Origin of the sequence: Streptomyces sp. NPDC021080, from assembly GCF_044333225.1 — a bacterium.
Lineage (GTDB): Bacteria > Actinomycetota > Actinomycetes > Streptomycetales > Streptomycetaceae > Streptomyces.
Genome location: NZ_JBIRQM010000002.1, coordinates 113148 through 170818, shown reverse-complemented (window position 1 = coordinate 170818; position 57671 = coordinate 113148). Strand labels below are relative to the sequence as shown.

The following is a 57671-nucleotide window of genomic DNA, read 5'->3' as shown; positions in this document are numbered from 1 at the left end:
ACCAGGACGGCGTACTCGATGCGCGGGCCGTGGACCGTCTGCTCGTCAGCGTGCACACCGAGCTCCAGCGACTGAGCGAGGAACTGCGGATCGGCGAACGCCTGGTCCACCTGCTCGGCCCGCTCTTCACCGCGATTCGGTCGACCACCGGGCAGCACGGGCCGTACCGCTTGGTGGACGTCGGCTGCGGGCTCGGTTACCTGGTCCGCCGACTGGCCGCCACCGACGCCCTCGGCGCGGACGTCGAACTGGTCGGCGTCGACCTGGATGCCACGCTGGTCGCAGAAGCGGAGCGCCTCGCCCGGGTCGAGGGGCTCGACTGCCGTTTCGTCCATGGAAATGCCTTCGACCTGCCGGAGGCCGCGACCGTTTTTGTCTCCACCGGCGTCCTGCACCATTTCCGTGGTCCCGCACTGACCGAGTTCTTCCAGGCCCAGGCTGCCTCACCGGCGCATGCCTTCTGCCACTTCGATATCGCCGCAACCCGTCTCGCGCCCATAGGTGCCTGGGTCTTCCACCGTGCCCGGATGCGCAGCCCGCTCGGCCGCCACGACGGCGTCGTCTCAGCGCTGCGCGCCCACAGCGACGAGGCACTCCTGCGCGCCGCTTCGATACCCGGCATCCACGCCATGCTGTACGAGCCGCGTGGTGTGGTGAACCCGTTCTGCGCCACGGTGCGCCCGGTCATCGGGGTGCGCCCGCACCTGGAGGCGTCCTTTCGCCGGGCCCTCGGGCGGGACGCACGCCGTATCGTCGGCCCCGAGCACCTCGCCGAGACCACCCGATGACGCCCGCCGTACCGCTGGTGCTCCTGGGGCTGGTCGACGCGGCGTTCAGCGGCTTTCGCGCCTATGCCGGCAGCGACGCACGCATCCGTAAACAACGTGCCACCGCCCGAGCGGCCCTGCGAGGACTGGCCGTCGGGGCCGCCCTGCTGCTCGCCCCCGCGCTGACCGCCGCCCTCCTGCTGCTGACCACACGCGACCCGGCACGGACCTACGACACCCTGACCGCGGGGGGCTTTGGCTACCTGCTTCCCCTCACCGTCTACGCCGCCGCCGTCCTGCTTCTGCTCGCCGCCTACTTCGTCCTGCCGTTTCGCCCCAGTGGCTTCGCGATCGTCGTCGGTCTCGGTCCGCTGACCCTGCTGCGCCCGCTCGTGGTCGTCGCGGCCTGCCTGGGCGCGGTCCTCAACGGCGGCGGTGGGTCCGCCCTGCTGGTCGGAGTGATCGCCGGCGCCGCGGTGCTGTGCGTCGAACCCGCGGTGCACCGACGCTGGTACCGGGCCCGTGTCCGGGCCGCCACGTCCTGATTCGGCGGCCCGGTGCCGTAGCGGGACAGACAGGGAGGGCAGGGCGTTGTCAGTGCTCTGGTGCATGATCGGGTGCGTCGGTACTTCTACGGGGTGAGGACGCCATGCCGATCACGAACCAGCGGGTAGCGGAGCGGGCGTTTATGCGGCCGTTGTATGCGGACGCGTACTTCCCGGATGACGTCGTCGACAAGGGCAAGGCGATTCTGATGCGCCTGTGCGAGCGGATCGAGGCCGATCGGCCGTCGGACCTGGCCGGACTGTATGCGCTCACCCAGGCCGCGACGGAGGAGTTCAACCTGTTGGAGGCGGAGTTCGAGGCGGCCGGGAGCGAGATCGAGACGGTCGCGCGCGAGGAGATCGCCGAGGACTTCTGGTTCATCGCGTCGTCCTACGGATTCACGGACGCGGACGTGGAGGAACTGATCGCCACCCGGGACTGGTGAGCACCGGAAGGCTGTCTGCCGGTCACGGTCACCCGGTCGAGGACCGCGTCCGGTGACCAGCACGGTCGTCGCCTCGTGGCGGACGCCGAACCGAGCACTCTCCTTTGGCCCTCGGACCACTCTTCAGCCGGTGGCGGAGGACTGCGAAGGCTGAGAGGGATCGGTGAGCGGCTGTACGCGGAGCACGCTCCAGTCGACCTCGGGGGTGCGTACGGCTGCCCGCTCGACCCCGGCCTCGCGGCTCAGCAGGGTGCGGGCCATTTCCCCGACGGCCCAGGTAGGGGTGTTCGCGGCGAGGACCCGGCCCTCGCTGGTGATCACCACCGACTCGCCGCCCAGATGCTTGAGCGGGGGGACGACGATCTGCTCGAACGCCGTCATCGGGATGTCGGCGCCGACGACGCCGACGAACTCGCCGTGCACCGTCAGCGGGCGGGTGAACGTCAGGATGTAGAGCCCGGCGCAGTGCAGATCGACGTACGGTCCCATGACCGTGCCGTGGCCTTCGTCGCGGGGGATCACGAACCACGGCTTGAAGGTGTAGTCGTAGAAACTCTCGGTCCGTGGATCGAGGTTCAGCCGCAGCGGCCGGGGGGACCGCTCACCGGCCCGGTGCTGCCACCATTCGAGGTGGTAGGCGGCGTCGGCGAGCGCGTCGGGCGCCATGACGACACCCGCTCCGTTGAACCGCTCGCCCTGCTCGCGCAACAGGGCCTGGATCGCGGGCCGCAGAGCGGCGATGTCGCTCGTCCCCGGATTCCTGCCCTTCCCGACGGTCGCGCTCAGCCGGGCTCGTGCCGCGGCCTCCAGGACGGCCAGCGCCGAGAAGACGGACTCCACCGCGGCCTGGACGGACTCACTGCACCGGACGATGCCGGTCGGCGGGGTGCTGGTCATCACTGCGCTCCGTCAAGGAAGGCGGCGCGGGTTGCGCCACCGGGTCAGGCGTCGGGCGGTCGTCGGTCGCGCCCCGGGTGAGGCGCCGGTCGGCCTCTCGGTCAGGCGTCGGTCAGACGTAGGTGTGTGCGTACCAGATGTCGGGCGCCGGCGACCGTGTGTTCCTCGGCGAGGCGGCGGGCCTCCGCCGCGTCACCGGCCGCGACGGCCACCAGGATCTCGTGATGCTGGTCGGCGAAGGACGAGGCGTCGGGGTCGTCGCCCCCCGGCAGCCACAGGAGCGGCCCCAGCTCCGCCTGGAGCCGGACCTCCAGCCGCGTGAGCCGGACGGACTGCGCGGCGACGGCGATCTCGATGTGGAAGCGGGCGTCGGCCTTGCGCCGTTCGGCGGGGGACTCGGCCCTGCGCAGGGCGGTGACCAGCCGGTCCAGGCTCCTGGCCAGGTCGGAGGGGGCGCGCTCGGCGGCGAAGCGGGCCGCGGCGCCCGAGACGGCGAGCTGCTCGTCGCCGAGATCACGCAGCTCCGAGATGCCGAGTTCCCTCAGACGCGCCTGATGGATCCTGGCCAGGCCCTCTTCCGGGCTGCGGATGAAACTTCCGCCGTTGCGTCCGCGCCGGGTCTGCACCAGGCCCTGTTCGCGCAGGATCGCCAGGGCCTCGCGGACGGTGCCGTTGGCGACGCCGAGCTGACAGGCCAGATCGCTCTCGCTCGGGAGCTGCTCCCCGTCGGACATCAGCCCGATGGTGACCGCTTCGGCGATCCGGCGGACCACCATGTCCGCCCGCCCGGAATCACTGAGGGGCGCGAAGGCGGCGCTCATCACCGGCGAGCGGCCGTCCAGTGCTGCCACGGCCCCTCCTCGAAGGTCGCGCGTCCATGACCAGAGATCGTTCCCAGGCTATCAGTCAAACCGTTGTCCTTTGAACTTCAATGTAGTAGCTTTCGCGCACTCGAGACGCCGGACACCTGCCGGCCCTCACCCGCTCCATCTCGCGTTCCTGTTCCGCCGACATCCGATACAGCAGCGTGTTTTCCTCCAAGGAGCCCGTCGATGACCGACGCCACGCAGTCCCCACCCGCCCCCGCAGACACCGGCTCGGACACCCCCGCCGACGCCGACGCCCAGCGCCTCGCCGCTCTCGGCTACCAGTCGGAGTTCAAGCGGGACATGAGCCTGTGGGCGAACTTCTCGCTGGGGTTCACCTACCTCTCGCCGGTCGTCGGCGTGTACACCCTGTTCGCGGCCTCCCTGATGGCCGGCGGTCCGCCGATGTTCTGGGCGTTCGTGATCGCGGGCGTCGGGCAGCTGCTGGTGGCCCTGGTCTTCAGTGAGGTCGTCGCCGAGTTCCCGGTGGCCGGCGGGGTCTACCCGTGGGCCCGGCGGCTGTGGGGCCGCAAGTGGGGGTGGATGACCGGCTGGATCTACCTCCTCGCGCTGCTCTCCACCATCTCGGCGGTCGCCTACGGCGCCGGCCCCTATGTGGCCGCGGTCTTCGGGTTCACCTCCAGCACCACGACCACGATCCTCTGTGCGCTCGCACTCCTCGCGCTCGCGACGGTCATCAACTTCGGCGGCACCAAGGTGCTCTCCACCGTCGCCGTGTTCGGGTTCGTGGCCGAGATCGTCGGCGCCGTCGTGGTGGGCGCCTGGCTGCTGATCGCCAACCGTCACCAGGGGCTGGGCGTCCTGTTCGACAGTTACGGCTCCCAGGGCAGCCACTCGTACCTCTACGCCTTCGCGGCGGCCTCGCTCATCGGCGTCTTCCAGTACTACGGCTTCGAGGCCTGCGGCGACGTGGCCGAGGAGGTGCCCAACCCCGGACGGCGCATCCCGGCGTCCATGCGGCGCACCATCTACATCGGCGGAGCCGCCGCGCTGGCGGTGTGCCTCGCCCTCATCCTCTCCGTCAGCGACTTCGGCGCCGTCATATCGGGCAAGGACGCCGACCCGGTGACCACGGTGCTCACCGACGCGTTCGGCACCGGCGGTGCCCGCGCCGTCCTGGTCATCGTCCTGCTCTCCTTCATCTCCTGCGCGATGAGCCTGCAGGCCGCCGCCAGCCGGCTGACCTACTCCTTCGCCCGTGACCGGATGATCGTCGGCAGCCGGGTCCTGGCGGCCTTCTCCGAGCGGCTGCGCGTGCCCCCGTACGCCCTGCTGCTCGCGGCGGTCGTCCCCGGGCTGATCATCGTGGGCTCCGCGTACTCCGCCGACGCCCTGGTGAAGATCATCTCGTTCTCCACCCTCGGCATCTACGTGGCCTTCCAGATGGTCGTCCTCGCCTCCCTGCGGGCGCGGCTGCGCGGCTGGCGGCCGTCCGGCGAGTACCGGCTGGAGCGCTGGGGATACCCGGTCACGATCGGCGCCCTCGGCTACGGCGTCGTCTCGCTGGTCAACATCTGCTGGCCGCGTACACCCGGGACGCCCTGGTACGACAACTACATCGTGCTGGTCAGCGGTGTCGTAGTGGTGGGCGTGGGGGCTCTCTACATGGCGGTCGCCAAGCCGCACGAGCGCGGGGACGCCCCTGCGGGAGACGCGCTGGCGGCCCCGGCAGGGGACGCGGCGGCCGCTGCCGAAGCCGCGGAGGCCCCCTCCGACCAGGAGCCGTCCTCGCCCGCAGCCGCCGACTCGGCACCCGACGCGGACTCCGCTGCCGACCCCGACCCCGCTGCCGCCTCCGACCTCGACTCGACCCCCGACTCCGACGCAGCCGAAGCCTCCGCCCCCGAGGCTCCCGAATCCGCCCAGGCTTCCGACTTCGACCCCGACCCGGCCCAGGCCTCCGCCCCCGAATCCGGCTCCGACTCGACCGAAACCCCCGCCTCCGACTCCGATTCCGCCCCCGCATCCGCCTGAGATCGTCCGAGTCCTCCGTCCGGGGCCGTCGGTGGCACTGCCACCGACGGCCCTCCGTCGTAGACTGGCAAACATATTTACCTCTACTTTTAAAGGTCATGGGTGGTGAGCGCGATGGGCGTACCGCTCGCCTGGCTGGTACGGCATCAGGATCTGCGTCTGCGGGTGCTGGCGGGCCACGGTGACCTGGACCGGGAAGTGGTCTGGGCGCACAGCATCGAACTCGCCGACCCGGCGCCCTGGCTGAACGGCGGAGAGCTGGTGCTCACCACCGGACTCCGGCTGGCCGAGACCGCAGCCGGCTGCGAGGAGTACGTCGGCCGCCTGGCGAAAGCCGGGGTGGCCGCCGTGGGCTTCGGAGTCGGTCTGTCGCACGAGCAGGTGCCCCCGGCGCTCGTCGAGGCCGCCGAGCGGGCCGGGCTGCCGCTCCTCGAGGTGCCGCTGCCCACACCGTTCGTGGCCGTCACCAAGGCGGTCATGGAGCGTCTGGCCGAGCAGCAGTACGAAGGCGTCGTCCAGGCGTCACGTCTTCAGCCGCGGATGACCCGGGCCGCGCTGCACGGCGGGGCCCAGGCGGTGGTGCGGGAGCTGGCCGCCTCCACGGGCACCTCCGTCGTCCTCATGGACCACGAGAACAAGGTGCGCGCGTCCCATCCGCCGGGCGCCGGGGTGCCCGAGGCCGCCGCGCTCGCCGGTCTGCGGGCATCGGAGCGGGCGGCGGCCGCGGTGAGTACGGGCCGGGACGGTGTGGTGGCCGTGCAGCAGGTCCGCGTGGGACCGCGCGCCCACGGCCGCCTGATCCTGACCGCCGACCGGACCCTCACACCCGTCGACCATCTCCTCCTCGGCCACGCGGCGTCGCTGGTCGCCCTGGAGGCGGAGAAACCCCTGCGGCTGCGCGACGAACAGAACCGGGTCAACGCACTGTTCCTGCGGATGCTGCTGGACGGCGGCGTCGCGGCCCCCGCCGCCCTGGACCATCTCACCGAGGCCGGGTTCCCCGTCCGCGAGGGCCTCCGCGTCCTCGTGCTGCGCGGCAGCAGTCCGCGCCGGATCCTGGAGGCCGTGGGAAACGAGCTGACCGAACGGGGTCTTCCGCTGTTCGGTCGGGGGCACGCCGGCTGCGCCGCGGTGCTGCTGCCCGCCGGTCATGCGGTCACGGCGCAGACGGTGACGGACGGCGCGCGGGCCCGGCTGAGGTCACGGGTGTGGGCGGGCCTGAGCGCCGCGCACGATCTGTCCGACGTGCCCGCGGCCCTGACCGAGGCACTGAACTCCTCCTCGGCCGCCGAGACCCGCGGCGAGTCCGGCGTGGTGCCCTTCGAGTCGCTGGCCGGCCGGCTGCTGGCCGCCGTACCGGAGACGCGAAGGATCCTCGCGACGCTGGCCGAGACGCAGCTCGCCCCGCTCGCCGCGTACGACGCCGGACACGGCACCGACCTGCTCGTCTCGCTGCGTACCTTTCTGGAACACAACGGCCAGTGGGCCCCGGCCTCGGCGGCGCTCGGCGTGCACCGGCACACCCTGAGCGCCCGCATGGAGCGGGTGCGCGGCCTGCTCGGGACGGACCTCGACTCGGCCCATGTGCGCGCCGAACTCCTGCTGGCGCTGTCCGTCTGGCAGGAGCCCGGCGGCAGCGGCCGAATCGGCTGACGCAGGGACAGAACCGGCTGAGAGCCCGAGCGCAGTACGGAGAAGGTCGAGCAAGCACGGTGGTCCCGTGGAGCCATGAACCCCGCCACCGCGTGGGCGGACTCCGGCGGCACCGGAGTCCGCCCGCACACTTCGTCTCCGCCGTCGGCCGGGACAAAGTGGCACCATGGCGCACATGTTGAACTACGACCTCGCCGTTCCCGACGAAGACGACGCCGGTGTCCTGTCCGCGCTGGTGGCCGAGGGGGACGAGCTCGACGTCCTGGTCAGGGCAGTGGACGACTGGTCCTTACCGACACCGGCACCGGGCTGGACGGTCGCCCACCAGATAGCCCACCTCGCGTGGGCGGACGCGAACGCACTCAGCGCCTTACGCACCCCGGCCGCGTTCGGCGCCGAACTCGGGCGGGCGGAAGCCGAAGGCAGCGGGTACGCGGACAAGGCCGCCGCCGCGGGAGCGGCCAGACCGCGGGAGGTGCTTCTGGACGAATGGCGGGCCGGTCGGGCGGAACTGGCGGCGGCACTGCGCGACACACCATGGGACCACGCGTTCCCCTGGTACATGTCGGAGGTGACCCCGGCCCTGATGGCACCCCTTCGTCTGATGGAGACCTGGGCACACGGGCAGGACGTCTTCGATGCCGTGGGCGTGACACGCCGCCCGACGGATCGACTGCGGCACGTGGCGTCGCTGGGGGTGTTGGGACGGGCGCTGTCCTTCGCCGCCGTCGGACTGCCCGAGCCGGCGGACCCCTTCCGCGTCGAGCTGACAGCACCTGACGGACGGACCTGGGTGTGGGGCCCCGAGGCTGCCGCGCAACGGGTGCAGGGCGGCGCCCTCGACTTCTGCCTGTGTGTCACCCGGCGTCGCCCCTGGTCCGAGACCGACATGACGGCGACCGGCGAGGACGCCCGGAAGTGGCTGGAGGTGGCGCGCGTCTTCCTCTGAAAGCGTGTCGGGGCGCCCGGGTCGTGCGAGACGCGTGACGGTTGCGATCCGCGCTCCGGACACGGCGGCAGTCCCGATCACGTGGTGTGTGCCGGTCCGACGACTCCGAGACCGTCAGCGGCCCGTGATCGGCGTGACCAGCCGGCGTCCGACCGGCTCTGAGGCACGGTCGGACGGCAGGTGACGTACGTCAGGCGACGGCCACGTCGGTCTCCTTGCCGACGGCCTCCGCGAGGACGGACAGGCCCTCCTCCAACAGGGCGTCGGTGATCGACAGGGGCGGCAGGAAGCGCAGCACGTTGCCGTAGCTGCCGGCGGTCAGGACCAGCAGTCCGTCCTCGTGGCACCGCCTGGCGACGCGCGCCGCGAGACCGGGGTCCGGCAGCCGGTCGCCGGCCGGCTCCACCAGCTCGACGGCGACCATGGCACCCCGGCCCCGGACGTCCCCGACCGCCGGGCAGCGGCGGGCGAGTCCGCCGAGGAAGGCGAGCATGATGTCGCCGATCTCCCGCGCCCGGTCGACCAGACCATGGGTCTCGATCTCCTCGAAGACGCCGAGCGCCGCCTCGCAGGCCACCGGGTTGCCGCTGAAGGTCCCCCCGAGACCACCCGCCGGTACCGCGTCCATCAGCTCCGCGCGGCCGGTGACCGCGCCCAGCGGCAGTCCGCCGGCGAGCCCCTTGGCGGTCGTGATCAGATCGGGCCGGACGCCCTCGTGCTCGCAGGCGAACATCCGCCCGGTGCGCGCGATCCCGGACTGGACCTCGTCGACGATCAGCAGGATGCCCCGGCCGCGGCAGATCTCGGCGACGCGGCCGAGGAAACCGGGAGCCGGGACGACGAAACCGCCCTCGCCCTGGATCGGCTCGATGAGGACGGCGGCCACGTTGTCCGCGCCGACCTGCCGGTCCAGCAGGTCGGCGAGGGCGGACGCCGCCTCCTCGGCACAGCGTTCGGGCCCGGTGGGCCAGCGGTACGGATAGGCCATCGGGGCGCGGTGGACCTCGGGTGCGAAGGGACCGAAGCCCTGCTTGTACGGCGTGTTCTTGGCGGTGAGGCTCATCGTGAGCAGCGTGCGCCCGTGGAAGGCGTGGTCGAAGACGACGACGCCGGGGCGGCCGGTGGCGGAGCGGGCGATCTTGACGGCGTTCTCCACGGCCTCGGCGCCGGAGTTCACCAGGACCGTGCGCCTCTCGCCGGGGATCGGGGCCAGCTCGTTCAGCTTCTCGCACACGTCCAGATAGGACTCGTACGGATTGACCAGGAAACAGGTGTGGGTGAAACGGCGCAGCTGCGCCGCCGCGCGCTTCGCGACGGCCCGGGCGGAGTTGCCGACCGTCGTCACGGCGATACCGCTGCCGAAGTCGATGAAGGAGTTGCCGTCCACGTCGACGATCACCCCGCCGCCGGCGGCCTCCACGAACACGGGCAGGGCCGCGCCGACACCGGCCGGCACCAGTCCGCGCTGACGGGCCAGCAGTTCGCGCGAGCGCGGGCCGGGGATCTCGCTCACGACCCGCCGGACCTGCGGGAGGCCGGGGCCGCCGGCAGGCCGGGAAACACCGGGCATGAAGGTCCTCCGAACGTACGGGGATGGAGGCGAGGAGCCAAGCACCCGCCCGGTCGCAGCGGCCATGGACAGATCGGCCTGCAGTGATCGTCTTGTACGGGACATCTCGTCCGGTGCGGTGCCCCGTGCGGGGTTCGCACAATGGCGCCTCAGGAGCCCGAGACGCCCACGTGGCGCACACGACGCATGGACATACGGACATACGGTCGGACAGTCGGACGGATGAAAGGAAGGCCGATGCCACGGAGTGCAGGCAGCGGTGCCACGGCAGGCGGGCTCTCCCGGTCGGCTCGGACCCCGCGCCACCTGGTCGCGGGGGAGCGGCGGTCCGGCGACGGCGACGCATCGGTCGACGTCGGCCCGGCGCGTCCCGGGATCACCGGGTCGACCTCCGCGGGCCGGACCGCGATCGCGACCAGGACGGTGTACGTACGTCCGTCGGAAGGGCGGCAACCGTGAGCACCGCATCCGGCGGACCACTGGCCGGAGTCCTCGTCGCCGACTTCGGGCGTGTCCTGGCCGCCCCCTACGCCACGATGCTGCTGGCCGACCTCGGCGCCGACGTGATCAAGGTCGAGCATCCCGTCACCGGTGACGACACCCGGGCCTGGGGACCGCCCCACGCCCAGGGGGAGGCCACGTATTTCCTGTCCGTCAACCGCAACAAACGCTCCCTCGCGCTCGACCTGCGCGACGAACGCGATCTGCGCACGGCGACCGAGCTGGTCCGCCGGGCCGACGTCCTGTTCGAGAACTTCCGGCCCGGGACCATGGACAAGTACGGGCTCGGCCACGACCGGGTCCGCGAGTTCAACCCCGGCCTCGTCTACTGCTCGGTCACCGGCTTCGGCGCCGGCGCGGGGGCCGCCCTGCCCGGCTACGACCTGCTGGTCCAGGCCGTCGGCGGCCTGATGAGCGTCACCGGACCGGCCCCCGGGCAGCCCGTGAAGGCGGGAGCGGCCCTGGTGGACGTCCTCACCGGGCTCCACGCGACGATCGGTGTCCTGGCCGCCCTGCGCCACCGGGAGGCCACCGGCGAGGGACAGCACGTCGAGGTCGACCTTCTCTCCTGTCTGCTGTCCAGCCTGGTCAACCAGTCGGGCGGTTACACCCTCGCGGGTCAGGTGCCGGGCATCCTCGGCAACCGTCATCCGTCGATCGCGCCGTACGAGGTCCTTCCGGCGAAGGACCGGCCACTGGTCGTCGCCGTCGGCAACGACCGCCAGTTCCGCGCCCTGTGCCAGGGGCTGGACGCACCGCACCTGGCCGACGATCCACGCTTCGCGACCAACACCGACCGGGTGGCACACGTCGACGAACTCGCCCCGCTGCTGCGGGAGTCGCTGTCGGCACGGACCGCGGCCGAGTGGTCCGACCGGCTCACCCCGCTGGGAGTGCCGTGCGGGCCGGTGAACGACCTGGCCCAGGCCTTCGACCTGGCCGAACGCCTGGGCCTCGGTCCGCGTGCCACCGTCACCGGACCGGACGGCGCGCCGATGGACCTGGTCGCCAACCCCATCGGCCTGTCCGGCAGCCCGCCCCGCTACGAACGCCGACCGCCCCGGCTCGGCGAGCACACCGAGGACATCAGGGCCTGGCTCGATTCATGACACCGGCTCGCTGCCGCCCCGAACCTCCGACCGATCACCGGCACCCCGACTGATCCCCCGCCATCTCGACTGATCCCCGCCACCCGACCGATCACCGGGCCCCGACCGATCACCAACACCCCGGCCGATCACCAACACCCCGGCCGCGCACGACGAACACCCCAGGAGCACACGATGAACGGCGCCAAGCCCATGAAGGACCCCCTCGAGCTGATCGACTTCGCCTCCGTCCTCACCGAGGAGGAACGCGAGATCCAGGCCACCGTCGCCAAGTTCCTCACCGACCGGGTGCGGCCGCACATCGGGGAGTGGTTCGAGAACGCGCACTTCGCCCGCGAACTCGCCCCCGAACTGGGCAAGTTGGGAGTGCTCGGCATGCACCTGGAGGGCTACGGCTGCGCCGGCACCAGCGCCGTCTCCTACGGCCTGGCCTGCATGGAGCTGGAAGCGGCCGACTCCGGGTTCCGCAGCTTCGTCTCCGTGCAGGGCTCCCTGTCGATGTTCTCCATCTGGAAGTGGGGCTCGGAGGAACAGAAGCAGGAGTGGCTGCCCCGGCTCGCCGCCGGTGAGGCGATCGGCTGCTTCGGCCTGACCGAACCCGACTTCGGCAGCAACCCGACCGACATGCGCACCAGGGCCGTCCGCGACGGCGGCGACTGGATCCTCGACGGCTCCAAGATGTGGATCACCAACGGAGGCATCGCCGACATCGCCACGGTCTGGGCCCAGACCGAGGACGGCGTCCGCGGCTTCCTCGTGCCGCGCGGAACGCCGGGCTTCACGACGCGGAACATCAAGCAGAAGATGTCGCTGCGCGCCTCCGTCACCTCCGAGCTGCACTTCGACGGCGTACGGCTGCCGGACAGCGCCCGGCTCCCGCACGCCGAGGGCCTGCGCGGCCCCCTGTCCTGCCTCAACGAAGCCCGCTTCGGCATCCTCTTCGGCGCGGTGGGCGCCGCCCGCGACTGCATCCAGACGGCCCTCGACTACGCCGACGCGCGGATCCAGTTCGGCAAGCCCATCAGCGGTTTCCAGCTCACCCAGAAGAAGCTCGCCGACATGAGCGTCTCCCTGGGAGGCGCCGCCCTGCTCGCCCTGCACCTGGGACGACTGAAGGACCAGGGACGCATCCGCCCCGAGCAGATCAGCGTGGGCAAGCTCAACAACGTCCGCGAGGCCATCGCCATCGCCCGCGAATGCCGTACGGTCCTCGGCGCCAACGGCATCTCCCTGGAGTACTCGCCGCTGCGCCACGCCAACAACCTGGAATCGGTGCTCACCTACGAGGGCACCAGCGAGATCCACACCCTGGTCATCGGCCAGGCCCTCACCGGCCAAGCGGCCTACCGCTGACCGGCACCACGGCCCGGCACCACGGCCCGGCTCCGGACGCGGACAGCCGCCTTCCCGCGTCCGGAACGGAACTCCCACCGGAACTCAGCGAGGCCGCACCAGCCGAACCCGGCCAGGAACGGCCGAAGCACCGCGCGTCCGGCGTCCGTGACGAGACGCCGCTCCTTCACCGGCGGCAACTCGTGCCGGACGGACGGTTCTTCGCCGTGATGTCACTCGGCACGGCGGGACCCGCGCAGCGCGTCGGCCGCCGTCCCCGATGCGGATCCCGCGGCGGACATGGGCGGCAGACCCGCGGCAAGTCCCGGCAGCAGCACGGGCTCCAGCCGGATCCGGTCCCGGCGGGCGAGACACCGCTCCAGCTCCGGCGGCCGGTAGTGCGTGTCCGTGTCGTAGCGCTCCTTGGCCGGTACCGCCAGGAACTCGTTCCCGTCGAGCACGCCCTCGTCGTTCGCGGCCCTGCCGAGGGGCCGGTACAGAGGTTTGGCCAGTCGGAACAACGCTGTACGCGAGGCGTGCAGGTCCCCCGAACTGTCCGGCCGTACGCGGAAGTCGATGCTCTCCGTCGTCGCGCTCGGCCCGGCTTCGGTGAACACGTCGGAGTCGAACCGCAGACCGAACCTGCGGGCCTGATCCACCATCCACAGCAGCGGGATGTCGGACAGACCGGTCTCCTTGTAGCCGCCGCCGACATCGCAGTGCACCCCGGTGAACCAGACCTGCTTCAGTTCCTGGCCCTGCTCCGCGGCGCCGGGCCGCTGGTGCCACAGGGTCGGCCGGAAGGACGAGCGCTGCTCGTCGATGGCCAGCGCGTGGAAGGCACCCTTGACGCAGCGGCTCAGGTCGGTGTCGTGGAACGCCCAGCGGTGGTTGAACCAGCTCACCGCGGGCCGGAGCCACGCGGCGTCCGGGATCGGGATGCCCAGGGCGCCGACCGTGTCCCACACCCCGATGAAGTGGATCTCCGTCTCGCGCGCATAGGTGCGGCGGAACAACGTGGAAGCCGTGCCGCTCGGCCGTTCGATCCGGTCGCGGTAGAGGGCCCAGGCCTGCCGGATCCGGTCGGCCTGGTCGCGGCGCAGGATCCCGCTGTTGCGTACCAGCCCCGCCAGACTGCGCGCGGTGAACGCGCCCCGGCTGAAACCGAAGAGGAACAGCTCGTCACCGGGCTCGTACGTATCGACGAGGAACCGGTAGGCGTCGAGGACGTTCCGGGACAGGCCCACGCCGAACGCGCCGCCGCTGAGGCGCTCCCACCGGTTGGTGCCGACGCCGCTGTGGTAGTAGACGCGCTGTTCTCTCCCGTTCACGGAACCCGGGAGCACGGACAGGGCGACCTTGGCGACATTGGTTCTGCTCGGCTGATCGGCGAAGTTCCATGTGCCGTCGCAGCAGATGACCAGGCGCTTGGACATACGATCCCTCCTCGCGAGAACTCGGAGCGGGAGCGGTGCTTAGCACCACTTCCATGCTTGCACCAGTCGCCGGGCCGTGCCATGCGACGACCGGCGGCGGGAACCGGTGCCGGAGAACCGGGGGCGCGAACCGGGGGCGGGGACCGGGGGCGGGGACCGGTTGGCAGGAGATCACTGCCGAGCGCACGGCCCGCCCTCCGTCGTGCAGAGGTCCGCGCGTCCGACGCGGTGCGGTGCGGAGCGGGCCGGAGCTTGACGGCCGGGGCCTGCCGCGAAGACGCCGTTGCGGCGCCGGCCGTATCACCAGGACCGTGAACGCCGTCGTCGCCCTTCACCACGCGTCAGCATGAAGCGCGCGTCGGCATGAAGTCGAAAAGCGCTCCCGCGATCGCGGCACCCGGTCGCCCGACATCACACACGAACATACCTGCAGGTTCGGGACACGGACGTAGCGTGCTTGACCTGCCGTATCACCCCCTGCAGAGTCGGCATGCGGCACCGCGTCGGCGCCGCCCGATCGTGCCGACCGGCCTGCCCCTCACAAGCGGAAGACGGTCCCGACCTCCAGGAGCGACTGATCCGATGGTCCTCGACCTGCTCGTGATCGGTACAGCCATCACCCTGGGGCCCTTGCACAACAGCGCCTTCATCCTGCTGCTCTCCTCACCGCGCGGCGTTCGCCAGGGCCTGGCGTTTCTCCTGTCGTGGCTGGCCAACCTGATCGCGGTCATCGCCTGTGTGATGTTGCTGACGGGTGGTCAGCCCCCTGCCCGTCACAGCGCGCCCTCGACCGCCGCGGCCGCCGTGAAGCTCGCCATCGGCCTGGCGCTGGCGTTCTACGGCGCGTACCGGCACCGCCGACCGCCGCGCCCGCACGGACCGCCGCGCTGGAAGGCCCGGATCGACGAGGCCTCCCCCGTCACCGCAGCCGGCCTGGCATGGGTACTGCAGCCTTGGGGACTGGTCGGAGCCGGCGCCGCCACCGCTGTCGACGCGAACCTTTCCACCGTGGCCGACTGGCTCGCACTGACCGGCTACTGCCTGCTGGCCACGCTCAGCCTCATCGTCATGGAGATGTACACCCTCTGGGCGCCGACGGCCGCACATGCCCGGCTGAACGCCCTGTGCAACTGGACGGACCGGCACCAGGAGCAGCTGATCGTCACGCTTTCGCTGCTCGCCGGACTGTGGCTGACGGCACGCAGCATCTACGATCTCGTGTCCTGACACCGGGTGATGGGTATGCGATCCCCTCCGGGAAGGTCTGCTGCACGTAGCCGTCGACTTGTCAAAGCAGGTACGCCCGTTAATAGTTGTCCCGTTCGATCAGATCAGGACAGGTATGGCATGGGGGCGGGTACGTGCGGCGCGGTGGGATCGAAGCGGAGCTCGGTGCGAGGCGCGGGAGTTACCCGATAGCGGGTCTCATGGGGGCGCTGCTGCAGACGGGCCGGCGTTTCGTCGTGCTCTTCTGCCTCATCGCGCTGGGATTCCTGCTCGTCAAGAGGCCCGACGGCGTGCTCGTCACCGTCATGCGCCCGGTGGCCGTGATCCTGGGCGTGGTGGGACTGCGGGCAGCGTGGGGCTGGGCGTCCGCGCGGTTGGGCGTGCGCGTGTGTCACATCCATGTCGGCGGTCTCGCCGTCACCGGCCTGTTCGGCCAGGTGAAGCACGTCGTGCCGTGGGACCACATCACCGTGCTGAAGCACATGTCCAACTTGACGCCCCTGCTCAGCTTCCACCGGTTCGAGCTGGTGCGCACTGATGCCAAGCCCGTGGCCATCCTCGTCCTGAAGATGAAGCCGGAGTTCGTGCCGGCGCTGCAGAGGGCGACGGCACTGGGCGGTATGCACCAGGAGGGGTAACCCTGCTGAGTGCTCGTCACATCCCTGTGCAACTAGGCGGAGTTGGAAGCGATCTTGCCATCGGCCCGGGTGGACCGGTCTGCGCAGACATGCTTCAAGACCGCTGCGGACCTCCTGGGAAGTGGGTTCAGGACATCACTCTTCACGGTGGTCGGGGGCGTCCCCGTAGGCCCGTGCCAGGATCCCGACCGCCACCCCGAGGCTCGCGGTCCAGCCGGCGCGAAGCGGAGGCGACCGCGTCATGTTCTTCGAACCGCGCGGAGCCCGGAGTGCGGGGACGAGCGTCAATCAGTGCCCGAGCCACGACCACCGGAACCCGAGTACCGGCATCGATGTCAGTGCCTGCCCGTACGGTCTGCGCATGGTTGATCAGAATCCGCCCGTGGCAGCGATAGCCGACTTCGCGACCTGGGAGCCCGTACTGCGGCTCCTGCTGGCCTCCAACGAGAAGAAGGACGGTGCCCGGTCCGTCCGTGTGGCAGGGAGTATCGGCCGGGGCGGTTGGAGTCTCGCCCTGAAGCGACCGATGCCGCCGCGGGGCCGAGCCGCCCAGGTGGAGGACATACAGGAGGAGCTCGACGCGGTGGAGCGCGTGCAGAGCGCGCTCGCGGAGGCCGGAGTCGACGACATCTCGTTCACGGCGGACATCCAGCCGACCGGAGAGACCACGCTGCGTCTGCTGGGGCCCAGCCCGGCCGTGGAACCCGGTATCGGCACCCCGCACCCAGGAGCTCTCCTCCTGGTCGAGGGCGCCCTTCCCGAGCCCTGGCGCCGTCTCCCGGATCCCGTGCCCGGGGCGGTCCCGGCCCCTTCGGCGGACCTGGCGCTGCTCGGGCGGACGCTGCGCGAGCGGTTGCCGCAGGCGATCGGTGCCACGGAGGAGGAGATCGTCGCGACGGAGGCGCGCCTCGGCGTCGCGCTGCCGGACGAGCTCAAGGTGCTCTACCGGGTGACACGGGCGCGGTGGGAGGACCTGGGCGGTGACTACGAGGCGGCGGAACGTGCGTACGCGGCGGTCGGCTGCGAACTGCTCGAACTCGACAGCCTGTACGTCGCCGACGCGTCGTCCCGGTACTGCCGTTGGGAGTTCGCGGCGATGGAGGCGGTTGTCACCCCGCCCGACGCCGTGGTGCAGGGGCTCGTCGGCTCACCCGGCTGGATCGTCTTCGGCGACAACGGCGGCGGAGACCAGTTGGCCGTCGATCTGACACCCGGCCCCCGCGGGCACATTGGACAGATCATCATGCTCTCCCACGAGGAGTTCATCGGCGCCGAGTTCGTCGCGGACTCTCTCACCGATATGGTGCTGGGCCGGCTCGGTGCGGAGCCCAGCAGGCCGCAGGGAGAGCCACCGGTCGTGGCCAGGGTCAACGTCGCATCCCTGAAGAGCGTCCAGGCCGCCGCGCACCCCGACTTGGAAGTCCTGTCCATCGGCGGATGGGACGGTGCGCCGTTCCGCCTCGCCCCCGTGATCGGACTGCCCCGGCTGCGCACCTTCACCGCCTACCCGGGCACGCTGGCCGACCCCCTGGAGATCACCGGGCTCACCGGGCTGGAGTTCCTGGAACTCGGCCCCGACGCGTGGCGCGTCCTGCTCGACGCCAAAGCCGTGCCACGCAGCCTGTCGGCCGCCGCGATCGTGGTGCACGGCGAACGGGACCCCTTGCCCATCGTGGACATCGCGAACGAGATCCTGGCCCTCTGGGACCGGCCCCGGATCATCCAGACGGTCCTGACGGGTGACCTCGGCCCCCTGGCATAGCAGGCCGACCGATTGCCCGGGCCCACGTGTGCCGTGTCCGCCGCCGACCGGCTCGAGCGGATCACGGGCCCCGGCCGGCGCCGGGGCCCCACGCCGGCCGTCCGCGAGACGCCGATGCGCGCGGAGTGGCTGCCAGGCCACATCGGACCGGACTCTGTCTCGACAGGCCCGCCGGGACAAGCGGCGCGGAAGCCCGCCGGCTGCCGATCGAACGGCAAAGGTCTGACAAAAGGCATGGAAACCTGGTCCCCCGCCGCTCCCCAACCAGGCGCGCAGAACAGGTTCTTGTCCGTACGATCAAGACCGGACCAGGGGAGATTTCGGGGAGATTCCGGGGAGGGTCGAATGTCGTTCGGCGGGGGGAAATCCGCTTTACGGGACGAGGAATTCGCCTTGTGGGTCCGGTCGCGCCGGGCGGCCGCTCTGCTGACCCAGGAGGAACTTGCCGCACGGGCAGCCGTGTCGGTGCGCACGATACGCAACCTGGAAGCAGGGCGCGCCGGACGGCCTCACACCCGGCGCCTGGTCGTCACGGCGCTGGCCGACCTGCCTCCCCAAACGCCACCGGCCCCGGCTCCCAAGGCGGTTCCCGCCCAACTGCTCCCCGACGTCGCCGCATTCACCGGACGCGTCGCCGAACTACGGGCCCTGGACGACCACTTGGCTGCCACCACCGCGATCTGCCTCCTGAGCGGCCCCGCCGGGGTCGGCAAGACCGCGCTGGCCGTCCACTGGGGCCACCGGGTACGCGACGCCTTCCCCGACGGGCAGTTCTACGCCGACCTGCGCGGCTCCGTCCCCGGAGCGGGCCCGGCCACCACCGACATACTCGCCGCCTTCCTGCGCGCCCTCGGCGTATCCGGCGACGACATGCCCCAGGCACCGGACGAGCGGGCCGCCCGCTACCGCACCCTGCTCGCCGGGCGCCGCATGCTGGTGGTGCTGGACGACATCGCGTCGGCGGACCAGATACGGCCGCTGCTCCCCGGCACCCCGCGCTGCCCCGTGCTCGCCACCGGCCGGGGCCGCCTCGCCGACCTGGTCGTCCGGCACGGGGCCCACCGTATCGGGCTCGGCCCGCTGCCGCCCGGGGACGCGTTGCGGCTGCTGCGTACCCTCCTCGGGGACCGGGTCGGTGCCGACAGCCGCGGTGCCACCGCCCTCGCCGAACGGTGCGGCCGGCTGCCGCTCCCGTTGCGCGCCGCTGCCGAGGCTGCCCTGACGCACCCGACACTTCCGCTGTCCGCGGTCGACGCGGGCCTGGCGGCGGCGGATGCCCGGGGGACAGGGCCGCAGGAATGACGTACGGGCTCTCGGAGCCACCCCCGGAGTCCCGGCACGAGCACCGTGCGGCGGGGGATCCCGGCCCACTGTGCACCGGTCCACCATGAGTTCGTAGAGATGCCGACGACTCGGTGGCGATGCCGAAGGCCGCGGCGCCCGTCGTGGACGCGAGACCCACAGGTGACCAGGGCGGGCCGTCGTCCGACGTGCACCGGAAAATGCTGACGGGTACGGCACCAGAGCGGTCGCTCCGGAAGAACCACACCCAACCTGATCCGTACCGCTCCGCTCATTGCAGCCACCCCTGGCCGACTGCCGGCGCGCCCTGCGAGACGGCGCCTCTGCCGTCCCTGCTTGCCGGAAGATCTTGCGGGCTGTCCGAGGCGCCGCGCTTCGATGCTCATCGCGGTGCGGCTGTCAGTCGGCGAGATCGGCGGCGTGCCGGCGGAGGGCGTGAAGCAGGGCGTCCACCGGTGGGGCGGTGGGGCCAGGAAGCCGTACGAGGCTGACGCGGCGCCGCTCCTCGGGGAGGTCGGCCACCGTGACGAGCCGGATGCCGGGCGGGGTCGCGGACCTCAGTGTGGCGGGGACCGTCGTGACACCGAGCCCGGCCGCGACCAGATGCAGTTTTGTCAGCCAGTCGCGGCTGGCGTGGTGGACCCGGGGCCGACCGGGAAGGCCAGGCCAGACGCCGAGCAACGGCTCGCCGGGGCGGGACGGGCTGGCGATCCACACCTCGTCGGCGAGTTCCTGGGCCGTGACGCCGACCCGGTCGGCGAAGCGGCCGTCGGCCGGTACTGCCAGGACCAGGCGGTCCTCCAGCAGCGGTTCGGTGTGAAGGGGCGGATCGTCGATGTCGGGGGAGCGGTGCGGCGGCCGCGAGGACAGCAGGGCGAGGTCGAGGGCACCGGCGCGCAGGGCCCTCACCAGGGACGGGGTGGTTCTTTCCCGGGTGGCGACCCGGACGCGGGGATGCTCCCGGCGCAGGGTCGCCAACGCGGGGGCCACCAGCACCGGTCCTGCGGCGGAGAAGTAGCCGAGCCGTACACGGCCCGAGTCGTCCTCCGCGCCGCGCAGTTCGCGATCGGCCGCGTCCAGCGCGTCCAGTGCGGTCACGGCGTGGCGGAGGAAGGCCCGGCCCGCCGCGGTCAGTCGCACGCCGCCCGGAAAGCGGTCGAACAGGCGGACGCCAACGGCCTGTTCAAGGCCGGCCACCTGCCGGGAGACCGCCGATTGTGTGCAGCCCAGCTCCTGGGCCGCCGCCGTAAAGGTGCCCCGCTCGGCCACCTCGCGGAGCACCCGCAGGCCGGCCATCGTGACGTCCATGAGTAAAAAGCATATCCACTATGCGTGACATTCGTTGGCGGCATGGCTGTCGGCGCTTCTACCGTGGCGGCATGACGGCCTCTACGCCGAGGCGGCGGCCGCGTTCGGCACGGAAGGACCGACCGCTCTCGTCGGCCAGTACCTCAACACCAGCGCGTTGTCGGCCCTCTTCGAGGTTCCCGTCCCCGACCTGGGCCCGCTGCCCGACCGTACCCCCCGCACTGATCCCGCCCACCTCACCGGAACGAGACGAGGACACCATGCCGCTGATCAACGTCTACCTGCGTCAGGGCACCACTCCTGAGTACCGTCGTGACGTCTCCTCCGCCCTGCACAAGGCCATGGTCGACGTCCTGAAGATTCCCCAGGACGACCAGTTCCACGTCTTTCACGAGGTCACGCCCGACAACTTCGTCATACAGCCGGTCGTGTTCGGCCTGCCGCGGGGCGAGCGCGCCATGTTCATCCAGCTGTCCTTCAATCAGCGCACCGCCGAGCAGAAGAAGGAGTTGTTCCGTGCGATCGTCGACAACCTCCGGCGGTTCGCGGGCGTTCCTGAGGAGGACGTCATGATCGTGGTGTTCGAGACGGCCCGCGAGAACTGGTGGGCCGCCGGCCGCGTGATCGATCCCGACACCGGCTACGACGCCCGCATGACCCACGTCGGGCGCGGTTCGAGCTGAGTGACGTGCTCGTCCTGCGGTCAGGTCGAGTTCGTCGTGGTGCCGGGACGCCGCTTCTCCGGGGCGAGCCGGGCGGTGTCGGCGGCGGTCCGCAGGCCGCGGACCGGTTCGCGGATGTCGCCCGCCTGCGCAATGTCGTCCTCACCGGTCGGGGCCTGGCGGGATGTGCCTGGTCAGCCGGGCTTTGTCATTCCGCCCAGGGGAGCCCGGCGTGGCGACACCTTGCGACGGCTGATCCGCCAGCCGTCAGCGGTGCGTACGACGGTGTCGTCATAGGAGACGGAACCGCAGGAGCCGTCCGCCTTGATGCCCAGCCCCTTGGAACGGACCTGCACCAGGCCGTCTGCCGACGCCGTCACGACGACGTTGGTGACGTGATGCGCGACAGGGTTGGCCGCTCCCAACGCCCATGCCGCTTCTCGGACGGCTGCCACGCCGGACAGCGGTGCCTGGCCGAAGTCGGTGAGGTCGTAGACCACATCGGCGGTGAACAACTCCTCCAACCGGTCGAGGCTTCCGTCGTCGACGAGGTGGCCGTGCAACGAGACCAGTTCGGTGATGGCCAAGCGGTCTTCGACGGCGAGCGACATACGCGTCCTCTCCGGCCCGGCGTGAAAAGTGCCAGGCCGAGCATCGATCCGACATCAGTACAGCACCACACACCGCTCGACGTGTTCGGGCGCGTCCGACAGGAGCGGGGTCGTGCACGTCGCGATCCTCCCTCACCGACGACCAGCCCTGCCACCGGCTTGTCCACCTGCACCCTGCCACCACCAGCCCTCGGCGTACCCTCGCGGATCAGCCCCGCAGGAACGTGACCCGCTCGCCCGTCTCCAGCATCTGCCGGGCCAGCGCCCCCGCCGTGAATGCCGCCGGGTCCGTGCCCAGCCGTGCCGCCATCGCGTCGGCCAGTTGCCGCACCGGCACCGTGTCGCGCGGGCCGAGCGGCAAGGGTCCCAGCTCACCGGCGTCGGGGGCGGTGTCGGACAGGTCCCGCAGTCGCTTGGTGAAGGTGCCGCCGGGTTGCCGTTCGACCCCGAAGTGCAGGGATTCCGGCTGCTGGTGGATGTCGAGGCGGACCAGGTCGCCCCGGAACAGACACAGCAGGACGCTCGGCCCCAGCCGGTCCACCCGCACAGGGGCCAGCGGTCGTACCCCGGTCTGGTCGGCATAGGCGTCGACCAGCAGTCCCGGATAGCCGGAGACCACGTCCGAGCGGATCAGCGCGCCGGTGACCGGGGAGTGGTCCAACGGCAGCGGATGCGCGGCGTCGAGTTCGGCGTCGACGCTGCCCACCCGGCCGAGGCTGTAGGCGCCGTCCACCAGATGACGCATCCACTCCTGGTCGAGCTGGAAGAAGCGCACCGTCTCCACCGGCAGCAGCCGCTCGTCGGGCAGGAGATACCCGAAGGGGACACCTTCGAGCCGGGACAGACCCGTCAGCCACTCGATGACGCCGGCCGGGAGCACGTCGTCGATCGGCGCCACCGCCAACGGGTGCGCGGCCGCGACGGTGCGCTTCTCGGCCTGGTCGCGGCGGCGCTTCCACGCGTACAGCGCCTCGGCGAACCCCGTGCTGCGCAGGGCCAGCAGCCGCCCGGCCTCCCAGGCCGCGGCGTGGCTGACGTCGAACATGCCGACGCCCGGGTGATAGCGCAGCAACTCGTCGGCGGCGCGGGCCGGGCCCCGGTCCGGGTCGGCCGCGGTCGCCGGGCCGATGGCGAACGGGCCCCGGTACCAGGCCACCGACCGACCGCCGCCGCGCAGCCGGTGCCGCACCGGGACGTACCCCTGCCGCAGGAACGGGTCGGCGTTCTGCTCGCCGCTGTCCGGCAGCCGCAGCGGACTGCCGGCTTCGGTGAGCCGGGCCACCAGCCGGCCGAAGGTCTCCGCCTCGTCGAGACAGGCGAACCGCCAGCCGGCCAGCGAGACCAGGCGGACCAGGGAGTCCGGTCCGCCCGGCCCGAGGTCGAAGTCCTTGCCGACGGGGAACCGGCCCTCCAACGAGACGAGATGCACGGTGCTGGACGTACCGGCCGGAGGCAGCCGTTTGCCCACCACCACCGCGCCGTCGGGCACGTCGCCGTCGCCGCGCCGGACGTGCGCCAGCAGCGGGAGCTCGGCGCGGGTGGGCAGCAGGTCGGCCAGCAGCGCCCGGGGCACGTCGATGACCGTCACCTTGGGGTCGTCACCCGCCGGGAGCGCGGCGGGTGACGGGAAGTACGCGTCCGGTCCGCCCGTCGCCTCGGACAGCGCCATGACCTGCGGTTCGGGCTGTTCGTTCCCGGCGAACAAGAGCAACGCGAGCCACGGCAGCGGCGCGCCCTGGCCGCGTACCGCCTCCGGACCGCGCTCCCAGGGCAGGCTGGAGCGGCCGAGCACCAGGTGCGGCAGCACATGGCTGTGGTCGCCGAGGCTGCCGTCCGGCGGGAACGCGGCGCCGACCAGCGTCGGCGGCAGCGCGAACCGCTCCCCGGCGACGGAGAAGGTCCGGGTCGCCGTGTACGGCTTGGGATCGACGCTGATGGTCTGGGTGACCTTGATCGAGTAGTCCCCGGCGCCCAGCGAGGGCGCCTGGTAGTCGACGAACAGCGTCCGGTCCTGCGGTGTCGCGCTCACTGCTCCACCCTCGGTACTCACTGCTCCACCCCCACCTGAGGCACGACCAGGAACCCGGCCGCGTCGAACCCCCCGAGATTCAGAGGTCCTTCGTCGGCTGCCCCGTTCAGCACCGCCGTCGCGACCGCCGACCGCACGGCCGCCGTGCCGGGGTCGGTGACGGAGTCCGCGATCACCTGGCGGCGGGCCGCCGCGTCCCGGCCGTCCGGGACGAACGCCGGCCGGTCCACCCAGTGGTAGGCGTCCTGCTGGGTGTCCAGCGCCGTGGCGGCGCGCAGCACGGCACGCGGGAGGAACGGTGACGTCGCCGGCTCGATGGGCGGCAAGGGGCGGATCGTGTAGCCCGTCAGCAGATCGGCGACCAGCGCCGGATCGGTCACGGACGGCACCAGCCGGTTGCCCCACAGGGCCGCCGGGAGGTTCTTGGTCACCGGTTCGAAGCGGAAGCCGTCGTCGGCCCGGCTGCCGTCGGCCCGGCGGATCTCGATGCGCTGGGTGGCGGGCACCGGGTGGTCGCGGTCCCGGCCGAGCGGACCGATCCCGAACGCGGTCACCGCGCCCGTGGTGTCCAGTGCCGGGCCGCCCCGCTCGGGGCCCCGGTAGGCATCATGGCTGGGGATGACCGAGTCGGTGCTCAGCACCAGTTCCAGCGGATTGACGCTGCCCAGATCGTCCTTGGACGGCGCTGCGCCGGTGCCCGCCGCGCCGTCCTGGAGCACCACGGTGACCACGGCGTCGTCGGACGCCGGCAGGAACGCCTTGCGGAACGCCGCCCAGTCGATCGGTCGGGGCCCGGCAGGGTCCGCCGTACCGAACGCCAGGGTGAAGGAGCAGATACCGATGTCGATGGCGGCCCGCCCGCTGAACTCCGGTCCCCACAAGCTCACTTGGGCCCCGACATGGGCCGATATGGTGTGCGTGCCGAAGAAGCTGAAGGTGTACGACGCCCCGATGCTCGCCCAGAAGTCCGCCTGGTAGTGGTACGGGCTCCAGCCGATCAGGAAGTCCATCGACGCGCTGAACCACGCCTTGAGCGACCCGTCCTGCCAGGTGGCGGCGAAACTGCCGCCCGCCATCAGGGCCGAGGGGGTCAGCGCGAAGTACGCCGCCCCCTTCATGGCCAGTTGCGGGCTGACCTGCCAGGTGAATCCGAGCCGGGGGACCGCCGGGTAGTGGGCGGGGACGCTGAAGCGAGGGTGGTAGCCGCCGACGCTGAGCACGAAGTCGCCGTTGTGCTCCTCGCCGAACCACACCTGGAACGCGAAGCCGCCGGTCAGCTTGCAGTCCCGGGACAACAGGAAGGAGTTCTGGGTGAGTTGGGCCCGCAGCGCGAAGTATCCCTCGTCGGGAACGAAGGTGGCGCGCAGCGCCAGTTGCACCTGTGCCAGCGGTGTCGCCCCGGCCTTGACCGCGTCCGGGGACGGCAGGACCAGGGTGGACAGCCCGAGCAGGTCGACCTCGAAGCGGTGCCCGAAGCCCACTGCGAGCAGCAGCACCGAGTCGATCATCCGGAACGAGCTGAAGTGCACGCCGATCGCCAGGAAGAAGTCACCCGGTGACGGCGGCAAGTAGTTCTGGAGCGACCGCAGTTCGTCGGCGAGCTCCCCGGGTGCCTGTGTCCCGGCGGCCTCGGCCACCAGCGGGAAGGCCGCGACATCGGCCACGTCCGGGGCGATGAAGCGCCGGTTGTAGCCGAACCCGGCGGCCAGTCCCTCGACGAAGAAGACCGGCGGCCCGCCGATCGGGTAGTCCAGGAAGGCGTACACGAACAGCGAGGGGCCTTCGGGCAGTTGGACGTACGAGCCCAGTGCGCCGAGGGAGAAGGTCTTGGTCCGCAGCACCGCCTTGCCGCTGTACGAGGGCAGTTCGCGGCCCTGGTACGCGAGGGTGCCGGCCAGGAACGCGCCGCTGATCTCCACCTCGCCCGACGTGTACGACACTCCCAGCCCGCGCAACGCGAACTGCGGGCCTTCTGCCGGGTCGGCGAGGTCGATGCCGATCGCGAGTCCGTCGAGGGTGAGTGCCAGCCCGGCCACGTTCAGCGAGGCGTCCAGCAGGAACGCCAGCTTGGCGGCTCCCGCGGGCGGTCGCTGGTAGGCGAAGCCGACCCGTTGGAAGGTGACCGGTCCGAAGGTGCGCTGGACCTTGTACCAGACCACGTTGTCGTCGGTCGCCTTCGGCTGTCCGGGAGGGGGAGCGGGGGAGGGGGAAGGGGCGGGGGGCCGGGTCTGGCCGGTGCCGGTGCTCGGCGCGGGCAGGCTCAGCGGTTGGGTGAGCTCGCCCAGCCTCAGCACCGCATCGGCGGTGAACCCGGCCGCCAGGTCCGCGGCCGCGGGCAGCGGGGCGACCTCCGTGGGGAGCAGTGCGTTCAGCCCGGCCGCCTCGGTCGCGGCCAGCGGCCCCGACACGGCCAGCAGCCGCAGCGGGTCCACTCCGAAGGCCCCGCCGCTGCCCGCGAACCGCTCGCCCACCAGGGGCAGCTTCGCCAGGTCGACGGTGACGGCCAGGTCGGCGCCCAGGACGTACACACTGGTGAGCCCGGCCTTGTCGAAGGCGAACAGGGCGTCCTTGAGATCGACGGTGATGCCGTCGGGGACGTACTGGGCGGCCGACGGCGACAGTGCCTCGACCAGCCGTTCGAGGGTGGGCGCCGGGCCGGCGGGGGTGCTGTGGCGGTAGGTGGCGACGAACCGCTGGGCGTCCGGGCTGTCGGCGAACCGGACGGTGAAGGCGTAGGAGGTGCCGTCCACGGTGACGGTGAAGTCGCCGCTGTAGCGGCGTGCGCCGGTGTCGACGGTGACGATGAGGTCGAGCGTGGTGGACGGGCCGACGGGGAGGGTGACCTCGGCGGTCAGCAGGAGCTGGTTTCGCCCGCTGGTGAAGGACGCTCCGAGGTTCTCCACGGTCAGCCCGGCCAGCGGTGCGGGCAGGCTCGCCCCGTACCGCTGGGCGACATCGTCCGCCAGATCGCCGATGGGGATGCGCACGCCCGCCTCGGAGCTCCCGGCGAAGGTCCAGCCCTCGGCGGGGTCGGGGTCGTAGCCCGCGGTGAGGTGGACGGCCACACCGCCCACCACGAAGTCCGCGGCGCCGGTGAAGGTGGTGGCCGAGTCCGAGTGGTCCAGGGTGAAGGCGACCCCGGCGAGGGAGAAGTCGTCGGTGATCTGCCAGTCGGTCGCGAGATCTATCGTGCCGTTGTAGGCGAGTTCCTGACCGTCTCCAGGCAGGGTGAGCAGGAAGTCGAACGCCTTCACGGTGATGTCGGGCAGGTGGCCCGGATCGCCGCCGATGAAGTGCCGATATATCTCACGGATGTGCAGCGGCCCGTCGCCGTCCCGCAACTGTCCGGCGAGCGTCCGGGAGCCGAAGTCGATGACGAGTTCCAGGGTGCCGCTGGTACCGACGGCCAGCAGCCCGCTCAGACTGCCCAGCACCACCGGGGCGGCGGACAGCGGTCGCTCGATCCGGAAGGAGGCGTCGACGGCCTGGAGCGTCAGCAGCCCCGGGACCACGGGCCACGTGTCCTGCGTCTCCAGAACGACCCGGATGGAGGCCACCAGGTCCGGCGCGCCCGGGGTGAGTAACAGCGACAGGTCGGTGAGGCGGACCGGCGCGGTGATGTCGAAGCCGAAGCCGCCCGGCACGGGCAGCCCGGCCGAGCCGACCAGGGCCGCGGCGTCGGACAGCCGGATCGGCCCGACATCGCTGAAGTCGGCTTCCAGGAGCACCTGTTCGCCGGCGCCCACCACCTCCATCGACAGGACGACCTCGTTGCGCCCGGCGGTCGTGGTGAAGGGGATCACTCCGGTGATGCGGAGCGAGGCGAGTACGTTGAAGTCGGCCAGGTAGTAGCTGAAGCGCGGGTTGCCGTAGATCTCGTAGCGGAGTTGTTCGACGGCGAAGAGGCCGAGGTCGGCGCTGCCGCCGGTCGGTCCGCTGAGCACCAGGTCGGGGACGGTGCCGGTCACCGCGTCGGAGCCGGGCAGCCCGGAGACCATGCGCACGGTCCCGTCGATGGTGTGCTCCGTCCCGGCGAAGACCAGGTCGAGCAGGACGAGTCGGGTGCCGACGACCAGGGTGCCGGTGAAGGAGGCCGATCCGCTGCCCGGCACCGCGGCCTCGGCCAGGGCGACGGCGGCCGAGTCGACGCGCAGCCTCGGCCGCTGGAAGGACATGCCGTCGAAGACGGTGCCGTTCAGGCCCGGGAGGTTTCCCGCGAACGACCACGCCTCGTCGCCGTCACCCTCGACGACCGCCACCACCTGGCCGTCGCCGCTGGCGGTCAGGGCCGCGATGACCGTCATGCCGTGGAAGGGGGCGGCGTTTCCCGTGCCGGACACGGTCACGCCGCCGGTGGTGTCGGCGCGGGACGCCTCCCGGAGCACCAGCCGTCCGCCGGTCAGGAGGCGTCCGAGGAACACCGCCGCCGGGCCGCCGACCAGCGCGTCGAGGGCGAGGTCGACACGGCCGTCCGTGACGGTGACCGCGCCGCGCAGTTCATCGGGTGTCATGGCCGGTCATCCCTTCCCGTCGGTGAGGAGAGTCCCGATCGGGGTCATGTACAGCGGGTAGGTGATCGTGATCTCGAAGCAGCCCGCCTTCACGGCCTCGACGCTCTTCAGTGCGGTGATCCCGAGCCGTTTCTGCTCCTTCTCGTCGGGAGGGCGGGGCCTGGTCTCCTCCTCGGTGGCGAAACAGACGACGGTGTGCGCGGCGACCGGGGCGGTCTTCGCGGTGACGAAGTGCTCCAGATAGCGCTTGACGGTCGCCCACCTGGGGTGGCGGTACTGGCTCAGCCGGCCGCCCGCGCTGATGACCGCGTTCTTCGGGTTCACCTGGGCGATGAAGTCCGGGGCGGAGGAGGTGGTGGCGCTGCCGTGGTGCGGCACCAGCAGGAGATCGACGTCCTTGATGGCGTCCGCGTGGGTGTCCAGTAGGTACTGCTCCGTACTGCGGGTCGTGTCACCGCAGATCAACACCTTCTTGGTGTCCGCGCCGGAGAACGCCTGGAACAGCGTGACGACGCTGCCGGTGTTCTTCTCGTTCTCGGCATTCGAGCCGTCCTGGATCGACACACCTTCGGCGTCCTGGACGGCGGTGTAGGACTTGGGCGCCACGCCCGCGGCGAGAACGGTCACCGTGCATTTCTCTTCGCGCCAGATGCGGATGCCACCCGTGACGGGGAAGTCGATGCTGTCGGCGTCCGTTCCGTACTTGGCGACCGGCTTGTTCCTCAGCAGGATCTGGGCCGTCTGCGTGCCTGCCTTGTGGTTGTCCTTGTTCGTCCAGCGGCAGACGAGTTGCTTGATGGGTGGGTTTTCCTCGGTGGCGTTGGGGTCCACGGTTCCGCCGTCGGTCGACGGTTCGGGGGTGGCGGCTTTGCCGACCAACTTCTGTGTCTGCTGCTGGTACTTGCCGTAGATGCCGCTGTGGTAGACGTGATAGATCGTGCACCCGTCGAGGGCTTCCGCGATGCGCGAGTTGTGGTCGACGTCGGCGTGGGTGAGAACCAGTGTGTGTAGGACCGTGGTGTCCTTGAGGAAGCCGGCCGACCGGACGGCGTCGTCGATCAGACTGTTCTTGATCCCGTTGAACTTGTCGGCCTGGCCCGGACTGGTGCTCCGTGGGTCGAATCCGCAGTCGATCAGGAAGCGGCGCCCCGAGGGGGTGACGACCAGCGTGCAGTCGCCCTGACCCACGTTGACGCACGTCACCGTCATGGAGCCGAGCTTGATGTCGGGCACCGTCGTGGCCGTCTTCTTCAACTCCGCGATGTCCGTGGCCCAGTGCGCCAACTCCACGCGCATGGTCTCCGCGCGGTCCTCCAGGTCTGCCGTCCGATCCTTCTTGTGCTTCTTCTTCGGGGGTTCCTCGCGTTCCCGTACCGTCCCGCCCTCGATACCGCCGCTGTCGCTCACTGCCCCACCAGCCTCAGCGTCCAGGTGCCCCCGCTGCGGCTGTGCGGGAAGTCGTACAGCTCGACCTGGAGTTCGCCGGACGACAGCTGGTTGATGACCTCCGCGTCGTGGAGGCGCAACAGCAGTCCGTCCAGGTTCAGTTGCTGGGCGTACACCGTGGACGCGTAGAGGTCCACCAGCGCGTCGCTGGTCAGGTCGCCGGTCTTGAGATGGAAGCCCCCAGGGCGCGCCTCGATGCGGTGCCAGAAGTTGTTCGACTGGTGGAAGCGGATGCTGGGGTTGGTCTGGGTGGTGGACTGGGCCTGGAAGAGCTCCAGGAACAGCAGGTTGCCGGCCGGCGCGTTCACGTTGTCGCGGCGCAGCTGGAGATGGCCGGAGTCGGCGGCGACGGTGAGCGCGTTGCCGGGCGAAGGCGAAGTGGTGCCGATGCCCACGTTGTTGCCGATGGGGTTGAGGGCCAGCGGCTTGAGGCCGTGCGACTGGATCCAGCTGTAGGTGGTGTCGTAGCCCATCCGCAGATTGGAGTCGGTGCCGTCGGTGGGACCGAGGATGAGGCTGCCGGTGTACGGCGGCCCGGGCGCGTCGATGATCTGGAACTTGGCCTGCGGGGTGGTGGTGCCGAGTCCGGCCCGCTGTCCGGCGAACAGCAGGGGCGACTTCTCCACGGTGACGGCGGTGGAGGCGTCGGCGTAGCCGGGCACGTTGACGAAGTTGACGTACACCTGGGACTGGCCCAGGGAGGCGGGCGTGACGATGCCCGTAAGGGTCAGTTCGAGCCAGCCCGTGGGCGGCACGGTCACCGTGCGGGACGCGGTCAGCTTCCACTGGAGGCTCTGGGCGCCGATCTCCCGCAGGGGCTGGGGGAACGCGGTGAGGGGCAGTGTGGTCGCGTCCGAGCTGCCCGTGACCGAGAGGCTGACGGCAGGTGCGGCACCTGCTGTCAGCAGGTCCCAGTCCTCGGATTCGCCCGCGTGCTCGACGTCGAGGGCGACGACGATCGCCGACGCGCCGTCCGCCCCGTCGCCGGTGCCGGTGAGGGTGATGGGCTGGTCGTGGGAGGGGCTGGCGATGCGCAGCCGCAGGGTGTTGGGGGTGACACCGTCGCTGAGCACCCGGTTGCCGCCGGAGAAGGCGGCCCGCAACGGCGGGTCACTACGGCCGAGATGGTTGATGACGTCCAGGAACTGGAGCCGGGAGCCGGTCAGTTCGTCTGTCTCGCCGGTGAAGGACAGCTGCTGGTAGCCGAGTTCGACACGAGTGCCCCGGGTGCCGCCGCGACCGTCGGCGTTCATGCCCGTCAGCGGCAGGGTGAAATGCGCGCCGGGGCGCAGCGGGGTGGGGGTGGCACACAGGAAGTAGAGGGTGTCGCCGCCGGTGCTCAGGTCCGGGGCGCGCAGCAACTGCCAGCCGGGGGAGTTCAGTTCGGGTTCGGGGGTGGTGGCGAGGGTCTGGGGGCGGAATCGCAGGGCCAGGTGGTGGTTGTCGGCCGAGACGCGGCCGGTGAGCGGGCGGAGGGTGATCTCCTGCCGGGAGGAGTTGGTCACGGTGAGCGTCATCGGGCGGCCGGCGGGCCCGTCGTCGATGTACAGGACCGGGTGCTGGTCCTGGTCGGCCAGGTCGAAGTCGACCGGGTGGCCGCGGACGAAGGCGGCCAGCTCCGCCTCGTCCTCGGCCATGTCGAGGCGGATATCGGCCTCGGCCAACGGGCCGTCGTAGACCCTGATGTGGACGAGGCGGCCGTCGTAGTGACCGGCGGTGTTCTGGGCGGAGTGCCCGACGACCAGGCCGTCGGCGGCCGGTCCGGAGGCGGTGCCGGTGGGCAGCGGGCGTTCGGTGACGAGGGTGCCGTTGATGTACGTCCGCAGGGCCTGGCCGTCGGAGGTGGCGGCGATGTGCGTCCAGGTGCCGGACGGTACGGAGCCGGGCGGGGCGGTGGCGGTGGTGGCCCCGGCGGCCCCGGCGGCGGTATGGACGACGGAGCCGTCGGCGGCGAGGGTGAGGGCGAAGACCTGGGCGGTGGTCGCGACGATCCCGGCACGGTCGGCCGGGAAGTGGCCTGGGTTGACCCAGGCTTCGGCGGTGTAGCCGGTGGGCAGCGCCAGCCTGGGGGTCTGTGCCAGGGTCAGGGCGTCCGCCGCGCCGTCCAACGCCAGGCAACTGCCGAAGCGTTCGTCGGGAAGGCTCTTGGGGGCGCCCTCGGGGGTGCCGTTGAGATGGTTGTCGGAGGCGTCGACGACGCCGTCCTCGGCGAGGACCTCGTCCAGGTGCCAGTGCAGGATGAGATCGGCGGTCGTCATGCCGGGGTCCCCCCGTCGGCCGGTTGGTCGGTGAGTTGTTTGTGGGCCTGCTCCTGGATGGCGGCGATCAGCTGGTAGACGCGGGCGAAGGGCATCTGGCCCAGCGCTTCGAGGACCAGGTTGGTCTCGTCCAGGCCGAGCGTGAGGGTGATGCCGGGGGCGTTGTCCGGGGGCGGCGTCGCGGGCATGGGCGGGGTGCGTCCCTACTGTCGGTCGGCGTTCGGCTCTTTCGGATGGGTGCTCGTCACGTCGGCTGGTGCTGGATGTCGGGCGGGGCGTCACGGCCGGTGGCCTGCGGGTCCGGTGTCACCACCGGCGCTGCGCATCCGGCGTTCCTGCCGGTGGCGCTCGCTTGGCCCGCGTCGGTGTCACTGTCGGGTGGTGCGCGTCCGGTGCGGTCCGGTGGCGCTGCCGGGCGGTGCTCGCCGGGTGCGTGCGCGGTGTCACTGTCGGCCGGTGTTCGTCGTCGGGCGGGGCCGCAGGGTCAGCCAGCCTTCCCGGGCGGTGGGCCGGGCGGCGAAGGAGGCGTCCTGGCGCGGCTGGGCCAGCGCGGGCCGTTCCAGGAGTGCGGTGAGCGCGTCGGCAAGGCCGACTGGCGCGGCGGGCAGCGCCGGGCGCTGTTCGACGGGGGTGACCAGGGCGGTGTCGTCGTCCAGCGGCGTCAGCCAGCCCGCGTCGGTCAGTTGCCGCCACAGGCCCGGATCGCCGGGGAAGGCGGTCAGGACCGCGGCCCGGTCGATCAGCGGCTCGCTGCCGGTGCGCAGCCAGCCGGTGCCGGACGGGGCGTCACGCTCCAGCCAGCACCACACGAAGCCCGGCTCGTCCGGCAGCGGGAGATCGGGGGCCGCGGCGGCGCCGTCCCCGAGCACGGGCGCGGTGAGGAAGGCGATCTCCATCGCGGCGAGCGCGTCCCGGTAGTGGGCGTCGGGGATGCGCAGCGCCTTCGCCGGGAGAATGCCGCAGCAGGCGTGCACGGCGCCGCGCGGGTCGACCAGCATGGTCAGCGCCCGGGCCGGTGCGTCGATCGCCTGGAACAGCGCCGCGTCCTCGGTCTCGTCCCCGTCGGTGAGCGAGTGCAGCACCGGGCCGAGCCGCCCGTCGGACTCCTCGGGCCAGTAGCCGACCAGCCCGTCGCCGAGCCGCCCGTGGTCGCCGAGCCGGACGGGGAACCGCACCCGGGTGAAGCCGTTGCTCTCGCAGCCGCCGCGGCGCAGGTCCTGCCGGAAGACGTTCCAGTCCTGGTGCAGCGCCGGGCGCCCGGCCAGTTCCAGGCTCACCGTGGCCCGGACCACCGCCACCGGGCGGCTGACCAGCAGGGCCCGGTTCCGGTGCAGGGCGTAGTCCTCGGGCTCGACGGCGGCCAGCGCCTCGTCCAGGGTGCCGAGGAAGGCGGCCACCCCGTCGGGGCCCGAGCCGCGCAGTCGGGCCACGACCGCCCGCAGGTGCGGGTTGCCGATACCGTCGACCGGCACCGGAGCCCGGCCGGGGGCGGGCTGCCACAGGGCGGGGACCGTCGTCGCCCCGGAGCCGCCGGTCGGCTCGGGGTCGCCGGGCAGCGCGTACACCGCCCCGAGGGCGCTGCCGTCGGCGGCGTGCACGGCCACGCTGCCGTCGAGATGATTGGCGAGCAGCCAGCCGCACACGGGCGAGGTGGCGGGGATGTCGTTCATCTCGGCCAGGTCGCTGTCGGCGTCCAGCCAGCGCAGCGACAGCCGGGCCGGCTGGGCGAGCCGGGGCGGCAGGCCGACCCACCCGGGATGCCCCTCGACCCGTAACTGGCTGGTCGTTCCCACGGTGTCGACGGGGACGTCCCGTACGGTGCCGAAGGTGTCGACCATGCGCAGCCGCAGCAGCCGCATCGCTCCGGCCCTGATGGGGTTGAAGTCGCTGAGCGGCTGCGGGGTGTACCGGCTCTCGCCCGCCACGGCGGGGGCGACCTCGGTCTCGGTCACCGCGCGGTGGTCGGGGAAGCCCAGCGGGTCGGCGACCGGCAGCTGGCGGGCGAGCCTGCGCATCAGCAGCGCGTCGTCGAAGCCGCCGAGCGCCTGGGCGAGGTTGTTCTGTTCGTTCGCGGACAGATGGCGGTGGACGGCGATCAGGGTGGCCGCCCGCTGATCGGCCGCCCCGGACGCGAGGAAGCGGTCCAGGGCCGGCTCCGGATCGGCGGTGAACGCCTCCTCGGTGACGGTTCCGTCCAGCGCGGCCAGTACCGGCCCGGCCAGGTAGCGCAGGATGCGGGCGGCCAGCAGGGGACGTGCCGAGGGGGAGAGGACGGCGCCGCCGGTGTAGACGTTGGCGCCCTTGGCGAGCACCGCCCCGCCGGCCGCGCGGGGGCGCAGCTCCACCTGGTCGGCCGGCAGGGTGTAGGCGGCCGTGATGAAGTCGGTACGGAAGTCACGGTCCGCCGGACGGCCGAGGTTGCCGTTCGGGCCCGCTGGGAAGAACTCCGCCTCCCACTGCAGCAGGAGCGGATGCCAGGGCTGCGTCTCCCAGGTACGGGTGAGCGCGGCCAGGGCGGGCAGCGCGGCCACCGTGTCGCGCAGGGCCCGCAGGGCCTCGGCACCGGCGGGGATGTCGCCGTCGGTGACCTGGCACTCCAGCAGTCCGTCCTGGCCGAAGCGGTCGGAGGGGTTCGCGGCCGGGCCGGTGAGCAGCACCACGGGCTCGTTCGGCAAGTAATACTGCGGGGCCGGGCCCGGCAGCAGCCGGTAACCGTCGGGCAGGACGGCCTCGGCGGCGGCCCGCGCTGCGTCGCGGTCTTGGCCCAGAGCCTCGGCGAGGGCGGTACGACGGCCGATGACGGCGGCCTGGCGGCGCAGGTGGAAGAGCACCTGGTCGGGGTCCGGCCAGCTGTCCCGGCCGATGTCGGGCGGGTAGACGCACAGCATGTAGCGGTACCAGTCGGCGTACAACTCCTGCCGCAAGCCGGTGAGTTCGGCGCCCGCCCGGTCACAGGCCGCCTGCGCGAGGTTCAGCGTGTTCAGCGCGGCCCCGGCGCCGCGCGGCAGGGCGGTCAGATCGGCGTCCGCGCCCTGTCCGGACCGTTCGTCCGTCACCGTCCACAGGTTTCCGGACGGTACGGCCCGGAAGGTGTCGGCGTGCCGGGCCTCCAGCAGCTTCAGGCCGACGTCCAGCGGGGCCGACTCCAGGTCCTCGGCGAAGGCCAGCGCCTCCAGCAGGTTCTCCAGGTCGTCCGGTGCCAGGCCGGTGCCGCCGAGCACGGCGCCCAGATGGGCGGCCAGCGCCTCCGTCGGGGTGTTGCCCACCCACACGCCGGTGTCGTCACCCGCGGTGTCCTCGTGCTTTCCCGCTCCGGGAGCGAACGCGATCCGCCCCCAGCACACCATCCGCTCCGGTGCGCCGCCGCTGTCGGTCACCGTCCAGCCGAGGGCAGCGCGCAGCACGTCCGACCAGCCCGTCCCGGCATCCCGCGGCCCGGCCAGCACCGCCGCCAGCTCGTCCTGGCCCGGATCCTCGTACCAGCCCAGTACGTCGTACGTCACGTCCTCGGACGGCACGCCGGAGAACGCCGGGTCGTGCAGCCCGAACACGCTGTGGCAGTGCGGATAGAACGACGCGAAGGCCGGTTCCCCGTAGCCCACCGCTGTCAACATCCGTAAATAACAGGCCTGTTCGGCCGGATCGGCCGAGCCGGTCCGCCCGGCCGACTGCCAGGCGCTCAACGGCACCCGGCGCCCCAGCAGCCGGTACGGCAGCCCCTCGGGCCCCTCCATCTGGTCCGCGATGTACGGGTATGGCACGCCGCCCGCGTTGTCCTCGGCCAGGAAGTCGCTCTCGACGACCCACTGTTGCGCCACGGCACCGCCCGCGCTGCGGGTCACCAGCCATCGGTTGGGCACCGCCGGCACCGTGCCCGCCGTGCCCTGTGACGGCAGCCGGGTCAGCGCGTCGGGCAGCGACCAGTGCAGATGGACGCCCGCCTTCAGCCGGAAGCCCTGGTCCTGGAACGGCACCGACAGCAGCGTCTCGCTGACGTACGGCATGTCCGCCTGGTGGTCGTGCCCGTCGGCGGGATCCGTGTACGGCAACCGCGTGAAGTCCGTGAAAGGCTCCGTGACCTGGCGTTCCCCCGCCAGGCACAGCGCGTCCAGATGTACGGGTACGACCAGCAGTCTGCCCATGGCGCTCTCCCCAGTCCCGGCGCCCCGAAGTATGCGCACACCGTCCCGCCCGGCAACGAGGCAGCAGACAGGCAAAAGAACGGCATTCCGCATGGGGAGGGGAGCGACTGCGCCGCGTCAACGCGCTGGGGGAGGGCGGTACTTTGCCGGAGCCGGAGCCGGAGCCGGATCCGGAGCCGGAGCCGGAGCCGGAGCCGGAGCCGGAGCCGGAGCCGGACGGGGCGTCGGCTGGCGGTGCGTCAGGAGCTGTCGTGAGGGGAGACCGCCGTGCCGTGCCGACGGGCCCGGTTCGGGTTGCCCCGCTCACCGGATCGCGGCCGTCGCCGCGCCGCTCGCCGCGACGACTTGGGCCGAAGCCGAGGACGCCCCCGCCCATGGCCGGGCGGGGGCGTCCTCGGCTGTCCGCCTACCGGTACCAGTACTTGACGCCCCGGTGGTGGGAGCAGGTACCCCGGAAACTGGCACTGTAGGAGTAGGTGCCGTCCTTGCACTTCGCCGTCGCGCCGCGCGGATGGGGCGAGTTCGCCTTGCACACCCCCGTGGTGTGGTGGGCGCACGAGGCGGCCGCGGCATCGGTGGCAGCGGCCACGGGCGCCAGCAGCGCGCCCGCCATGACGGCCGCAGCCACAGCGCCCCGGAATCTGGTCAGCATGAAGTCCCCCTCAGTGATGTGAAGATGCGATCGTGTCACCGTCGGCTGATCCTCACGGTGCGTTGTCGCCCCTTGATCGCCGGATCGCGACAGTCGTGGCCGACCCGTCATCGGGCGTTCGACCAGCGCGAACACCCGTACGGCAGAGTGATCCAAGACGCCCCCCGCTCGGACGCGAGCGGCCCGGTCGTCCCGGTCGCCCCGGTCGCCCCGGTCGGCGGGCGCGACAACGACTCCCGGAGCCCTGTGGACACCTCACCCACGAATGAACCTCACCAAGCTCTCCTAGCCCTCTCGAACGTCGAGGTAGTCGTCCAGCGAAGTTTGCTTGATGTTCCCCATGACGAACGTGCTCGCACTGGTTGCGAGCGCACCGGCGACTGCTCCCGACGTCGCGACAAGAGTGACGTCAGGACGCGAACCCGATGCGTCGCTCAGCGCTCTGAGCGATATGTAGGCACCCAGTACGGCGCCCAGCAGTGTGGCTTTGGGGTCGGCCGGCCATGGGGGCGTGCCTTCCTCCACCACCTTCGCGATGGTGACGGCGAGCGGGCTGGCGTCGGTCCGTTGTGCGATCCGGGCTGTCTGATCGGTCGTGCGGTCCTCCCGGAAGACCAGGCGGCCGAGTTCGCCGAGTTCCTCGACGTCCTTGTCGGTGAGACCGGCCGAGGCGGTGAGCCGGAGGAGGTGATAGCGGAACCTCCTGATCGCGGCGTCCTCGGCTATGTAGTTTGCCGCGGTTCTGAAGTAGTCGGCCGCGTCGCGTGAAATCGATACGGCCTCGATCTCGGACATGATGCTCTTCCATTTCGATTCGAAGGTGACCGCGTCCATGGCCGTACCCCACCCTTCCTCGAAGACGAGGTCGTCGGGCGGCTGCGTCATGTGCACGGTGCTCCCACCGGCGCCTTCGGCTCAGGCGTCCACGAGGAAGTCGATGTTGAAGATTCGACGGCTGCGTTCCGCCGCATCGCCGTCACCATCCATGCCGTCGAGCATGCTGAGTGCGCGTCAACTCGTCCTGACCCGAATCGATCTCAGGATCAGAAGGCGAGGGAACGGATACTTGGTCAGCCCCGGAACGCCGGAGGGCGTGATTCGATGGGGGGCCACCGGCCTGACCGCGCAGGAGGGGTCTCATCGTGCGCATCACACACCGCATGTGCTGATCTTCGGGGGTGTGGGGGATCCTGCGTCCGGCGGCCTGATCGCTTCCCGTCTCGTCCACGAGCGACACCGGGCCACGCATTCATTATCGGTTGCGCAGGTCGCCCATGCCACCGGAGTGGGGCAGCTGCGGCGGCAGCCATGCGGCGCCACTTCCGCTGGTCAAGATGATGACGGAGCCCATCGCGTCGGTGAGTTGTCGGCGCGCTGTTGCAGCTGCCCCCTTGAATGGAGCATGACCGTTCCCGCGGGCGGCGTGGCCGGTTCAGCGGGCCGGGCGGGCCGGACCGGAGACGGCGAGTCGGCCCTGCCGGGGGAGACGTGCGATGACGGCGTGGCAGGCGCGGCCTTTCCCTGCAGCGATCAGTGCGCACCGACACTCCATGATCACAGTTGCGGGGTGATCCGTGGCTGCGGCCCGTCGATATCCAGTTGGGCACATGGCCGGGGAATGACAAGGTGAGGCTCATGCTGTCGCCCACCGTCGAAGAACTCCTGCGGGAACTGCACGCCTCGCTCACACTGCGCAAGCGTCCGGAGGATGTGGCCCGGCTCATCCAGGACCTGTATGCGGCACGGGGCACCGAACTCGACGAGGCCACCGAGGCGGCCCTCGCCAAAGCCGCCGAGCACTCGCTGCGCAACATTTGGCACGGCTACACCTCCATGCGGGAGGATTTTGCCCGCCCGGTCGGCGCGCAGCGCCAGCTCGCCCGTGCGGCAACCCTGTTCACGGACGTGCCGGAGCTTCCGGACAGCGCCGGAGACGATCCGGACCGCATCGAGGCGGTGATCCGGCGTGCGGGCGAGTCCATAGGCCGGGTGTACGGCCAGAACGACTTCGGCATGGACCGTCTCGACCGGGCCGAGCGCATGGCCGCCGGCCTCGGCGAGGTCTCCAAACGCCAGTACAACAAGCGTTTCCGTCTCCTGCGCCGCATGGAGGCCAAACTGGCGCGGCTGATCCACGAGCACCGCCGTCGCGACGTGACGATGACGGGCAAGGGAGCACTCGCGCACGTACTGCCGTACGGTCTGTTCGCCGTGGACCCGGACACGGCTGCCTTCATCGCGTACATCACGGCGCGGGGTTATATGCGCAGCGTCTTCACGAACGGCCGCCAGCGCCAGGTCTACGACGAGGTCGCCGAGGCGCTGTTCCGGCGCTTGCGCGCGCAGCCCGAGCGGACCTGCTGGTCTGCGGTCGCGCATGTGCACCCCACGCCGGAAGTGCTGGCCGAAGTCTCCGACGAGGACCTCACCCGACTGCTGGTCCGATGGAACGGTTTCCTGCGCCAGGTCGCGGACCTGTTGGAGGACGCCTGGAACCGGCACCCGCTGGAGCGCGAAACCATGATCGTGCGCCGTGGCGACGACTCGTCGACGTGGAACCAAGCCGCGCAGGCATGGAACACGGCCCGGGGGCATTGGTTCGCGATTCTGACCGAACTGGGCCAGGAGAAGATTCTGGACCAGGTCTGTCCGGGCAAGGTTCCCCGGCTGATGGCTGCCGACGTGGCGTATTGGCACCGCATGAGCGGCGGCGGGCTGCACCCTGACACCTACATCTGGGCAGAGCTGCCGTTGCCCTGGGAAGTACTCAGGGGAGAGAAGGAATGCCCACGTTCGTTGGTCGAGGCAGTCTGTGCCCGGTATCGCAGGGATCCCGTCGCCGGCGCCTGGACCGCTGCCAGGCCGAAGGCCGAGGCCGTCGCCTTCCGCCGGACGCCCGAACTCGTCCACGGTGTCGCCGTTGCGGACCCTCTCATGGCCAGTGCCCTCCGGTCGGCAGGAGTGTTCTCCGGCAAGGGCAAACGCGCGGCGGCGAGCGAGTGGCTGTGACTGCCTGCCCAGGGGGCTCGGGGAATTCGGTTGCCCGAAACATGCGTCTCAGTCATGATCGACGCGGCGACGAGGAAGCTCTGCGGAGGAGCGCCCGGCTCTGATCCCGGGTGGACGCAGGTTCGAATCCTGCCCTCGTCGCCGCTTCACCTGACGTCGCTTTCGTCAGTCCTGACTGCGGCCGGCGATGCAGCCGAGCCGGTCTCATTTCGCGCGACTGGTTCAACGGGCGGACTGGCTGACACTGATTCCGCTGAAGTCTTCGAGAGCCGATGCCGGCCGGCCGGAGGCCGACGTGAGGCGGTCGACGTCCATGACGGGACCCTGCCGCCGAATCCAGTTCTCAAGATCCGGACAACAGTGTGGAGACATGTCCACTGTTCCTATTCTTCTTGATTTTTTGTTCCGGCGGCAGAGAAACTCTCTTTGCCATTCGGAGATGCGGCCTTCAGGAGTTCGTCACCTTTGGAGTCGATGAATCGGGTGAACGCTTGCTGAGAGTATCCGAAGATCACTGCGAAGGCGAGGATCTGCCACGTCGTGGTGGCGTGGAATCCTGGCGTTGCAAGCAGGAGGATCAGCCCGAGAACTGCCGTTATTCCGCCCAGGGACACCTTCAGTATCGCCTGGCCGACGTGGACCATGTAGGGGTCTTCGACTCGCTGTGCGCGCGCCAACGAATATACTGCGGAAACCGTTGCCCCGGCTGCTCCGATGAGTTCGATCAGCAGGATGTTGTTGTGGTTCGGTTTATCACCCGAGGGGCACAGCGGATTGGCTCCGAGGTCGCTGCACGCGAGGATGGGTCCCCAATTTGCGTTCAGGACTCCGAGCAGTACCGTCAGGGCAATGAGGACGACCGCCGCCACGAGAAGAATATGGTTGAACGTCCGAAGTCGGCCGCGGGTGAATCCGTTCGCGATGTATGCCCCGCGCAGTGCGCTCTCTATTCGCTGGCGGTCGACTGCGGCAATCCCTTCCCCGTCCTGCTCCTTGAAGGAGTCAAGCCATTTACGCCGCTGGTCTTGGGGTTCCAAGTGGCTCTGTACGGTTTGCCTGATCCTGGGAAGTTCACCGCAGAGCATTTCGTCCGTCAGGAGGCGGATCAACAGTGCGTCGGCCGCCTGCATCCGGGAGATGGCGATATCGGCATAGCCCGCGTATCCCCAAGGTATGCACTTTGATTGCGCTGCCCGTTTTGCCTGTGTCGTGTTGAGCAACACCCCGTTGTAGGCGACACGGAATTCTTCCGGTCCGGCGCTCCATTTTCCGGATTCTGGATCGATCGTACAGTCGCGCTTTATCGCCGCTATCCTGGCTGTGCATTCCATCCAGTCGGTTCGGGTTGCACAGTTGACTCGCCAGCGGGACTTCGCGATGGTGTGGGATATCGATCTCTTGTCCGTATTGGCTCGACTCATGAGGTTCTCTCTTCTCCTCGAGGAGCGAGCGCCGACCGGTCTGTGCTTGGGGTCCTCGAGCGGAGTGACTTCGCCTCTTCCGCTGTTGCGAGCCTCTCAACAGGGCCAGGCCGTCTCTGACCATGTGGGTGCATCTCGTCCAAGTGGCCGCCTGGTGAGGGAAGTCGACACTGAAACCGCTGGTGTGCCGGGCCCGCTCAGCCCCGCCGCGGCGTCGCGGCGGTGACGAGGGTGCCGGCCGCGGTGCGTCGCCCAGGCTCGATCTGCTGCTTGAACGCCTCCAGGGCGACGGTGCTGTTGGCAGGGAAGACCGCCATCTTCCCGAGGTCCTGGGCCTTGACGAGGGCTTCGCCCGCAGGGCTCCCCTCGGGCGCGTGCATCAGGCGTACGTGTCCGTCGCCCGATCCGCGCCGGTCCACCGGGGCCACGGCGCCATGGCTTCCGTCGGGCAGGGTCACCCACAGCTGGAAGTCGTCGTACCGGACGAAGTCGGCGCCCTTGACGGGCCACGGGTAGTGGTGTTCCCCGGGTACCTTGGGCAGGACGCCCTGGTGGTTGCCGTGGCCCATCGGTACGCACGCGTTGAACAGGGAGTCGGTCCACTGCTCGACGCCGTCGGCGTCCGTGATCGGCGTGCTCAGCAGTCTTTCGGCGTTCCCGTAACCCAGTTGCGTCAGGGCGGGCAGGGTGTCCGGGAAGGCACCGACCAGCTCGGCGGCCTCCCGTCGCAGCCGGTCCACCTTCGCCGGGTCGGCGCAGAACTGCATGCTCCACTCGATGCCGACCCGCGCGCGGTACATCCGCCAGCCACCGGCCCCCTTGACCCACAGGCTGCCGCCGTGGTGCATCTCCCAGTGTTCGGCGCCGGTGGGCCGGGGCCCGTAGGGGAGGTCGTCCTCGCTCATCTCCGCGAGGATCTTGTGCGCGACCTTCTTCGCGGCCTGGAAGAACGTCGACTCGAAACGCGGGGGATGATCGACCAGTTGTATCTTCCAGGGGTGGTTCTCCGATTCCGTGCCGCCGAGCGTCAGCGCTGGCGGGGGGCCGGAATCGGTTGCCGAAGCTGAAGCGGTGTCCGTCATGGTCGGCCTCCTCGCGCCGGTGACGTGGACTTGCGCCAGGCTCGCAGTGCTTGTGCCTCTTCTTCCATCGTGCGCCCGGAGTCAAGGCCGGGCCAGCCGGCCGGACAGCTGTCGTTTCTGTTGAAGTCCCGCCGTGCGTGCGTCACTTGGCGTTTCACAGCCGTGGTCCCGGCGGGGACACCTGTCGCGCGCCCGGCTCGTCCCGCAGGCTGGGAACACATCGGCCGGACGCTCTCGGCAACTCGGGGCGACGCACGCCCTGTTCGGGCCAATCGCCACCCGCACCCGGCTGAATGCGGACCATGGGCGCATGGGGCTTGGTCACCGGATTCGAGGAAGGGTTCCGGGGCGGTACTCGGAGCGGTATCGCGAACGACATTCCTGGGAGCTCGGTGAGGACACCCACGCCTCAGTCCGCAAACTCAGAGCTCTGGTTCGGCGAGCGCCGGTACGCCATGCAGGTTTCCGGCAGGTCCGAGAGCCAGACGATTCTGGGTGCGGCCGAGGAAGAGTTCGAGCGCGCTGAGGAGACCGTGACGTTCGACGAGCATCGCCGGGCGCCGTTCGGGTCTCATGTCACCGCGGCGCAGGTTCACTTGAACACCGCACGCCTGCTCTGGTTGAAGTCGTTCCTCTCCTCTCCCGACGAGGTGGCGCCCCTGTTTTCCGGGGTTCCTCGCCGTGGTTCAGGGAAGACCTGACGCGTGACGATCCGCGCAGGGTCGCCGCGGAATCGTGGTGGAGAAGTACGCGCGCCGACGTCTCACCGATGAGACGGAACTGACCGCCGTCCTCGAAGCCGTGGACGTCGCGCGCAGCATGGCCCCCCGGCCCTCGCCGACCGCACCACCGTCGTCCCTCCAGCAGGGCCTGCACCCCGCGCCGGATCGGCAAGGGAACGGTCGGCGGGCGAGGAGGCCGACGGCTGATCAGTCGACCAGAACGGCGGGCACGTGGAGCTTGTCCCAGGACTTCTTGCCCGGAATTCCGTCCGCGTCCGAGCCGGAGAATCCCAGTTTGCGCTGCCACTTGGAGTACGAGGCCTTGTCGGCGTCGCTCCACTGGTAGTCGGGCTCACCGGGGTAGGCCGAGCAGTGCTCCTCGACGAGGCGGTAGCCCATGGCCTCGATGATCGGGCTGGCCGTGTCCGGCACAAAGAAGTCCGTACCGGGGAAGGGCTCGTACTCGCTTGCAGACTCAGGCGCGGAGACGCGGACCCGCTGTCCTACCTGAATCATGTTCGGATTGGTGATTTCCGGATTCCAGTCCAGAAGCTGGTTCAGCGTCAGACCGTACATGGCGGCAATCTTGGTCAGGTTGTCGCCCTTCTTCACGACGTAGAACTGCGTTGTTGTCTCACTCATATGGCCTACTCTAGTAGGCCTTTGGTGATACGCAAACGTGAAGTCATTTGCTATTCAGCTATTTACGCGTCAACTGCTTGGATAATGGTGTGGTCGCGTGCCGAGTTACATGGTGCCGGACCGGTATCCGATCGGTGCATCTCTCGCGGCACGGCGACGGGTCGCCCCACGGATCGCTGACGCCCCGTTCTCTGTTCCGGAACGTCCGTGGCGCAAGTCCCTGGCGCGGAAGCGGATTTTTCGGCGGTCACGCACCTGTGAGGCCCCACGCGGCCGAGGCTGGGTTCGCCGGATCAAGGTCTGCACGGCCACCGGCCTCACCCCTGGGACCCCAAGATCACGCCGGGCGTCACCTGACCGCGCCGAATCCTGGCCTGCGCGGACGGAGGGGTGGCGAGTGCCGTGCGAAGCTGTGGGGAATCGGAGACATCCGGGCGGCCGAACTCGACGGGGCGGGGGTTGGTGACTGGTGGTGCTGAGCTGCGCCGCGCCGGAGACCGTCGCAGGGTTGCACGGGGTGTCGGACAAGACGGCGCGGTGGCTGATCACTCAGGTCTGCCCGGCCCCTGCCAGAGCGGTGAGGACGCGTCGGGTCTTGCTCTCGGGATGTTCGGAGAGTGTCACCCCGCGGTCCCGTATCGCGTTCTCCAGCTTTCCCTGCTTGCGCTCGGCCCGTGCCGTGAGCGTCTCCAGATCGTCCTCGTCCTTCGGCTTCACCCGGATCGACCCCTCCAGGAAGTCCAGACCGGCGACCGACCACGCCTCCAGGTCCACGTCCAGGTCGTCGAGTCGGACGTCGTCGAACTTCGTCGAGTGAATCGGCCCCAGGGCGACCAGCCTGCCGAGCCGGACGGTGGGCGCGCAGGCCTGCAGGAACTGGTCCTGTACGGCGTCGATCATCGTGGCGGGATCGGCTCCGGGCTCCGCCACACCCGACAGCGCCCCCGGCGGGTGATCATGAACCAGAGAAGCGGACAGCACACGGTTCTTCCCCGACCAGTCCTCCTCGATCTTGTATGTGAACGGCTCCGCGTCGAACGGAGCGGAGAACCGGCCGACCAGCTGCTCCCGGACGCACGGGCGCAACTTGACGGTCAGGTCGTCCGCACCGTCGCCGATTCTGAACCTCACGATCACGCCGCCGTCCAGCAGGGGCACGCTTCCCCGGGCGACGCCCTCCTGGTCCTCGGCGAACCAAATCCGGCGCGTGGTCATCGCACTACCCGATGTGCCGAGGACCTTGAGCGCCGCTGTCACGTCGTCCTCGATGTTGACCTTGATCTCGATTGGCGAGAGGTGCATGGCGTCGCTCCCACACGTTGTCGTGTACGTCCTGTGGAGATCCCTGAACGGAGGCGTCGAATATCGCCTCGTTGAATCACCTCATTTCAGGATATCCAATCCTGCGTGATCTTCCTGTCGCCATCGGGGTCAAGGTCCTTGAAGGGAAAGTCAGTTGATGGACGGAGGGTGGGCGCGATGTGACCAAGTTGAACGAGAAACCTTACGGTTGATCCGTCAAATGTATTTCCCCGTCAACGACTTGTCGCCCGTTCCGAGCCTCCATGCTGTAAAGAGTGACGTAGGGCCCGCCGGCAGTCCGGCTCGGTGCTGCCCTGGCGGGGGTGACCCGGGAAGGGTGGCCCGGTGGGCAGTTCGTGCCACCCGTACTCGGTATCCACTTCAACTGTCCGAAATTGAATGGAATTCGTGTACATTCCAGGATGCGAAAGCGCAACCCAGGGCGGACGATGGAGAAGGCGGAGTCTGCTCTTGTTCACCCGCGCCGCCGTGGAGAACCGACCTGCTCTCCGGTCGCGGATCGAGCTGTCGGAGGCCAAGGGCTGCCCGTTCCGGAGGGGGCACGAACGAGGTCGAGGCCGTTCCCTTGCGTATTCCCTGCGCCCGGCTCGTGTCTGCCACGGCGAGCATGCGCAGAGCCACAGCACTCGAACAGGCTTGATTCGCAGTCGACTTGCGGAGGACGTCCGATCTTGGGGGCGGGCACGGTACTGGGTGGAGCATCGGCGAAACTCTTGAACGGTTCGTCACCAATATTGTTGCCTTGGCAATCACATGAGGTCGTGCAGAAGGACACATGGTGGTGCCCCTCGACATCGCGTCCGAAGTGGCCGATTACATACAGGAGTTACTGCCCGGGGAGGGGTGCCGGCCGGGTTCGCACCATGGTGGGAAGCAGGGCCTCGCTCGGGGTGCGGGTCGTCGGCACCGAGCGGATACTCGAAGTGGACACGGTTTTCGCCCCTTCGGTCATGCGCACGAAGCAGACGGTGAAACCGCCCGCTGCACGGCTGAGCCGGCATCCCGGAAGTCACCTCGCCGTCCAGAAACGCGGAGCAGGTGTTGTCCGGCGCGACAGACGCGATCGTCCGGTCACAGCAAGACCCGTCCGCCTGGTGATCAGCACCGTCGATGAGCCGCCTTCAGCGCGGACGATCGACGAAAGCGAGCTCCAGCCGGGGTCGGCGTGATTGTCCTGAAACACGGAGAACAATCCACGCAACAACATCCGATGAGTGAGATTCCATCTCTCTTCATGTACGCGAGGTGTCCCATGACCAGGACCAGCCACCTCAATTGCATCATCCCCCCACACCTGCTCGAGAAGATCCTGAGCAGTGACGACAGCGAAGTGCGCCAGGTTGCGCTGAACACCTTGCTGACCACCGCTCGGTTGCGGGGTGAGCGAAGTGTCCGGGCGTCCTTCGCCGGCGTCGCCCCCCTCGGCAATGGCCGACGGACCGTCTTCGACTGCAAGCACAGCACCCGCCTCTCTTCGGCCGTTCTCGCCCGCTCGGAGGACGGACCGGAGTCCGCGGACGCGTCCGTCAACCGTGCGTTCGACGGACTCGGAACGACACGCGACTTCTACAAGATGGTGTTCGACCGCAACTCGATCGACGGCGAGGGGATGCGCCTGGACGCGTTCGTCCACTTCGGCGAGAAGTTCAACAACGCCTTCTGGGACGGGCAGCAGATGGTTTTCGGTGACGGGGACGGAAAGCTGTTCTCCGACTTCACCGGATCCACCGACGTGATCGGGCACGAGTTGACGCACGGAGTCACCGAGCTCACTGCGGGACTCAAGTACCACAACCAGTCCGGGGCCCTGAACGAATCCATGTCGGACGTCTTCGGGTCGCTGGTCAAACAGTGGTCGCTGAAGCAGTCGGCCGACGAGGCGGACTGGCTGATCGGTTCTGACATCTTCACTCCGGGAATCGACGCCGACGCCCTGCGATCGATGAAGGCCCCGGGGCACGCGTACGACAACGCCCTGTTCGGCAAGGACCCCCAACCCGACCACATGGAACACTTCGTCAAACTGCCGGACACCGAGAGGGGCGACCTCGGCGGGGTGCACGTCAACTCCGGCATCCCGAACAAGGCGTTCTTCCTGACGGCGACGCGCATCGGCGGATTTGCGTGGGAGGCTCCCGGGCTCGTCTGGTTCGAATCGCTCAAGGCCTCCACCGCCGAGACTCAGTTCCAGGACTTCGCGAACACCACCTACCGGAAGGCCGCGGAACTGTTCGGCGAGGACAGCGCCGAACAACTGGCCGTACTGGCGGCCTGGCAGGACGTAGGCATCCAGATCAGCGGGATCCTGGCAGGCGTCGCCCGGGCACGAAGCCTCGCCGCCGACCGGAACGGTGGCACGAGCGGGGACAAGGGTCTGACAACGGTCAGCCAGCAGATCGGCGCACTGGCCGCCCAGGTGACGGGGCTGGCCAAGGACGTGACCGCGCTGAAGAGCAAGTGACCGACGCCGGTCGACGCGGGCGACCCCGAACGCCGAGACTGCCGGTCGGTCGGCCGAGAGGGTGTGCCCGATGAAGGTGACCTGGGAAACGTACGGAGGCCAGGCGGCTGCAATCCGCCTGGGCCTCCCGCCCAAGGTGCTGGACACCGGTGCCCTGCCCGAAAACGCGGCACGGGAGCTGGACCGGCTGGTAGCGGCGGCCGTCCCTGAGACCGAGGAGAAACGGGCCGACCGCGCCAGGGACGCCATGAGCTACACGATCACGGTGGAGGACGGCGGCCGCTCGACCGCCATGACCCGGTCCGACGCCACCATGACCCCGGCATTCGCGGCCCTGCTGAGCTGGCTCGAGAAACACGCCGAACAGCAGTGACACACGCTGGTGAGCGCCGCCCCCACACAGCCGTGTGCAACACCCCTGATCCGTACGCTGTGTGAGGGGCCCTCATCTTGCTGACGGCCCCTCACACGAGTGCGTCGACAGCGTTGGAACGGAGTGAATTCTGCCGCTCGCGGCATCCCGCACCGTCAGCTTCCTGAGATGCAACAGGGGTGCGAGAAGGGCATGATGAAGAGGGGGTTCTCTCCTTGGAGGCGATGAGGATGCGACGTGTGTTCACCGCCGCAGCGGCCCTGGCTCTTCCCATTGCCCTGGCAGGCGCGCCGTCTGTTGCCGCGTCCACTGGAACTTCTGCGCATTCGGCTTCCGGTGTTCAGGTCGTGCACCAGCCGACGAATCAGAAGAATCTCGTGTCTCAGGGCCCGGTTGACATCTGCAACTACACCAAGAACCGCCCGACCCTTCAGCAAGGTTCGTCCGGGCGTGCGGTCCGGCAAGCTCAGTGCTACCTGAATCAGGCCATCGGTGCAGGCCTGGACGAGGACGGGGTCTTCGGACAGCTCACAAGGTCCGCGACGAGGGAATTCCAGCAATGTGCCGGTATTGTCGCCGACGGGCTCATCGGAGCACAGACTTGGTCCTTCCTTTCCTTCTGGGCCAACTCTCCGGACGCTCCGTTCTGCTGACGGTCCCCACGGTGCGGGTTCCTGAGCCGGGCGAGCGCCCATAGGTCTGCAACGGCCTTTCCCGGACCCTGGTTCGGCGCTACTCGCCGCAGCACTGATGGCGATGTCCGGAACCTCGGTACTGCCCTCTGCAGCACTCGGACCAGCGTGGCCATGTGCGCGGCCGTCACACACATCCGCCCGGCCGGTCGTGCGCGGCCGACCCCTGCGCGAAATGCCCGGCGAGCTTCTTCAGGCAGCGCGGTGACAGATGACACCGCGCTGCCTCTCGGTCGTCCGAAAGCAGTTTGCCGGGCCGCCTCGGACGGATTGGACCTGCTGAGCGCACAGCTCTGCCACCCCGTATTCGCACAGGTTCCCGGTGTCTTCGCGCACACCGGCTCCGGCAGGTCGAAAGCCTTCATCAACGGGTGGGGCGGCACGCTGAGCATCGTCCAGCGCGACCTGGCCACACCCTGCAGGGGTACGGGGTGCGTTCGCGCATCCCAGAGGCCGTACCGACGGCCGCGTGCGCCCGCTCGGAGATGGCACCGGCCTCACCTGCGAGGACGAAAGCGCGATACCCGGTCGCCGGATTGGGGCATCGGCGGGTTCCAGTGCCGCTGCTCGCCCTTCGTCGGCGTGGCCCAGGTCTGGACGAGATGATCCGACGTTGCGCCGAGGCGGGTAGGCCGTGTCTGTATCCCGTTCGCGTTCACGCGCAGACGCCTGGACGGCCGCGCGGCCACGCCGGGAACAGTCGGCCTGGTCGGCACTGTTGCATCGACCGAGGGACCGGCGCCACAGGGGCGGGACACGGAGACCGCAAGGTCGTCCGCCCCGCCAGGATCCGGGCCTCAGGGTCGCGGTACGCCCGCCGCGCACTTGGACCGCAACGTATGTCTGCAGGAGGACCGTTTCATGACTGACCGGCCGTTGACGCTCATGGCAGTACACGCCCACCCCGACGACGAGGCCACCGGAACCGGAGGCGTCCTCGCGCGGTACGCGGCGGAAGGCATCCGTACGGTTCTCGTGACGTGTACCGACGGCGGTTGCGGTGACGGACCGGGGGGCGTCAAGCCGGGGGAGCCCGGGCACGATCCGGCGGCGGTCGCCTTGATGCGTCGTCAAGAACTCGAGGGCAGTTGCGAGGTCCTGAAGGTCAGTGATCTGGAGATGCTGGACTATGCCGACTCCGGGATGACGGGCTGGCCGAGCAACGACGCCCCCGGATCCTTCTGGCGGACCCCTGTGGAGGAGGGCGCGGCCCGACTCGCGGAACTCATGAGGCACTACCGACCTGATGTGGTCGTCACCTATGACGAGAACGGCTTTTACGGTCACCCCGACCACATCCAGGCCCACCGCATCACGATGGCGGCGCTGGAGATGACCGCGCTGACACCGAAGGTGTACTGGACCACGGCACCCCGCTCGATGATGCAGCGGTTCGGCGAGATCATGCGCGAGTTCCATGAGGACATGCCGGAGCCGGATCCCGCCGAGGCCGCCGCGCTGGCCAAGATCGGTCTGCCCGACGACGAGATCACCACGTGGGTGGACACCACCGCGTTCAGCGGCCAGAAGTTCGACGCGTTGGCCGCACACGCCAGTCAGGGCGAGAACATCTTCTTCCTCAAGATGGGCAAGGAGAGGTTCGGTGAGCTGATGGGCATGGAGACCTTCGTACGCGTCCTGGACCCCACCGGCACGGCGGTGCCCGAGAACGATCTCTTCGCCGGCCTTCGCTGATCCGTCCGTCCGTCCGCCTGCCCGCCGGCCCGCCTGATCGGGAGAGCGCACCGACCCGCACGGCGCGAGCCGAGCGGGTCGGACGGCGGGCTGCCCCACCCCGACTCCCTGGCCTGTTCGGAGCCGGTGGTCGGCGGAGGGGCTTCCGGCGGGCAACGGCCCGTTGCGTCGACGCGCGCTCCTTGGCTCGTGCCCGGCTCCCAGCGGGTGTGCCGGCCCGCCCGGTGCTACGGCGAGGTGGGCGGGTGCGGGGAGCGGAGGACGAGCAGGGTGATCTCACTGGGGGCGAAGACGCGGAACGGCGGGCCCCAGAAGCCGGTGCCGCGGCTGGTGTAGAGGAGGGTGCGGCTGCCGTGCCGGCTGAGACCGGCGACGGCGGGCTGGTCGATGCGGACCAGGTGGTGGAAGGGCCAGATCTGACCGCCGTGGGTGTGGCCGGAGAGTTGCAGGTCGATACCCTCGGCTGCCGCCCGGTCGACGAACTTGGGCTGGTGTGCCAGGAGCAGGACGGGCAGGTCGGGGTCGGCGCCGTTCAAGGCTCCGGCGAGGTGGGCGCGGTGGCCTGCCAGGCCGGAGGATTCAGCGGTGACGTCGTCCACGCCGGCGACCACGAGGGTGTCGCCTCCGCGCTCCAGCAGCAGATGGCGATTGCGCAGTGGTTCCCAGCCCAGCTCGTCCATCAGGTCGACCCAGCCCTGGGCCTCGCTGTAGTACTCGTGGTTGCCGGTGACGTAGACCCGGGCCCGGGTGGCCCGCACGGTGCCGAGGGGGACGGCCTGGGCGCGGCGGCGTGCGGCCGTGCCGTCCGCGATGTCGCCGGTGTGGCAGACCAGATCGGCCTCCAGCGTGTTCACCGTCTCGCATACCCGTTCCGACCAGCGGGCGCGATCGAGCGGCCCGTAGTGGGTGTCGGTGATGAGGACGACGCGGAGGCCGTCCAACCCGGCACCCAACCGCGGGAGTTGCACGTCGAGTCGGCGTACGCGTGGCACGCGGCGGGCCTCGGCGTACCCCCAGGCGAGCAGGACGGCGGTTACGCCGAGGACGGTCCAGGTGACGATCCGGGCCCGGTCCTGGCCCTCGCCGACGCCGGCCACGGTCAGGGCGAGCCGCAAGAGGACGCCGAGCAGAACGGACCAGGTGAACAGAATCCAGCTGGTGCCCAGCAGGGTGTCACCGACGATCGCCGCCCGGTCCTGCTGGCGCCGGCCGTGGCCGCGCACCATCGCGAGCGGCATACCGACGAGGCCGAGGACGAACAGGGCGGTGACGGGCAGCGTGACGGGCAGCGGCCAGTGCTGGCCGGTGTACAGGAGCAGCCAGCAGGGCACGGTCCACAGCAGGACGGGGGCGATCAGGGGGATGTAGCGCATCAGGCGGTGCAGTCGGCTCTGCCTCGGAACGTGCGCTTCACTTTCGGTGGGTTGGGTGTTGCTGGTGTCGGTCACACTTTCCCTCTCTGACCGGGCTGCCGTCTCGCGCACTGTATCCGGTCGTCCTCGAGCCGACCGCAGTGCAATAGTGCCTTCGTCCAACCGACTTGAGGCTCTGGAAGAAGCCAGGATCCGAGAGCCGCATCCGCACGCTCCGGTACGAGATGGCGATCGGTGAGTGTCATCTTGTACGGACGAAGTCCGGCACGTTGTCGGCGTGGAACGACTCTTTGTTCGCCGCGACCGCTGAGACGGCTTCGAAGCGGATCCGGAGGCCGCCCAGCGGTGACGGCGGTGGATCCGTGAACTGGCGCGGTCGCCGGTGGCCACCCCGATCGCGGGGCCGGAGCCCGGTTCCATGCTGAGGGTGTGGGCGACCCCAGTACCGTACCCATTGCCCCGGGCATGACACCGCGTGCACTGTGCATGGCCCCCGACGGCCGACACGTCTATGTCTCCAGTCCCCACGGCGGGACGGTGCTGGCGGTGCACACGCACACCCACCACGTGACTGATTCCATCGCCTGTCAGACATTCGAACAGATGACCGTCATCCCCGACGGCGGCCGCATCCATGTGGCAACCGCCTCGGGAGCGTCCGTCATCGACGCCCTGCCCCGCACCGTCGACGCCGTCGTCCCGGTCGGTCCCTTCCCCGCCGACCTGGGAGTGTCCCCGCCCGGCCACGTTCGTACGTGTCCTTGCAGGGGACGGACGCGATCGCGGTGCTGGAGGTCGGCACGCTGAAGGTCCGCAGGAGACTGCCCCTCGGGGCTCCGCCCTTCGGCCTGGCCCTCATGCCCGACGGACTGCGCGGCTACGCCACAGCGCGGGACGTGGACTTCCTGCTGCCGTTCGACACTTGGGTGGTCTCGGCACCGGTGCCGTCACGACCGGAGGCCAGCGCCGCGCACTCGGACGGACGGCGCGTGTACGTCACGGCCTCCGGTGCCGACGAGGCACTGGTCGTCGAAACGGACCTGCTCACGGTGAAGGGCCGCATTCTCCTGCCCGGAGCCCCGCACGATGTCGCCGTCAGCCGTGACGGCAAGACCCTCGTCGTCACCCTCCCGGCTGCCGGATGCCTGGCCGTCGTGGACACGGCCTCCGGCGAGCTCGTCGGCACGCCGATTCCGACGGGGAAGGCCCCCCACGGTGTCACCCTCGCCCCGGACGGGGGGGCACGCCCATGTGACCAACACCGGGTCGGACACCCTGTCCGTCGACCTCTGATTCACTCCGGCCGGCCGGGGGCACTGGGACAGAGGTCTCCGGAGCGTGGGCCCGGCGGCGGCCCGTTCGAGGTGGGAGTTCATGGCCGGCTCGAACCGGTCGCAGGGGTTCACATCGTCCTGCCGGGACCGGGTCGGCACTGAAAGCAGCCGCACGGTGGCCGCGCAGAACCGTTCCTCGAAGGTGCTGACCGCCGACCCCGCCGGCCGGGCGATACGTCCGGCCGGCCAACAGTCACGAGATGGACCGTTGCGGTACGAGGGTCGGCGGGGGCGCACCAGATGCGGATCTTCGCAGTTCGATGGCGTCAGAAGGTGATGGTTTGACCCTCACGCCGGGCTTGTCGCGCGGTGTAGGAGACACCGTGGACTTTGAGGCCGTCGGGGTCGAGGAGGGTGATGGTTCCGCCTTGGTTGTCGAGGCGGAACCCGTTGCCGGCGGGGACGGCGAGTGCGGCGCCGGGCGGAAGCGGCTCCGTGGGGAGGCCGATGGCCTGTCGATTCTGGTCGGCCAGCTGCCAGCCCTGGAGGTTGATGGGGGCAGGGGAGGTGTTGAGCACGGTGACGGTCTCGGCCTCGGGCGCCGGGCCGACGGGATTGACCAGCGCAGCCATGATCCGCAGCGGCTCCTCACGGCTGCTGGAGCGGGGCGGTGCGGTGTCGATGGGGTGACCGGTGGTGTCGTCGGTGTGCCAGGCCTGGGACTGGAAGGCCAGGAAGACGGCGACCCATCGGTCTTCGGCGGGCAGGTGCAGGAGCAGGGCGCCGTCCTGCCAGACCCCGTTGTCGGGGCGGAAGCGCCCGCTGTTGCCCTGGTTCATGTGGATGTCGTGGACGCCGTCGTTGGGCCGGAACCCGAACACCTTGTCGTCTTCGGCCTTCTTGGGGCCCCATCTCTGCCCGAAGGTGTAGACGGCGGCGGCGGAATCGCCGATGACCCGCTGAACGTAGTGGTCGAGCAGGTCGGCCAGGTCGTTGTCGGCGCCCGGAAGATCGGGCGGGAGCGTCCGCATCGAAGCGGGATCGAAGAGATTGCCGCGGATGAAGTCGACGCTTGCGGTGCCCGGCCGCGACGGCAGGGCGTTCCACCCGCTGCCGGCCGGTGGGAGCAGCCCTGTCAGAGGGTGGTGGAAGTTGTCGTCGGCCAGATACAGCAGCTCTGAGGGGGCCTGCTGGGACTCGACATTGACCGCGGCCCGGTAGTGGGCACCGGCGTCGTCGGTGAGGTGGATCTGGTAGTGCGGAGTGTCACTGGATCCCTCCCGGCGCCGGTCGACGGCGCGGGCGGCCAGCACACCGTACTTGTTCAACGGCATGGTTCATCCTCCGAATGCGATGGGAACGGCGCGGCCCGGCGTGGGCCGTACCGGCGGGAGCGGCTCGGTGCGGGATCTGCCCGCTGCGAGGGCGGAGCAGCGGTCGCGCGTGGCTGACCGGTGCCGGCTCCGCCTCGACCGGCGGCTGACAAGACCCGGCCGCACGGGCGGTGCCATGGAAGGGCCGGGTTTCGACTCTCCGTTCCGGACATGCCTGTCAGGGACTGCGGGGTGTTTCAGGGGTGGCGCAGGGCGGCGAGGACGGGGCGTGGCCGGAGACGGGCTCGTCCCGACGTTCGGCGGGGTCGGCGTCGACCGGCGGCAGGGGATCTTCGGTGTCATGAGGCCTGCTCGATGCGGGCCAGGAGGGCGTGGCTGATCAGGACGGGTCGACGAGTTCTGGTCGGTCCGCGTGAACGCGGGGGTGTCGCCGTTCTTCAGGGATGTGCGGGGCGAGGTCTCCACAGCCGGGCGACGTCGCCATGGTCGGGACGGTCGAAGCCGGAGGCACCTGTCCGAGAGCCGGATGAGCCCAAGGGGATCGGTCGGCGGCCGGGGTCGGCTCGTCATCGGGGTCGCCGAGCACGGCGACCCCAAAGCCTCACCGGCACCGGCCGAGAGTGGGTCGGCCAGGCCGTGGACCGTGACGGCGTCAGTGCTACAGGTACGCGCAAACGAGATACCGAAGGCCAAGAGGACCACCTCCTCCATCAGAGCCCGCGGTCGCCCCGGCCTGCGCCACTTCCATCGTCTGCCCTCCTGGTCCGGCCTGTCCACCGCAGTCGGCGGCGGCCGCCAAGGGCATGCCGCGGCACGCCAAATGGCAGACGCGCGGCGGGATTTCCGTAGACGCAAGACCCGTCCGCGGACTGGCCTGCCCTCGGCTCCGGGCACACGATGGAGACACGGACACCGGCGTCGCAGGTCTGGCGCGAGTCCGCGTCACCGGCGTGACAGGCCGACCACGACGCACACCGTTTCCCCTTCAATGACCAAGTTCCGTACGGCGACCGGCGCGAGGTCCCGCCCTGGTCAAGCCGGGGCGGGGGCATCCCGTGTCGGAGGTGCTGCGCCGGGCGCTGCGTTCGTACGTCCTGCCGGTGCGGAGGAGACAGCTGCGGCAGTTCCTTGGATCGAGAAGGCATCGCTGTCCGTGGGGGAGTTGCAAGAGATCGTCCGTGTGCATGAGCTGATCGATGCACTGGGCCGGCGGTTGGACGGCAAGCCTGCGGCGACGCAGACGTACCGCCGACGGCGTGCCGTGGTCTTCGACGTTCTTGAGTACGCGGTCGAACTTGAGCACCTACCGTTCAATCCGCTGGGCCGGGTCCGGCGCAAGCGGGGAATTCGGCACGGCGGAGGACAGGCGGCCGTTCTTCAGCGAGCGGAGAGCCAGGGCACCGTCTCGGACAAATGGACACCGAACCTGAGTGAGGGGGCCCGGAGAGATCTGGGGCGCTTCTCGTTCCTTCTCATTCACGAGAGCGAGGGCATCGCTATGCGGCTGGAGTGGCACGGAGAGGGCGAACGCGAGCCGATTCAGAGCCTGATCCGTGCCGTGGTCGCTGAGGACGAGGGAGTTCCCTCGCACCGACAAGGTCCGCCGCGATGCCGTGGTGGAGTCATTCCCCCTGTTCGGTCCCGAGCCGCTCGTTCCAGGCCCGCAGTTTCTCCGGGTTGCGCACACCCCAGATGCGGGTGATCCGGCCGTCAGCGATCTCGAACGCGGCCACGTTCACGGTCAGCTCTCCGCGCATCGCCGCCAGGCCCGGCCGGCCGTTGACCGAGAGGACCCGCAGCTCCATGCCGGGCGCGCGGACGCCGATGTCCGCGATGTAGCGGGCGATCTGCGCGGCGCCCTCGACCGGTCGCAGTGTCGCGCTGACCAGGCCGCCGCCGTCGGCGACCATTACCGCGTCCGGGTCCAGCAGGCCGACCAGGGCGGGGATGTCCTGCTGTTCCCATGCCTGTTTGAATTCCCGGATGATCCGCGCCTGCTCAGCGCTGGGTACCGGCGCGGACCGTACCGCGCGGACGCGGCGGCGTCCCGAGGAGGCCAGTTGCCTGCAGGCGGCCGGTGAGCGCTCCACGATCGCGGCCACGTCGTCGAAGGGGTACTGGAAGACGTCGTGCAGCACGAAGGCCACGCGCTCGGCCGGGGTCAACGCCTCCAACACGACCAGGAAGGCCATGTCCACCGATTCGTCCAGCACGATCTGATCTGCCGGGTCGGTCGTTTCAGCTCTGCGGCCCGTGAACTGCGAGGCGTCGGGCAGCGGTTCGGGGACCCACTCGCCCACGTACCTCTCGCGTCGTGCGCGGGCCGAGCCCAGCACGTCCAGGCAGATGCGGCCGGTCACCGTGGTCAGCCAGGCCCTGGGCGAGGCGATGTCCGCGCGCTGCCCCGGCGTCAACGCGTACCAGCGGGCGAGTGCTTCCTGCACCGCGTCCTCGGCCTCGGCCAGCGAGCCCAGCATCCGGTAGGCGACGTTCGTCAGCCACGGGCGCTCCTGTGCGACGGCATCGGTCACAGTGTCTCCCTCACTCGAACCCGATGCCCATCATGATCGTTTAACGGCTCGGCGGAGGGCAACGGATCGTGCCGCCTCACATTCTCGGCAGCTGCGTCGTCGTATCCGCGACGGCGTACAGACGAGCAGAGGAAGACACCGTGGCCACGCAGACCATCTCCCAGTCGCACAGCACCTTCTACCCGGCGTTCGTCCGCATCGCGGTCGCTGTGCAGACACTGACGTTGTTCTTCCAGGCGGCCACTGCCGGTCTCCTGCTCTCGCACCACCTCAGTGTCCTGCACGCGGTCGGGGCCCGGGTGATGTACGGCGCGGCCATGCTTTACGTCCTGGCCGCCATTGTGGCCTGGCGCCCGGGTGGCGGCTCGCCCAAGCCGATCCTCTACGGCACCACGTTCCTGGTCCTCGCCTCGGTGCAGGTGGTGCTCGGCATTACTCACACCCTGAGCCTGCACGTCCCGCTGGGCGTGCTGATGTTCGCCATGAGCTTTTACCAGCTCGGCCGCGAACTGGCGGCCCGCCACCGTGTGAGTTGATGGTCGGTCCGGCCTTTCGGTCGGGCTGAGCAGACTGGTTGCGGACTCGCTGGAGTGGAGATGCGGCGATCCCATCCGCTCCAGCGACGACAGATATGACACAACGCCACATGCCTTCGGCTGAGTCCGTCTTCGGGGGTGTGCGGGACGGCGGGCGCGCGGATTGTGATGTCCGGTCCTCATGGAAGACGAGGACCGAAAGGGATGTCATGCGCCCCGATATTGCACCATGATCACGACGGGTGGTAGAATATTCCGATTTCAGGATTGACGGTCCGGTTCGTCGCGGTCTCACCTTCAACGGGAGGCACGTTGCAACGCAAGGCTGTCGCGGTCCAGGGGGACCGCGTCTCGGAGTGGGGCTGGTTCCTGGCATGGCTCGCGGTCGGCGGGTGTTTGGCCCTCGGGCTGGCCGCACTGCTGTCGGTGGGTGTGGCCCTGATCGCCCTGGCTGTCGTGGCCGCGATCCTCCTGCTCCGGAAAGGGCACAGAAATGCCCTGGTCGGAGCCGTCGCGGGCCTGGCTCTGCCGCTCTTCTATATCGCTTACCTGAATCGGGGCGGTCCGGGCGACGTGTGCCACGCCACGG

At 70.0% G+C, this 57671-nt stretch carries 43 protein-coding genes and 1 tRNA gene (2 of these 44 cut by a window edge); 23 read left to right on the top strand and 21 right to left on the bottom strand.

Annotated elements, in window-relative coordinates; all coding sequences use genetic code 11:
* The 3 genes from ACH4S8_RS04830 to ACH4S8_RS04820 form a co-directional block, all read left to right on the top strand.
* Window positions 1–788 carry the 3' portion of a class I SAM-dependent methyltransferase gene (locus ACH4S8_RS04830; RefSeq protein ID WP_398390952.1) on the top strand. The gene continues 148 nt to the left of window position 1, outside the view, so the window shows 788 of its 936 coding nt (coding positions 149–936); its start codon lies beyond the left edge, outside the window; it ends in the stop codon at window positions 786–788.
* Complete coding sequence (locus ACH4S8_RS04825; protein WP_398390950.1) at window positions 785–1312, top strand: hypothetical protein; 528 nt, start codon at window positions 785–787, stop codon at window positions 1310–1312. Before ACH4S8_RS04830 ends, ACH4S8_RS04825 begins: the two co-directional genes overlap by 4 nt.
* 104 nt (window positions 1313–1416) lie before the next feature.
* Window positions 1417–1758, top strand: coding sequence for a DUF5713 family protein (locus ACH4S8_RS04820; protein WP_398390948.1), 342 nt, complete (start codon window positions 1417–1419; stop codon window positions 1756–1758).
* A 123-nt stretch (window positions 1759–1881) separates the two neighbouring features.
* Here ACH4S8_RS04820 and ACH4S8_RS04815 read toward each other — a convergent pair whose 3' ends face one another.
* Both ACH4S8_RS04815 and ACH4S8_RS04810 read right to left on the bottom strand, forming a co-directional pair.
* Window positions 1882–2655, bottom strand: a complete 774-nt coding sequence (locus ACH4S8_RS04815; RefSeq protein ID WP_398390946.1) for a cache domain-containing protein — start codon at window positions 2653–2655, stop codon at window positions 1882–1884.
* Window positions 2656–2756: 101 nt separating this feature from the next.
* The gene (locus tag ACH4S8_RS04810; RefSeq protein ID WP_398390944.1) at window positions 2757–3506 is read right to left on the bottom strand and encodes a FadR/GntR family transcriptional regulator; all 750 of its coding nucleotides are present in this window, start codon (window positions 3504–3506) and stop codon (window positions 2757–2759) included.
* Between the two features lie 201 nt (window positions 3507–3707).
* Here ACH4S8_RS04810 and ACH4S8_RS04805 point away from each other — a divergent pair, with 201 nt between their 5' ends.
* From ACH4S8_RS04805 to ACH4S8_RS04795, 3 genes are all read left to right on the top strand, one after another.
* The gene (locus ACH4S8_RS04805; RefSeq protein ID WP_398390942.1) at window positions 3708–5516 is read left to right on the top strand and encodes an APC family permease; all 1809 of its coding nucleotides are present in this window, start codon (window positions 3708–3710) and stop codon (window positions 5514–5516) included.
* A gap of 114 nt (window positions 5517–5630) precedes the next feature.
* Window positions 5631–7169 (top strand): PucR family transcriptional regulator, encoded by a 1539-nt coding sequence (locus ACH4S8_RS04800; RefSeq protein ID WP_398391732.1) that lies wholly within the window; start codon window positions 5631–5633, stop codon window positions 7167–7169.
* Window positions 7170–7335: 166 nt separating this feature from the next.
* Window positions 7336–8118 (top strand): TIGR03084 family metal-binding protein, encoded by a 783-nt coding sequence (locus ACH4S8_RS04795; protein WP_398390941.1) that lies wholly within the window; start codon window positions 7336–7338, stop codon window positions 8116–8118.
* A 190-nt stretch (window positions 8119–8308) separates the two neighbouring features.
* Here the strand turns inward: ACH4S8_RS04795 and gabT are convergent, their stop codons facing one another.
* A complete protein-coding gene (gene gabT, locus ACH4S8_RS04790) occupies window positions 8309–9688 on the bottom strand; it encodes a 4-aminobutyrate--2-oxoglutarate transaminase (protein ID WP_398390939.1) in 1380 nt (459 codons plus the stop codon).
* 455 nt (window positions 9689–10143) lie between these two features.
* On the opposite strand from gabT, the gene ACH4S8_RS04785 reads away from it, so the two are divergent.
* Together ACH4S8_RS04785 and ACH4S8_RS04780 are read left to right on the top strand one after the other, a co-directional pair.
* Window positions 10144–11298 carry a CaiB/BaiF CoA transferase family protein gene (locus tag ACH4S8_RS04785; RefSeq protein WP_398390938.1) on the top strand — a complete coding sequence of 385 codons (1155 nt, stop codon included), beginning with the start codon at window positions 10144–10146 and terminating at the stop codon, window positions 11296–11298.
* Between the two features lie 174 nt (window positions 11299–11472).
* Complete coding sequence (locus tag ACH4S8_RS04780; protein WP_398390937.1) at window positions 11473–12651, top strand: acyl-CoA dehydrogenase family protein; 1179 nt, start codon at window positions 11473–11475, stop codon at window positions 12649–12651.
* 212 nt (window positions 12652–12863) lie between these two features.
* On the opposite strand, the gene ACH4S8_RS04775 is transcribed toward ACH4S8_RS04780, so the two are convergent.
* Window positions 12864–14066: a DUF2235 domain-containing protein gene (locus ACH4S8_RS04775; protein WP_398390936.1), complete on the bottom strand. Its 1203-nt coding sequence runs from the start codon at window positions 14064–14066 to the stop codon at window positions 12864–12866.
* Window positions 14067–14648: 582 nt separating this feature from the next.
* Here ACH4S8_RS04775 and ACH4S8_RS04770 point away from each other — a divergent pair.
* From ACH4S8_RS04770 to ACH4S8_RS04755, 4 genes are all read left to right on the top strand, one after another.
* Window positions 14649–15293 carry a GAP family protein gene (locus tag ACH4S8_RS04770; RefSeq protein ID WP_398390935.1) on the top strand — a complete coding sequence of 215 codons (645 nt, stop codon included), beginning with the start codon at window positions 14649–14651 and terminating at the stop codon, window positions 15291–15293.
* A gap of 200 nt (window positions 15294–15493) precedes the next feature.
* Window positions 15494–15931 carry a hypothetical protein gene (locus ACH4S8_RS04765; RefSeq protein WP_398390933.1) on the top strand — a complete coding sequence of 146 codons (438 nt, stop codon included), beginning with the start codon at window positions 15494–15496 and terminating at the stop codon, window positions 15929–15931.
* A 361-nt stretch (window positions 15932–16292) separates the two neighbouring features.
* Complete coding sequence (locus tag ACH4S8_RS04760) at window positions 16293–17693, top strand: SMI1/KNR4 family protein (protein WP_398390931.1); 1401 nt, start codon at window positions 16293–16295, stop codon at window positions 17691–17693.
* A 393-nt stretch (window positions 17694–18086) separates the two neighbouring features.
* Window positions 18087–18995, top strand: coding sequence for an NB-ARC domain-containing protein (locus ACH4S8_RS04755; RefSeq protein WP_398390930.1), 909 nt, complete (start codon window positions 18087–18089; stop codon window positions 18993–18995).
* 399 nt (window positions 18996–19394) lie between these two features.
* Here the strand turns inward: ACH4S8_RS04755 and ACH4S8_RS04750 are convergent, their stop codons facing one another.
* Window positions 19395–20303 (bottom strand): LysR family transcriptional regulator, encoded by a 909-nt coding sequence (locus ACH4S8_RS04750; protein WP_398390928.1) that lies wholly within the window; start codon window positions 20301–20303, stop codon window positions 19395–19397.
* 260 nt (window positions 20304–20563) lie between these two features.
* On the opposite strand from ACH4S8_RS04750, the gene ACH4S8_RS04745 reads away from it, so the two are divergent.
* The gene (locus ACH4S8_RS04745) at window positions 20564–20986 is read left to right on the top strand and encodes a tautomerase family protein (RefSeq protein WP_398390927.1); all 423 of its coding nucleotides are present in this window, start codon (window positions 20564–20566) and stop codon (window positions 20984–20986) included.
* A gap of 173 nt (window positions 20987–21159) precedes the next feature.
* Here the strand turns inward: ACH4S8_RS04745 and ACH4S8_RS04740 are convergent, their stop codons facing one another.
* From ACH4S8_RS04740 to ACH4S8_RS04700, 9 genes are all read right to left on the bottom strand, one after another.
* Window positions 21160–21576, bottom strand: a complete 417-nt coding sequence (locus ACH4S8_RS04740) for a nuclear transport factor 2 family protein (protein WP_398390926.1) — start codon at window positions 21574–21576, stop codon at window positions 21160–21162.
* A 208-nt stretch (window positions 21577–21784) separates the two neighbouring features.
* Entirely contained in the window at window positions 21785–23605 is a 1821-nt protein-coding gene (locus ACH4S8_RS04735) for a hypothetical protein (RefSeq protein WP_398390924.1), read from the bottom strand.
* A 17-nt stretch (window positions 23606–23622) separates the two neighbouring features.
* Window positions 23623–28116 (bottom strand): DUF6603 domain-containing protein, encoded by a 4494-nt coding sequence (locus tag ACH4S8_RS04730; RefSeq protein ID WP_398390922.1) that lies wholly within the window; start codon window positions 28114–28116, stop codon window positions 23623–23625.
* A gap of 6 nt (window positions 28117–28122) precedes the next feature.
* Complete coding sequence (locus ACH4S8_RS04725; protein WP_398390920.1) at window positions 28123–29523, bottom strand: ComEC/Rec2 family competence protein; 1401 nt, start codon at window positions 29521–29523, stop codon at window positions 28123–28125.
* Complete coding sequence (locus tag ACH4S8_RS04720; protein ID WP_398390919.1) at window positions 29520–31820, bottom strand: LamG domain-containing protein; 2301 nt, start codon at window positions 31818–31820, stop codon at window positions 29520–29522. Before ACH4S8_RS04720 ends, ACH4S8_RS04725 begins: the two co-directional genes overlap by 4 nt.
* On the bottom strand, window positions 31817–32008 hold the full coding sequence (locus ACH4S8_RS04715) for a hypothetical protein (protein ID WP_398390917.1): 192 nt from the start codon (window positions 32006–32008) through the stop codon (window positions 31817–31819). The genes ACH4S8_RS04720 and ACH4S8_RS04715 overlap by 4 nt, the downstream gene beginning before the upstream one ends.
* A gap of 255 nt (window positions 32009–32263) precedes the next feature.
* Complete coding sequence (locus tag ACH4S8_RS04710; protein WP_398390915.1) at window positions 32264–35962, bottom strand: hypothetical protein; 3699 nt, start codon at window positions 35960–35962, stop codon at window positions 32264–32266.
* A 406-nt stretch (window positions 35963–36368) separates the two neighbouring features.
* Complete coding sequence (locus tag ACH4S8_RS04705; protein WP_398390913.1) at window positions 36369–36614, bottom strand: DUF3761 domain-containing protein; 246 nt, start codon at window positions 36612–36614, stop codon at window positions 36369–36371.
* A gap of 285 nt (window positions 36615–36899) precedes the next feature.
* Entirely contained in the window at window positions 36900–37499 is a 600-nt protein-coding gene (locus ACH4S8_RS04700) for a hypothetical protein (RefSeq protein WP_398390911.1), read from the bottom strand.
* Between the two features lie 750 nt (window positions 37500–38249).
* Here ACH4S8_RS04700 and ACH4S8_RS04695 point away from each other — a divergent pair.
* The gene (locus ACH4S8_RS04695; protein ID WP_398390909.1) at window positions 38250–39623 is read left to right on the top strand and encodes a hypothetical protein; all 1374 of its coding nucleotides are present in this window, start codon (window positions 38250–38252) and stop codon (window positions 39621–39623) included.
* 68 nt (window positions 39624–39691) lie between these two features.
* Window positions 39692–39764 (top strand) — tRNA-Gln (locus ACH4S8_RS04690).
* A 242-nt stretch (window positions 39765–40006) separates the two neighbouring features.
* Here ACH4S8_RS04690 and ACH4S8_RS04685 read toward each other — a convergent pair.
* Together ACH4S8_RS04685 and ACH4S8_RS04680 are read right to left on the bottom strand one after the other, a co-directional pair.
* On the bottom strand, window positions 40007–41044 hold the full coding sequence (locus ACH4S8_RS04685; protein WP_398390907.1) for a hypothetical protein: 1038 nt from the start codon (window positions 41042–41044) through the stop codon (window positions 40007–40009).
* Between the two features lie 197 nt (window positions 41045–41241).
* The gene (locus ACH4S8_RS04680) at window positions 41242–42126 is read right to left on the bottom strand and encodes a DUF6424 family protein (RefSeq protein ID WP_398390905.1); all 885 of its coding nucleotides are present in this window, start codon (window positions 42124–42126) and stop codon (window positions 41242–41244) included.
* A 302-nt stretch (window positions 42127–42428) separates the two neighbouring features.
* On the opposite strand from ACH4S8_RS04680, the gene ACH4S8_RS04675 reads away from it, so the two are divergent.
* Complete coding sequence (locus ACH4S8_RS04675) at window positions 42429–42827, top strand: hypothetical protein (protein WP_398390903.1); 399 nt, start codon at window positions 42429–42431, stop codon at window positions 42825–42827.
* Between the two features lie 228 nt (window positions 42828–43055).
* Here the strand turns inward: ACH4S8_RS04675 and ACH4S8_RS04670 are convergent, their stop codons facing one another.
* Together ACH4S8_RS04670 and ACH4S8_RS04665 are read right to left on the bottom strand one after the other, a co-directional pair.
* Window positions 43056–43490 (bottom strand): peptidoglycan-binding protein, encoded by a 435-nt coding sequence (locus ACH4S8_RS04670; protein WP_398390901.1) that lies wholly within the window; start codon window positions 43488–43490, stop codon window positions 43056–43058.
* 549 nt (window positions 43491–44039) lie between these two features.
* On the bottom strand, window positions 44040–44792 hold the full coding sequence (locus ACH4S8_RS04665; protein ID WP_398390899.1) for a hypothetical protein: 753 nt from the start codon (window positions 44790–44792) through the stop codon (window positions 44040–44042).
* Between the two features lie 1273 nt (window positions 44793–46065).
* On the opposite strand from ACH4S8_RS04665, the gene ACH4S8_RS04660 reads away from it, so the two are divergent.
* The 4 genes from ACH4S8_RS04660 to ACH4S8_RS04645 all read left to right on the top strand — a co-directional run bounded on the left by ACH4S8_RS04660 (window position 46066) and on the right by ACH4S8_RS04645 (window position 50034).
* Window positions 46066–47274: a M4 family metallopeptidase gene (locus tag ACH4S8_RS04660; protein ID WP_398390898.1), complete on the top strand. Its 1209-nt coding sequence runs from the start codon at window positions 46066–46068 to the stop codon at window positions 47272–47274.
* 70 nt (window positions 47275–47344) lie between these two features.
* Window positions 47345–47647, top strand: coding sequence for a protealysin inhibitor emfourin (locus ACH4S8_RS04655; protein ID WP_398390896.1), 303 nt, complete (start codon window positions 47345–47347; stop codon window positions 47645–47647).
* 239 nt (window positions 47648–47886) lie between these two features.
* Window positions 47887–48300, top strand: a complete 414-nt coding sequence (locus ACH4S8_RS04650) for a peptidoglycan-binding protein (protein ID WP_398390895.1) — start codon at window positions 47887–47889, stop codon at window positions 48298–48300.
* Window positions 48301–49200: 900 nt separating this feature from the next.
* On the top strand, window positions 49201–50034 hold the full coding sequence (locus ACH4S8_RS04645) for a PIG-L family deacetylase (RefSeq protein ID WP_398390893.1): 834 nt from the start codon (window positions 49201–49203) through the stop codon (window positions 50032–50034).
* 227 nt (window positions 50035–50261) lie between these two features.
* Here ACH4S8_RS04645 and ACH4S8_RS04640 read toward each other — a convergent pair whose 3' ends face one another.
* Window positions 50262–51482: a metallophosphoesterase gene (locus ACH4S8_RS04640; protein ID WP_398390891.1), complete on the bottom strand. Its 1221-nt coding sequence runs from the start codon at window positions 51480–51482 to the stop codon at window positions 50262–50264.
* Between the two features lie 680 nt (window positions 51483–52162).
* Here ACH4S8_RS04640 and ACH4S8_RS04635 point away from each other — a divergent pair.
* Window positions 52163–52843 (top strand): YncE family protein, encoded by a 681-nt coding sequence (locus ACH4S8_RS04635; RefSeq protein ID WP_398390890.1) that lies wholly within the window; start codon window positions 52163–52165, stop codon window positions 52841–52843.
* Window positions 52844–53007: 164 nt separating this feature from the next.
* On the opposite strand, the gene ACH4S8_RS04630 is transcribed toward ACH4S8_RS04635, so the two are convergent.
* Together ACH4S8_RS04630 and sigJ are read right to left on the bottom strand one after the other, a co-directional pair.
* Window positions 53008–54015 (bottom strand): DUF2278 family protein, encoded by a 1008-nt coding sequence (locus tag ACH4S8_RS04630; RefSeq protein WP_398390888.1) that lies wholly within the window; start codon window positions 54013–54015, stop codon window positions 53008–53010.
* Between the two features lie 1622 nt (window positions 54016–55637).
* Window positions 55638–56546 (bottom strand): RNA polymerase sigma factor SigJ, encoded by a 909-nt coding sequence (gene sigJ, locus ACH4S8_RS04625; protein WP_398390887.1) that lies wholly within the window; start codon window positions 56544–56546, stop codon window positions 55638–55640.
* A 140-nt stretch (window positions 56547–56686) separates the two neighbouring features.
* Here sigJ and ACH4S8_RS04620 point away from each other — a divergent pair, with 140 nt between their 5' ends.
* Window positions 56687–57082 (top strand): hypothetical protein, encoded by a 396-nt coding sequence (locus tag ACH4S8_RS04620; protein ID WP_398390886.1) that lies wholly within the window; start codon window positions 56687–56689, stop codon window positions 57080–57082.
* 312 nt (window positions 57083–57394) lie between these two features.
* On the top strand, window positions 57395–57671 hold the 5' portion of the coding sequence (locus tag ACH4S8_RS04615) for a hypothetical protein (protein WP_398390884.1). 137 nt of this gene lie beyond the right edge of the window; only the first 277 of its 414 coding nucleotides appear in the window; it begins with the start codon at window positions 57395–57397; the stop codon falls past the right edge of the window.

Coding starts and splice junctions, on each gene's coding strand:
- ACH4S8_RS04715 (WP_398390917.1), bottom strand. CDS start 32,008: ATGCCCGCGACGCCGCCCCCGGACAACGCCCCCGGCATCACCCTCACG.
- ACH4S8_RS04740 (WP_398390926.1), bottom strand. CDS start 21,576: ATGTCGCTCGCCGTCGAAGACCGCTTGGCCATCACCGAACTGGTCTCG.
- ACH4S8_RS04820 (WP_398390948.1), top strand. CDS start 1,417: ATGCCGATCACGAACCAGCGGGTAGCGGAGCGGGCGTTTATGCGGCCG.
- ACH4S8_RS04805 (WP_398390942.1), top strand. CDS start 3,708: ATGACCGACGCCACGCAGTCCCCACCCGCCCCCGCAGACACCGGCTCG.
- ACH4S8_RS04655 (WP_398390896.1), top strand. CDS start 47,345: ATGAAGGTGACCTGGGAAACGTACGGAGGCCAGGCGGCTGCAATCCGC.
- ACH4S8_RS04760 (WP_398390931.1), top strand. CDS start 16,293: ATGGTTGATCAGAATCCGCCCGTGGCAGCGATAGCCGACTTCGCGACC.
- ACH4S8_RS04815 (WP_398390946.1), bottom strand. CDS start 2,655: ATGACCAGCACCCCGCCGACCGGCATCGTCCGGTGCAGTGAGTCCGTC.
- ACH4S8_RS04680 (WP_398390905.1), bottom strand. CDS start 42,126: ATGACGGACACCGCTTCAGCTTCGGCAACCGATTCCGGCCCCCCGCCA.
- ACH4S8_RS04775 (WP_398390936.1), bottom strand. CDS start 14,066: ATGTCCAAGCGCCTGGTCATCTGCTGCGACGGCACATGGAACTTCGCC.
- ACH4S8_RS04765 (WP_398390933.1), top strand. CDS start 15,494: ATGGGGGCGCTGCTGCAGACGGGCCGGCGTTTCGTCGTGCTCTTCTGC.
- ACH4S8_RS04670 (WP_398390901.1), bottom strand. CDS start 43,490: ATGAGTGAGACAACAACGCAGTTCTACGTCGTGAAGAAGGGCGACAAC.
- ACH4S8_RS04675 (WP_398390903.1), top strand. CDS start 42,429: ATGGGCGCATGGGGCTTGGTCACCGGATTCGAGGAAGGGTTCCGGGGC.
- ACH4S8_RS04750 (WP_398390928.1), bottom strand. CDS start 20,303: ATGGACGTCACGATGGCCGGCCTGCGGGTGCTCCGCGAGGTGGCCGAG.
- ACH4S8_RS04665 (WP_398390899.1), bottom strand. CDS start 44,792: ATGCACCTCTCGCCAATCGAGATCAAGGTCAACATCGAGGACGACGTG.
- ACH4S8_RS04745 (WP_398390927.1), top strand. CDS start 20,564: ATGCCGCTGATCAACGTCTACCTGCGTCAGGGCACCACTCCTGAGTAC.
- ACH4S8_RS04645 (WP_398390893.1), top strand. CDS start 49,201: ATGACTGACCGGCCGTTGACGCTCATGGCAGTACACGCCCACCCCGAC.
- ACH4S8_RS04800 (WP_398391732.1), top strand. CDS start 5,631: ATGGGCGTACCGCTCGCCTGGCTGGTACGGCATCAGGATCTGCGTCTG.
- ACH4S8_RS04630 (WP_398390888.1), bottom strand. CDS start 54,015: ATGCCGTTGAACAAGTACGGTGTGCTGGCCGCCCGCGCCGTCGACCGG.
- ACH4S8_RS04700 (WP_398390911.1), bottom strand. CDS start 37,499: ATGACGCAGCCGCCCGACGACCTCGTCTTCGAGGAAGGGTGGGGTACG.
- ACH4S8_RS04695 (WP_398390909.1), top strand. CDS start 38,250: ATGCTGTCGCCCACCGTCGAAGAACTCCTGCGGGAACTGCACGCCTCG.
- ACH4S8_RS04720 (WP_398390919.1), bottom strand. CDS start 31,820: ATGACGACCGCCGATCTCATCCTGCACTGGCACCTGGACGAGGTCCTC.
- ACH4S8_RS04710 (WP_398390915.1), bottom strand. CDS start 35,962: ATGGGCAGACTGCTGGTCGTACCCGTACATCTGGACGCGCTGTGCCTG.
- gabT (WP_398390939.1), bottom strand. CDS start 9,688: ATGCCCGGTGTTTCCCGGCCTGCCGGCGGCCCCGGCCTCCCGCAGGTC.
- ACH4S8_RS04795 (WP_398390941.1), top strand. CDS start 7,336: ATGGCGCACATGTTGAACTACGACCTCGCCGTTCCCGACGAAGACGAC.
- ACH4S8_RS04660 (WP_398390898.1), top strand. CDS start 46,066: ATGACCAGGACCAGCCACCTCAATTGCATCATCCCCCCACACCTGCTC.
- ACH4S8_RS04780 (WP_398390937.1), top strand. CDS start 11,473: ATGAACGGCGCCAAGCCCATGAAGGACCCCCTCGAGCTGATCGACTTC.
- ACH4S8_RS04705 (WP_398390913.1), bottom strand. CDS start 36,614: ATGCTGACCAGATTCCGGGGCGCTGTGGCTGCGGCCGTCATGGCGGGC.
- ACH4S8_RS04685 (WP_398390907.1), bottom strand. CDS start 41,044: ATGAGTCGAGCCAATACGGACAAGAGATCGATATCCCACACCATCGCG.
- ACH4S8_RS04770 (WP_398390935.1), top strand. CDS start 14,649: ATGGTCCTCGACCTGCTCGTGATCGGTACAGCCATCACCCTGGGGCCC.
- ACH4S8_RS04825 (WP_398390950.1), top strand. CDS start 785: ATGACGCCCGCCGTACCGCTGGTGCTCCTGGGGCTGGTCGACGCGGCG.
- ACH4S8_RS04730 (WP_398390922.1), bottom strand. CDS start 28,116: ATGACACCCGATGAACTGCGCGGCGCGGTCACCGTCACGGACGGCCGT.